This window comes from Kitasatospora sp. NPDC101183 (assembly GCF_044767945.1).
In the GTDB taxonomy this organism is placed as follows: Bacteria; Actinomycetota; Actinomycetes; order Streptomycetales; family Streptomycetaceae; genus Kitasatospora.
In genome coordinates this window covers 1-54880 of record NZ_JBIWOW010000033.1, presented here as the reverse complement: position 1 = coordinate 54880, position 54880 = coordinate 1, and the positions used below count along the sequence as shown (strand labels likewise).

Annotated in this window: 61 protein-coding genes and 1 tRNA gene (1 of these 62 cut by a window edge); 35 read left to right on the top strand and 27 right to left on the bottom strand. The window is 73.1% G+C overall.

The annotated features are described in order from the left end of the window. Positions 1-2092 carry the 3' portion of an ABC transporter permease gene (locus tag ACIRRS_RS33540; protein ID WP_402979095.1) on the top strand. The gene continues 425 nt to the left of window position 1, outside the view, so 2092 of the gene's 2517 nt are visible here — the last part of the coding sequence; its start codon lies off the left edge, out of view; it ends in the stop codon at positions 2090-2092. A 60-nt stretch (positions 2093-2152) separates the two neighbouring features. On the opposite strand, the gene ACIRRS_RS33535 is transcribed toward ACIRRS_RS33540, so the two are convergent. Continuing rightward, complete coding sequence (locus tag ACIRRS_RS33535; protein ID WP_402979092.1) at positions 2153-2752, bottom strand: TetR/AcrR family transcriptional regulator; 600 nt, start codon at positions 2750-2752, stop codon at positions 2153-2155. Positions 2753-2879: 127 nt separating this feature from the next. On the opposite strand from ACIRRS_RS33535, the gene ACIRRS_RS33530 reads away from it, so the two are divergent. Further along, on the top strand, positions 2880-3932 hold the full coding sequence (locus tag ACIRRS_RS33530) for an alpha/beta hydrolase (RefSeq protein ID WP_402979089.1): 1053 nt from the start codon (positions 2880-2882) through the stop codon (positions 3930-3932). Positions 3933-4074: 142 nt separating this feature from the next. Then, positions 4075-4527, top strand: a complete 453-nt coding sequence (locus ACIRRS_RS33525; RefSeq protein ID WP_402979086.1) for a hypothetical protein — start codon at positions 4075-4077, stop codon at positions 4525-4527. A gap of 82 nt (positions 4528-4609) precedes the next feature. Here the strand turns inward: ACIRRS_RS33525 and ACIRRS_RS33520 are convergent, their stop codons facing one another. The 3 genes from ACIRRS_RS33520 to ACIRRS_RS33510 all read right to left on the bottom strand — a co-directional run bounded on the left by ACIRRS_RS33520 (position 4610) and on the right by ACIRRS_RS33510 (position 7002). Beyond that, positions 4610-5023, bottom strand: a complete 414-nt coding sequence (locus ACIRRS_RS33520; RefSeq protein WP_402979083.1) for an NUDIX hydrolase — start codon at positions 5021-5023, stop codon at positions 4610-4612. A 178-nt stretch (positions 5024-5201) separates the two neighbouring features. Next, positions 5202-5750, bottom strand: a complete 549-nt coding sequence (locus tag ACIRRS_RS33515; protein WP_402979080.1) for a GNAT family N-acetyltransferase — start codon at positions 5748-5750, stop codon at positions 5202-5204. 10 nt (positions 5751-5760) lie between these two features. Then, entirely contained in the window at positions 5761-7002 is a 1242-nt protein-coding gene (locus ACIRRS_RS33510; protein WP_402979077.1) for a hypothetical protein, read from the bottom strand. 531 nt (positions 7003-7533) lie between these two features. Between ACIRRS_RS33510 and ACIRRS_RS33505 the strand changes: the two genes are divergently transcribed. The 7 genes from ACIRRS_RS33505 to ACIRRS_RS33475 all read left to right on the top strand — a co-directional run bounded on the left by ACIRRS_RS33505 (position 7534) and on the right by ACIRRS_RS33475 (position 13212). After that, the gene (locus ACIRRS_RS33505) at positions 7534-7968 is read left to right on the top strand and encodes an ATP-binding protein (protein WP_402979075.1); all 435 of its coding nucleotides are present in this window, start codon (positions 7534-7536) and stop codon (positions 7966-7968) included. A gap of 13 nt (positions 7969-7981) precedes the next feature. Next, positions 7982-8548, top strand: a complete 567-nt coding sequence (locus ACIRRS_RS33500; protein WP_402979072.1) for a hypothetical protein — start codon at positions 7982-7984, stop codon at positions 8546-8548. Between the two features lie 198 nt (positions 8549-8746). Then, positions 8747-9019, top strand: a complete 273-nt coding sequence (gene tgmA / locus ACIRRS_RS33495; protein WP_402979069.1) for a putative ATP-grasp-modified RiPP — start codon at positions 8747-8749, stop codon at positions 9017-9019. Beyond that, entirely contained in the window at positions 9019-9981 is a 963-nt protein-coding gene (tgmB, locus tag ACIRRS_RS33490; protein WP_402979066.1) for an ATP-grasp ribosomal peptide maturase, read from the top strand. The genes tgmA and tgmB overlap by 1 nt, the downstream gene beginning before the upstream one ends. Further along, positions 9978-11120 carry an ATP-grasp peptide maturase system methyltransferase gene (tgmC, locus tag ACIRRS_RS33485; protein WP_402979063.1) on the top strand — a complete coding sequence of 381 codons (1143 nt, stop codon included), beginning with the start codon at positions 9978-9980 and terminating at the stop codon, positions 11118-11120. The genes tgmB and tgmC overlap by 4 nt, the downstream gene beginning before the upstream one ends. Before the next feature lie 293 nt (positions 11121-11413). After that, the gene (locus ACIRRS_RS33480; RefSeq protein WP_402979060.1) at positions 11414-12268 is read left to right on the top strand and encodes a class I SAM-dependent methyltransferase; all 855 of its coding nucleotides are present in this window, start codon (positions 11414-11416) and stop codon (positions 12266-12268) included. A gap of 8 nt (positions 12269-12276) precedes the next feature. Next, positions 12277-13212 carry an aromatic ring-hydroxylating dioxygenase subunit alpha gene (locus ACIRRS_RS33475; protein WP_402979057.1) on the top strand — a complete coding sequence of 312 codons (936 nt, stop codon included), beginning with the start codon at positions 12277-12279 and terminating at the stop codon, positions 13210-13212. A gap of 2 nt (positions 13213-13214) precedes the next feature. Here the strand turns inward: ACIRRS_RS33475 and ACIRRS_RS33470 are convergent, their stop codons facing one another. The 3 genes from ACIRRS_RS33470 to ACIRRS_RS33460 all read right to left on the bottom strand — a co-directional run bounded on the left by ACIRRS_RS33470 (position 13215) and on the right by ACIRRS_RS33460 (position 16255). Then, entirely contained in the window at positions 13215-13403 is a 189-nt protein-coding gene (locus ACIRRS_RS33470) for a hypothetical protein (RefSeq protein WP_402979054.1), read from the bottom strand. A 212-nt stretch (positions 13404-13615) separates the two neighbouring features. Then, positions 13616-15268, bottom strand: a complete 1653-nt coding sequence (locus tag ACIRRS_RS33465) for an FAD-dependent oxidoreductase (protein WP_402979051.1) — start codon at positions 15266-15268, stop codon at positions 13616-13618. A 45-nt stretch (positions 15269-15313) separates the two neighbouring features. Then, entirely contained in the window at positions 15314-16255 is a 942-nt protein-coding gene (locus tag ACIRRS_RS33460; protein ID WP_402979048.1) for a diiron oxygenase, read from the bottom strand. Between the two features lie 452 nt (positions 16256-16707). Between ACIRRS_RS33460 and ACIRRS_RS33455 the strand changes: the two genes are divergently transcribed. Both ACIRRS_RS33455 and ACIRRS_RS33450 read left to right on the top strand, forming a co-directional pair. Continuing rightward, a complete protein-coding gene (locus ACIRRS_RS33455) occupies positions 16708-16956 on the top strand; it encodes a hypothetical protein (protein ID WP_402979045.1) in 249 nt (82 codons plus the stop codon). A gap of 316 nt (positions 16957-17272) precedes the next feature. Next, on the top strand, positions 17273-20698 hold the full coding sequence (locus ACIRRS_RS33450) for an NACHT domain-containing protein (RefSeq protein WP_402979042.1): 3426 nt from the start codon (positions 17273-17275) through the stop codon (positions 20696-20698). 160 nt (positions 20699-20858) lie between these two features. On the opposite strand, the gene ACIRRS_RS33445 is transcribed toward ACIRRS_RS33450, so the two are convergent. From ACIRRS_RS33445 to ACIRRS_RS33430, 4 genes are all read right to left on the bottom strand, one after another. Then, a complete protein-coding gene (locus ACIRRS_RS33445; protein WP_402979039.1) occupies positions 20859-21884 on the bottom strand; it encodes an RNA ligase family protein in 1026 nt (341 codons plus the stop codon). A gap of 307 nt (positions 21885-22191) precedes the next feature. Continuing rightward, a complete protein-coding gene (locus ACIRRS_RS33440; protein ID WP_402979036.1) occupies positions 22192-22842 on the bottom strand; it encodes a response regulator in 651 nt (216 codons plus the stop codon). Continuing rightward, the gene (locus tag ACIRRS_RS33435; RefSeq protein ID WP_402979033.1) at positions 22830-24119 is read right to left on the bottom strand and encodes a sensor histidine kinase; all 1290 of its coding nucleotides are present in this window, start codon (positions 24117-24119) and stop codon (positions 22830-22832) included. The genes ACIRRS_RS33440 and ACIRRS_RS33435 overlap by 13 nt, the downstream gene beginning before the upstream one ends. A 123-nt stretch (positions 24120-24242) precedes the next feature. Continuing rightward, entirely contained in the window at positions 24243-24818 is a 576-nt protein-coding gene (locus tag ACIRRS_RS33430) for a TetR/AcrR family transcriptional regulator (RefSeq protein ID WP_402979030.1), read from the bottom strand. A gap of 99 nt (positions 24819-24917) precedes the next feature. On the opposite strand from ACIRRS_RS33430, the gene ACIRRS_RS33425 reads away from it, so the two are divergent. The 8 genes from ACIRRS_RS33425 to ACIRRS_RS33390 all read left to right on the top strand — a co-directional run bounded on the left by ACIRRS_RS33425 (position 24918) and on the right by ACIRRS_RS33390 (position 31623). Next, the gene (locus ACIRRS_RS33425) at positions 24918-26345 is read left to right on the top strand and encodes an amidase (RefSeq protein WP_402979154.1); all 1428 of its coding nucleotides are present in this window, start codon (positions 24918-24920) and stop codon (positions 26343-26345) included. A gap of 169 nt (positions 26346-26514) precedes the next feature. Then, positions 26515-27144 carry a hypothetical protein gene (locus ACIRRS_RS33420; RefSeq protein ID WP_402979027.1) on the top strand — a complete coding sequence of 210 codons (630 nt, stop codon included), beginning with the start codon at positions 26515-26517 and terminating at the stop codon, positions 27142-27144. 112 nt (positions 27145-27256) lie between these two features. Continuing rightward, a complete protein-coding gene (locus tag ACIRRS_RS33415; protein ID WP_402979024.1) occupies positions 27257-27556 on the top strand; it encodes a PadR family transcriptional regulator in 300 nt (99 codons plus the stop codon). Beyond that, positions 27553-28350, top strand: a complete 798-nt coding sequence (locus ACIRRS_RS33410; RefSeq protein ID WP_402979022.1) for a hypothetical protein — start codon at positions 27553-27555, stop codon at positions 28348-28350. The genes ACIRRS_RS33415 and ACIRRS_RS33410 overlap by 4 nt, the downstream gene beginning before the upstream one ends. An 80-nt stretch (positions 28351-28430) precedes the next feature. Continuing rightward, complete coding sequence (gene uppS, locus ACIRRS_RS33405) at positions 28431-29201, top strand: polyprenyl diphosphate synthase (protein WP_402979020.1); 771 nt, start codon at positions 28431-28433, stop codon at positions 29199-29201. Between the two features lie 104 nt (positions 29202-29305). Then, positions 29306-29641 carry a cupin domain-containing protein gene (locus ACIRRS_RS33400; RefSeq protein ID WP_402979017.1) on the top strand — a complete coding sequence of 112 codons (336 nt, stop codon included), beginning with the start codon at positions 29306-29308 and terminating at the stop codon, positions 29639-29641. 153 nt (positions 29642-29794) lie between these two features. Beyond that, positions 29795-30700: a DUF4232 domain-containing protein gene (locus ACIRRS_RS33395; protein WP_402979014.1), complete on the top strand. Its 906-nt coding sequence runs from the start codon at positions 29795-29797 to the stop codon at positions 30698-30700. Then, a complete protein-coding gene (locus ACIRRS_RS33390; RefSeq protein ID WP_402979011.1) occupies positions 30697-31623 on the top strand; it encodes a hypothetical protein in 927 nt (308 codons plus the stop codon). Before ACIRRS_RS33395 ends, ACIRRS_RS33390 begins: the two co-directional genes overlap by 4 nt. Positions 31624-31630: 7 nt before the next feature. Here the strand turns inward: ACIRRS_RS33390 and ACIRRS_RS33385 are convergent, their stop codons facing one another. Then, on the bottom strand, positions 31631-32284 hold the full coding sequence (locus ACIRRS_RS33385; protein ID WP_402979008.1) for an MOSC domain-containing protein: 654 nt from the start codon (positions 32282-32284) through the stop codon (positions 31631-31633). 92 nt (positions 32285-32376) lie between these two features. Here ACIRRS_RS33385 and ACIRRS_RS33380 point away from each other — a divergent pair, with 92 nt between their 5' ends. Next, positions 32377-33444, top strand: a complete 1068-nt coding sequence (locus tag ACIRRS_RS33380) for an SUKH-4 family immunity protein (RefSeq protein WP_402979003.1) — start codon at positions 32377-32379, stop codon at positions 33442-33444. A 14-nt stretch (positions 33445-33458) separates the two neighbouring features. On the opposite strand, the gene sigJ is transcribed toward ACIRRS_RS33380, so the two are convergent. Next, positions 33459-34349, bottom strand: a complete 891-nt coding sequence (gene sigJ, locus ACIRRS_RS33375; protein WP_402979000.1) for an RNA polymerase sigma factor SigJ — start codon at positions 34347-34349, stop codon at positions 33459-33461. A gap of 76 nt (positions 34350-34425) precedes the next feature. On the opposite strand from sigJ, the gene ACIRRS_RS33370 reads away from it, so the two are divergent. Together ACIRRS_RS33370 and ACIRRS_RS33365 are read left to right on the top strand one after the other, a co-directional pair. After that, positions 34426-34812 carry a hypothetical protein gene (locus ACIRRS_RS33370; RefSeq protein WP_402978997.1) on the top strand — a complete coding sequence of 129 codons (387 nt, stop codon included), beginning with the start codon at positions 34426-34428 and terminating at the stop codon, positions 34810-34812. Between the two features lie 119 nt (positions 34813-34931). Beyond that, positions 34932-36095, top strand: a complete 1164-nt coding sequence (locus ACIRRS_RS33365; protein WP_402978994.1) for an MFS transporter — start codon at positions 34932-34934, stop codon at positions 36093-36095. On the opposite strand, the gene ACIRRS_RS33360 is transcribed toward ACIRRS_RS33365, so the two are convergent. The 3 genes from ACIRRS_RS33360 to ACIRRS_RS33350 are packed head-to-tail and all read right to left on the bottom strand — an operon-like array spanning position 36078 to position 38841. Beyond that, on the bottom strand, positions 36078-36881 hold the full coding sequence (locus ACIRRS_RS33360) for an aldo/keto reductase (RefSeq protein ID WP_402978991.1): 804 nt from the start codon (positions 36879-36881) through the stop codon (positions 36078-36080). The two genes, ACIRRS_RS33365 and ACIRRS_RS33360, sit on opposite strands and share 18 nt — an antisense overlap. A 23-nt stretch (positions 36882-36904) precedes the next feature. After that, positions 36905-37549 carry a response regulator gene (locus ACIRRS_RS33355; RefSeq protein WP_402978988.1) on the bottom strand — a complete coding sequence of 215 codons (645 nt, stop codon included), beginning with the start codon at positions 37547-37549 and terminating at the stop codon, positions 36905-36907. Between the two features lie 23 nt (positions 37550-37572). Next, entirely contained in the window at positions 37573-38841 is a 1269-nt protein-coding gene (locus ACIRRS_RS33350; protein ID WP_402978985.1) for a sensor histidine kinase, read from the bottom strand. A gap of 164 nt (positions 38842-39005) precedes the next feature. Between ACIRRS_RS33350 and ACIRRS_RS33345 the strand changes: the two genes are divergently transcribed. Together ACIRRS_RS33345 and ACIRRS_RS33340 are read left to right on the top strand one after the other, a co-directional pair. Next, on the top strand, positions 39006-40118 hold the full coding sequence (locus tag ACIRRS_RS33345; RefSeq protein ID WP_402978982.1) for a serine hydrolase domain-containing protein: 1113 nt from the start codon (positions 39006-39008) through the stop codon (positions 40116-40118). Between the two features lie 56 nt (positions 40119-40174). Further along, positions 40175-41350 carry a PQQ-binding-like beta-propeller repeat protein gene (locus ACIRRS_RS33340; protein ID WP_402978979.1) on the top strand — a complete coding sequence of 392 codons (1176 nt, stop codon included), beginning with the start codon at positions 40175-40177 and terminating at the stop codon, positions 41348-41350. 76 nt (positions 41351-41426) lie between these two features. Here ACIRRS_RS33340 and ACIRRS_RS33335 read toward each other — a convergent pair. Next, positions 41427-41510 (bottom strand) — tRNA-Leu (locus ACIRRS_RS33335). A gap of 236 nt (positions 41511-41746) precedes the next feature. On the opposite strand from ACIRRS_RS33335, the gene ACIRRS_RS33330 reads away from it, so the two are divergent. The 3 genes from ACIRRS_RS33330 to ACIRRS_RS33320 all read left to right on the top strand — a co-directional run bounded on the left by ACIRRS_RS33330 (position 41747) and on the right by ACIRRS_RS33320 (position 44921). After that, on the top strand, positions 41747-42172 hold the full coding sequence (locus ACIRRS_RS33330) for a hypothetical protein (RefSeq protein ID WP_402978976.1): 426 nt from the start codon (positions 41747-41749) through the stop codon (positions 42170-42172). Between the two features lie 43 nt (positions 42173-42215). Then, a complete protein-coding gene (locus ACIRRS_RS33325; RefSeq protein WP_402978973.1) occupies positions 42216-44432 on the top strand; it encodes a hypothetical protein in 2217 nt (738 codons plus the stop codon). Between the two features lie 162 nt (positions 44433-44594). Next, the gene (locus ACIRRS_RS33320; RefSeq protein WP_402978970.1) at positions 44595-44921 is read left to right on the top strand and encodes a hypothetical protein; all 327 of its coding nucleotides are present in this window, start codon (positions 44595-44597) and stop codon (positions 44919-44921) included. A gap of 133 nt (positions 44922-45054) precedes the next feature. On the opposite strand, the gene ACIRRS_RS33315 is transcribed toward ACIRRS_RS33320, so the two are convergent. Then, positions 45055-45729 (bottom strand): O-methyltransferase, encoded by a 675-nt coding sequence (locus tag ACIRRS_RS33315; protein ID WP_402978967.1) that lies wholly within the window; start codon positions 45727-45729, stop codon positions 45055-45057. Between the two features lie 99 nt (positions 45730-45828). On the opposite strand from ACIRRS_RS33315, the gene ACIRRS_RS33310 reads away from it, so the two are divergent. Continuing rightward, positions 45829-46302: a hypothetical protein gene (locus ACIRRS_RS33310; RefSeq protein ID WP_402978965.1), complete on the top strand. Its 474-nt coding sequence runs from the start codon at positions 45829-45831 to the stop codon at positions 46300-46302. A gap of 13 nt (positions 46303-46315) precedes the next feature. Here the strand turns inward: ACIRRS_RS33310 and ACIRRS_RS33305 are convergent, their stop codons facing one another. From ACIRRS_RS33305 to ACIRRS_RS33280, 6 genes are all read right to left on the bottom strand, one after another. Further along, a complete protein-coding gene (locus tag ACIRRS_RS33305; protein WP_402978962.1) occupies positions 46316-46828 on the bottom strand; it encodes a translationally-controlled tumor protein in 513 nt (170 codons plus the stop codon). Positions 46829-46968: 140 nt separating this feature from the next. Further along, positions 46969-47397: a hypothetical protein gene (locus ACIRRS_RS33300; protein ID WP_402978959.1), complete on the bottom strand. Its 429-nt coding sequence runs from the start codon at positions 47395-47397 to the stop codon at positions 46969-46971. A gap of 99 nt (positions 47398-47496) precedes the next feature. Then, complete coding sequence (locus tag ACIRRS_RS33295) at positions 47497-47844, bottom strand: antibiotic biosynthesis monooxygenase family protein (protein WP_402978956.1); 348 nt, start codon at positions 47842-47844, stop codon at positions 47497-47499. Next, positions 47841-48089 (bottom strand): DUF397 domain-containing protein, encoded by a 249-nt coding sequence (locus ACIRRS_RS33290; RefSeq protein ID WP_402978953.1) that lies wholly within the window; start codon positions 48087-48089, stop codon positions 47841-47843. Before ACIRRS_RS33290 ends, ACIRRS_RS33295 begins: the two co-directional genes overlap by 4 nt. An 18-nt stretch (positions 48090-48107) precedes the next feature. After that, a complete protein-coding gene (locus tag ACIRRS_RS33285; RefSeq protein ID WP_402979151.1) occupies positions 48108-48245 on the bottom strand; it encodes a DUF397 domain-containing protein in 138 nt (45 codons plus the stop codon). Then, a complete protein-coding gene (locus ACIRRS_RS33280; RefSeq protein ID WP_402978950.1) occupies positions 48202-49149 on the bottom strand; it encodes a helix-turn-helix domain-containing protein in 948 nt (315 codons plus the stop codon). Before ACIRRS_RS33280 ends, ACIRRS_RS33285 begins: the two co-directional genes overlap by 44 nt. 161 nt (positions 49150-49310) lie before the next feature. On the opposite strand from ACIRRS_RS33280, the gene ACIRRS_RS33275 reads away from it, so the two are divergent. From ACIRRS_RS33275 to ACIRRS_RS33260, 4 genes are all read left to right on the top strand, one after another. Beyond that, positions 49311-49727, top strand: coding sequence for an ATP-binding protein (locus ACIRRS_RS33275; protein ID WP_402978947.1), 417 nt, complete (start codon positions 49311-49313; stop codon positions 49725-49727). An 11-nt stretch (positions 49728-49738) separates the two neighbouring features. Continuing rightward, positions 49739-50368, top strand: coding sequence for a hypothetical protein (locus ACIRRS_RS33270; protein ID WP_402978944.1), 630 nt, complete (start codon positions 49739-49741; stop codon positions 50366-50368). Positions 50369-50491: 123 nt separating this feature from the next. After that, positions 50492-51247 (top strand): alpha/beta hydrolase, encoded by a 756-nt coding sequence (locus ACIRRS_RS33265; RefSeq protein WP_402978941.1) that lies wholly within the window; start codon positions 50492-50494, stop codon positions 51245-51247. Between the two features lie 16 nt (positions 51248-51263). Next, complete coding sequence (locus ACIRRS_RS33260; protein WP_402978938.1) at positions 51264-51686, top strand: VOC family protein; 423 nt, start codon at positions 51264-51266, stop codon at positions 51684-51686. Between the two features lie 7 nt (positions 51687-51693). On the opposite strand, the gene ACIRRS_RS33255 is transcribed toward ACIRRS_RS33260, so the two are convergent. Genes ACIRRS_RS33255 through ACIRRS_RS33245 form a run of 3 tightly spaced genes read right to left on the bottom strand, consistent with a single transcriptional unit; the run spans position 51694 to position 53162 of the window. Beyond that, positions 51694-52053: a VOC family protein gene (locus tag ACIRRS_RS33255; RefSeq protein WP_402978935.1), complete on the bottom strand. Its 360-nt coding sequence runs from the start codon at positions 52051-52053 to the stop codon at positions 51694-51696. Between the two features lie 48 nt (positions 52054-52101). After that, positions 52102-52524: a hypothetical protein gene (locus ACIRRS_RS33250; RefSeq protein ID WP_402978932.1), complete on the bottom strand. Its 423-nt coding sequence runs from the start codon at positions 52522-52524 to the stop codon at positions 52102-52104. A gap of 35 nt (positions 52525-52559) precedes the next feature. Further along, the gene (locus ACIRRS_RS33245; RefSeq protein WP_402978929.1) at positions 52560-53162 is read right to left on the bottom strand and encodes an ABATE domain-containing protein; all 603 of its coding nucleotides are present in this window, start codon (positions 53160-53162) and stop codon (positions 52560-52562) included. Positions 53163-53268: 106 nt separating this feature from the next. Between ACIRRS_RS33245 and ACIRRS_RS33240 the strand changes: the two genes are divergently transcribed. Together ACIRRS_RS33240 and ACIRRS_RS33235 are read left to right on the top strand one after the other, a co-directional pair. After that, a complete protein-coding gene (locus ACIRRS_RS33240; RefSeq protein ID WP_402978926.1) occupies positions 53269-54015 on the top strand; it encodes a metallophosphoesterase in 747 nt (248 codons plus the stop codon). Beyond that, positions 54012-54599, top strand: coding sequence for a LysE family translocator (locus tag ACIRRS_RS33235; RefSeq protein ID WP_402978923.1), 588 nt, complete (start codon positions 54012-54014; stop codon positions 54597-54599). The genes ACIRRS_RS33240 and ACIRRS_RS33235 overlap by 4 nt, the downstream gene beginning before the upstream one ends. Positions 54600-54880 lie beyond the last annotated feature (281 nt).

Here is a 54880-nt window from a genome sequence, read left to right as displayed (position 1 = left end):
GGTCCTGGGCGGCGGGAGCCCGGAGCAGGTCGGGCGGAGCGTCCGCTTCGTCACCGCCGACGGGCCGCACACCGCGATCGTCTCCGGCGTCACCGAGGCGGAGCCGTTCGAGCACGCCCTCTTCTTCACCGACGCCCGGGCGAGCAGGTTGTGCCCCGCCGTCGGCGTGCTGGCCGCGTACGGGCCCGCCGACGCGGTGCGCCGAGCCGTGGCCGCCACCGGCGGCGACCACGCGGCCCGCGTCCTGACCGGCGCCGAGCGCGCCCAGGCCGACCCGCACCACATCGAGGTCGCGAGCCGCCTGGAGAACGTGCAGACCCCGCTGGGCCTGTCCGCCGCGGTCTCCGGCGGCACCGCCGTCTTCGTGGTGGCCGGCACCTTCGCCCTCTCCATCGCCCAGCGCCGTCGCGAACTCGCGCTGCTGCGCCTGATCGGCGCCACCCGCCGCCAACTGCGCTCCCTCGTCCACCGGGAGGCGCTGGTCGTCGGCCTGCTGGCCTCCGCCGCCGGGTGCGCGGCCGGTGCGGCCGGGGCGGCGCCCGCGGCTCACTGGCTGGTCGAACGCGACCTCGTCCCGGCCGACTTCACCGTCCCCGTCACCGCGTGGGCGCTGCTGACCGCCGCCGCGCTCGGCCTGCTGACGGCGCTGGGCGGAGTGCTGCTCTCCTCCCTCAAGGCCGGGCTGGTCAGCCCCGGGGACGCCCTGGCCGAGGCCGACCTCGACCGCCACTCGCGCGGCGTGCTGGCCCTGCGCTGGGCGGGCGGCCTGCTGGTGCTGGGCGGCGCGCTCGCGGCCGTCGCCCTCACCGCGAAGTACTGGCCGGACGCGGCGGCCAACGCCGCCGACGCGCTGAGCCTGCTGCTGGGCGTCGTCGCCGGGTGCGTACTGCTGGCGGGCGTCCTGGCCGGTCCGACGGTCCGGCTGCTGACCCTGCTGCCCGCCCTCTCCTCCCGGCTGCGGACCTCGGTGACCTGGTCGACGGCCCGCCAGAACGCGCTCACCTCCTTCCGGCGCACGGCCGCGACCACCACCCCGATCGTGCTGATCGTCGCCTTCGCGGGGTGCCTGCTCGGCAGCATCGGCACCATCAACCGCGCCCAGGCCACCGAGGTCCGCAACCGCCTGGCCGCCGCCGACTTCGTCGTCACCCCCGCCGGCACCCCCGGCCTCAGCCGCGCCGTGGTGGACCGCGTCGGCGCCGTCCCCGGCGTACGGGCGGTGGCGACCACGCCGACCTCGCTGATGGCCCCCGTCGTGGACGGCCAGGCGCTCGCCCCCTTCCGCGCCGCCTCGGCCGACCCGGCCGCCCTCGCCGAGGTCGACCGCCTGCCCGTCGTCGCGGGCTCCCTCACCGACCTCCGACCCGGCTCCGTCGTCCTCAGCCGCACCTGGCCCGGCTCCCCGCAGGTCGGGCAGCAGGTGTCCGTCCTGCTCGCCGACGGCACGCCCCGCTCGCTGCGCGTCGCCGCGCTGCTCGGCACCGGCTCCGAGGCCGTCCAGGCCTGGGTCACCCCGTCCGACGCCGTCACGGGCGGCGTCGGCGGCCCGGCCCTGGCCGACCGCGTCGACCTGCGGCTGCTGCCCGGCGCCGACCGCGAGCAGGCCGCCGCCGCGCTGCGCACCGCCGTGGACGGGCTGGGCGCGCGGGTCGTCACACCGCGCGAGGTGTGGTCGGCCGCCACCGACAGCACCGAACAGGCCGCCTGGAACGCCCTGTTGATGATCCTCGGCCTGGCCATCGGCTACGCGGCGATCGCCCTCGCCAACTCCCTCGTCATGACCGTCGCCGACCGGCGGCGCGAGTTCTCCCTGATGCGGCTCTCCGGCGCCACCCGCGCCCAGGTGCTGCGCACCGTCGCCGTCGAGACCCTGCTCTGCGTGGCGGCCGGCACCGCGCTCGGGGTGCTCGGCACGGCCCTCAGCGTCGGCGGCTCCTGGGCCGCGCTGACGCACCTGATCGGCCCGACCCCGGCCGTCGTCCCGTGGGCGGTGATGGGCACCCTCGCCGCCGGCTGCGCGGTGATCGCCCTGGTGGCGGCGCTCCTGCCGGCCGCGCTCGCCCTGCGCGAGCCGCCGCTCGCGGCGGTCTGACGGTCGCGGCGGTCTGACGGTCGCGGCGGTCTGACGGTCTGACGGGCGCTCGGTCGCTCTCTAGCGCCCCCGGAGGCCGTCCAGGACGAGGTCGGCGAGCCGCTCCGGCAGGTCCGGCTCGATCCGGCCGTGGCCGAGCAGGGCCCGGGTCTGGAGCGGGGCGCAGAGCAGTTCGACGGCGAGGTCGACGTCCGTCCCCGGCGGGAGTTCGCCGCGCTCCACCGCCCGCCGGACGACGGCGCCGACCTGGTCGAGGCGGGTGCGCCAGAAGGTCTGCCAGGACTCGGCGAGTTCCGGGTCCTCCGCGCCGAAGGCGGCGGCCCGGGCGACGGCGCCGCCGAGCGGGGTGGCCAGGTAGTCGGCCAGCGCGCGGGCGAAGGCGGCCAGGTCGGTGCGGACGGCGCCGGTGTCGGGGACGGGCATGCCCTCGTCGCTGGCGGTCAGCATGGCGTCCAGCGCGAGCTTCTCCCGGCTGCCCCAACGCCGGTACACGGTGGTCTCGTTGACCCCGGCCCGGGCGGCGACGTCGGCGATGCTGAGGCGGGCCGGGCCGCCCTCGGCCAGCGCCTCCATGGCCGCCGCCAGCACGGCCTGCCGCACCCGCGCGGCCCGTCCGCCGGGGCGGCGGCGGATCGTCGGTTCGGGCTCTTCCTCGGTCATGGGTCGACCACCTCCGGACTCACCTTAACACAATCCCCCTTGCTTTTACCTCCACCCGAGGCGCATAGTCGTTAACGCAACAGTCACGGCTTTAAGAGCTTCACGAGCATCGGCAGGAGGCACCACCATGCCCTTCACCTGGCCCCTCGACCCCCAGGACCTGTTCACCGAGCGCCACCCCCAGATGACCCTCGCGCTCCCCGCCGCCGAGGTGGACGCCGTACGCGCCGCCGTCACCGACATGTGGCCCGACCGGCCCGGCGGCTGGGTGCACGAGTGGTCCGCCCTCGCCGCCCGGCACGCGGCGGCCGGGCGCCACCGCGAGGCCGCGCAGGCCTACGGCTGGGCCAAGTTCCCCACGCTCGCCGACGAACCGAAGCGCACCGCCCAGGCCCGCCAGGTCGAGCAGTACCTCCTCGCCGCCCCCGGCTTCCCCGTGGAGTTCGAGCGCCGCACGCTCACCGTCCCGTACGGCGGCGGCACGGTCGACCTCCCCGTCCACCTCATGGCCGCCCCCGGGCTGCCCGCCGACGCCCCGGTCATGCTGGCCAGCGGCGGCGTGGACTCCTGGAAGGTCGACCTGCACGACATGTGGGAGCGGCTCGCGCTCGCCCTGCCCGTACGGCTGCTGCTGTTCGACATCCCCGGCACCGGCGAGACATCCCACGTGCCGATGACCCCGGACGGCGGCGCCAAGGTCATCGACGGCCTCATCGCGTACGCCCGGACGATCGGCAACGGCCGGGTCGGCCACTTCGGCCTCTCCATGGGCGGCTACTACTCCGCCCGCAGCGGCCTCACCGGCGCCGTCGACGCGGCGGTCGACCTCGGCGGCCCCGTCGAGCACGCCTTCGCCCGCGGCCGGGGCTTCGCCTACGGCATGGGCGGCATCGTCGGCAACGCCCTCGGCTTCCCCGCGATGCCGACGGCCGCCGAACAGGACGACGCCTTCGCCGCCTTCGACCTGCGCCCCCTCCTCGACCAGGACCTCAACTCCCCGATGCTGGTCCTCAACGGCGCCGACGACGTCCACGTCCCCCAGCACGACACCCTCGTCTTCACCCCCCGCCGCCACACCCACGTCACCCTCCTCCCCGACACCGGCCACTGCGCCATCTCCCGCTTCGACGACGCCATGCGCATCACCATCCCCTGGCTCCGCACCACCCTCTGCCCCTGACCGGCCCCACGCGGGGCGCCCGGCCCACCGGGCGCCCCACACCCCGTCCCATCAGCGCGGGGATCTCTCACAGCCGATGAGCGGAAACGGCGGCGTGCTAGCGTGGCGCGATTTCCTCCCCCCTGACGAAACGTGGACCGGCATGCCCCCCGAGCACCCGTGGCCGCTGGACGAGACACCGTGGCCGAGCGGAGCCGCGCTGGCGTACGGGGAGGTCGTCACCCTCACGACACCCGACCCCCCGCAGCCCGAACTGGGCGCCATCGGGCCCGAGTTGCTCGGCATGCGCGGCGTGGTCACCTCCTGCGAGATCCGCCCGGACGGGCCGGTGTACTCCGTCGAGACGGACGACGGCAGCCCGTGGCGCCTGCGCCCCGAGTTCCTCGCCGGAACCGGGCAACTGCACCCCGGCATGACCCCCCGCCACCGCAGCGACCTCCCCGACGGCACCCGGGTACGGATCACGGCCGGCGGCCTCATCGGCGAGGTCACCGGCATCTGGCACGAGAGCGCGCTGGAGCCACCGAAGGGCTACGTCGTGGAAGTGGACGAGGAGACGCACTGCGTCCTCCCGGACGAGATCGAGATCCTCTGACCAGCCCGTCCGACGAACCCACAGATCCGCGCAATAGCTGTACGGGCGGCCACCCAGCAGGTGGCCGCCCGTACAGCATCGGTCAGGCAGTGAGTGCAATGTCCAGGTACGCCTGTACCGGCTCGAAGAGTCCGTACGGCACGTATTCGGGGATCTCCGCCAGCGCCACCCACGCGAGCTGGTCCAGTTCCTCCGTGTCGACCACCTCGGCGGTACCGCTGACGACCTCGCAGGCCGTGTACGACATCCGCCGGCCGGTCTTCGGATGCACACGCTCGCCCAGGAGCTTGACGGCGGCCACGCCCAGTCCGGTCTCCTCCGCCGTCTCGCGGACGGCCGCCTCCTCGGGCGACTCGCCGGCCTCGATCTCACCGGCCGGGAACTGCCAGGAGAGCTGGCCCTCGCTCACTCGTCGCCTCACCATCAGAACGCGGCCTTCGTGGACCACGATCGCAGCGGCAATTCCCGGGCGTTCCTCCGCAGTCGGCTGTGTCACGTCTACTCCTCTGATGGTTCCAGGACGGGTAGGAAGATCGTTTCGGTGTCTATGAAACGGCGGGGCCTGCGCGGCTGACGGGCCGCACCGGCGGCTCTCTCGTGCGTGGCGTCGAGGAGCTGCTGCATCTCGCTCCTCGGTACGACGGAGGGGTCAGCGTGCCACGCGGCCACCGTTCTCACTGCGATTCCGAGCGGAGCTGAACCATGCACCGGTACACCGGGGCGCCGTCCCAGGACGGCGTCATGGCACCGACGTCCTCGTAGCCCAAGGCTTCGTACATCCGGACGGCCGCCTTCGCCTCCGGGCGGACCGCCAGGGTGACCCGCTCAGCCTCCACGCCTGCGAGCACAGCCGCATGCAACTCCCGCCCGAGCCCGCGACGCCGGTGTTCGGGAGCCACTGCGATCTCCCGGATCACGAACGTGCGCCGCCCGTCCTCCCGCGTGAACTCAGGGTCCAGCCCGAGACTGTCCCACCACCGACTGTTCGACTGGAGGAGCACCCCGAAGGCGAACCCCACCAACCCGCCCGATCGCACGAGAACCAGCCGGAACCCCGGCATCGTCCGGAACCTGTCGTACCCCTCCAGGAAGTCCGCCAGGTCACGCGGCCCCTCGAAGTAGGGCGCCTCCGCGAACACCCGCTCGTACAGCGGGGCGATCTCGTCCAGCACCCGGGCCGCGCCACCGGCGTCGGTGACGGTCTCGAAAGCGGGATTCTCCACGGCTCTACTCCTAGGCGATCAGGTGGGCAGTGCTGGCGGCGGCGAGAGACGGATCAAGGGCTTCGAGGCGGGAGCATGCCTCCTGCATCGAAGTCCGGGCCCGACCCGATGAGACCTCAGTCAGCAGCACGGCCCCCGAGGCGATTTCGTGAGCAGCTTCCTCAGCCTCCCCTGCCTGCGCGAGGGCCCCGGCCAGGTTGAAACGCACCAGTGCCTCGTTCCGCGCGTAGTTGGTCTCCTGGTACCCGAGTGAGCGCTTCAGCCATTGAACAGCCGCCTTGTGATGCCCGGCCTCAGTGAACAGCGAAGCCTGCGCGAGAGCCAGCTCCGCAGGACCATGGAAGACAGCCCAGTCGGGCACCGATCGCGTACCGCGCTCCTGCTCGTAGCACCGGGTGGCTTGCGCGAGGGTCGAGCGCGCGTTCACATGGTCACCGAGCATCGCCAGTGCTCGTGCTTCCCTCGTCATCAGAATCGAGACCAGCGAGGGCGGAGCCCACACTCGGGCCTTCTCTTGAGCACGACGGGCAAGGTCGAGGGCCTGCGCCGGCTCGCGTTCGCGGAGGTTCATCAGCGCCATCGAAGCCAACACCACCACAGCAAGCGAGTCGTCCTGCAGCTCCTCAGCGCGCACGAGGGCATGGTGCCAATACGTCTGGGCGCGGCTGATGTCGCCGGCGTCGAAAGCCAGCCATGCAACGTGCTCCGCCGTCTCCCCAGCGATCAGCCGAAGCTGCCTGCCGATCGTGCTGGGGTAGCTGGTCGTGGCGATGAGCCGCTCGGCACGGGCCAGGTGGGCCTGCGCGAGCGGGCCGACGGTGGCACCGCCGAACCGATCATCCAGGCCGTAGAGGGAGGCAAGACCAGATCGCAGATCCATGACGGCCTCGATGCCGATCCGAGGTTGGGGGATGGCAGCGGTAGCGGCAGCGCCACCGGCCAAAGCTAGGAACGATCGGCGGTTCACGTCTTCTTCCAACTCCTCTCGAGGTGTCAGCGCGGTTCCTGATCTGCGATGGTCAGGGACGGTGAAGCCGGCTTGCTCCAACGGGATACCCAGCATCGCCTCGAGAACGCGCTGACGCCCTGGCTGTGGGCATGGAGGCAATGGCTGCCGCCAGCGATGGAACTGGCGATCACTCACCTCCTCGTTCTCGCCCAGCTTGCGCGCCGTCGCTGCGTACACCTGCCTGAATCTCGCGGGGCCGCCCCAGCCGAACTCAGTGCACAGGCGCGTGAATTGCGTCTCCACATCGCAGACCGTAACTCGCCGACTGCTGGCTGTGCAGAGCTCCATGGGCGAAAAAGTCCGTCGAAAAGTCCGCCCCTCCCTCGCCATTGATCTTTCGGTGGCGGTCAACTAGTGAGCGGCCATCCGGAGTGACGAGGAAATTACTCCTAGTCACATCTTCCTCGCATGGCGCTCATCGAGCTGCACTGCTGGCGTCTCGTGGCCAGTGCGTCAGCCCGTCAGTTATCCCTGCGAGTGCAGGGGCGGAACGAAGGGAGTTCACGACATGGACGAGAAGAACGGCACCAACAACGGGTCCGGTGACCACAACGGCGACAAGTCGAAGTCCGAGTAGCTCACACCACTGACGCCGCCTGCACACCGCTTGGTCAAGGAGCGGGTGGCAGCCGTGACGGCCCTCGCTTCCCCTGGCCAGCGAGGGCCGTCACTCCAATCCCCAGGCGTGCTGCGAAGGTGTGACGCTGGTCGAGAGCGTGCAGCGAAAAGCCTGCTTCCCTTCGCCTGCCCCCTTTCGCCCCCCTGAGGTGCCCCGTGCTCAAAGTCTGCCGCCCCCGTGCGTTCGCCGCGCGTCTCGACTCGTGTGTCGAATCCACGCCCCTCGCACGAAACTTGCTCCGTGCCTACCTCGCGGCTCTCCCCACCGGCGACCGCTACCGCGACGTCGCCGAACTCCTCCTGAGCGAGCTGTTCGCCAACGCCGTACAGCACTCTGATGCGGAGGAGGACCGGCTCATTGAAGTCCGGTTCGCCCTCAGCGGCAGCCTCCTCCGACTCGAAGTCCACGACGCCGGAGGCGGCCGCCCGACCCTCCACACTGCTCGCCCGCACGACGAGAGCGGACGCGGACTCTTCCTCGTCAGCGAACTCTCCGAGCGCTGGGGCTGCTGCCCGCGCGCGGGCGGGGTGGGCAAGTTCGTCTGGACTCTCATCGCCCCCTGCCCCACCCATTCCCTCGTCACCGCCTGAAAGCACGCTGCCGATGCCCCCGGTCCCCCTCACCGCACTCGCCAAGCACGCCCTCGCCCGAGGCTCCACCCCTGCCGAGGCCTACGCCCTCCTAGCGCGCCGAAGCCGCAAGCCCCTGCCCTCCGCCCGCGCCGTCTGCCTCGCCCTCTCCATCCCGCTCGCGGAGACCACGCGCCGTCTCAACGACTGCTACGACGCCCTGCTCGCCGACCCCCGCCCCAACACCGCGGCCGATACCGGCGAAGTCCTCGAAGCCCTCGGCATCTTCGACATCCCCAAGCGCCTCGACGCCCGCGACCGCGCCGTCGTCGACCTCTTCCTCGCCGCCATCGACGCCCACGGCGGGATCCGCGCCGGCCACCAGCACGGCCTGGCCCGCTGGTTCACCACCGGCAACCTCACCACCGCCTACCTCTCCCTCACCGCCTCCCAGCCCCTCCCCCGCACCGGCGACCCCACCCGCTACTGGACCACCCTCGTCACCGCCGGTGAACTCCTCCTCGCCACGCCGTCCCCCGACCCCCGCCTCACCTACGCCCTCACCCGATGCCGCCTCAACTCCACCCGAGCGGCCCGGTGACCTACGATCCACCGCGTCCTACGCCCCCATCGCCGCCCAGTCCTTGCACAAACCCGCCGGTGATCTCGCCGACCCCCTGAGCCCCGTCGAAGCATCCGCACGCCACTCGGCGCTGAACAGGAAGTCGGCGCGGCCGACTTCCTGTTCCATCGAATCTCCCGCCCCAACTACGGCGGGTAGCCAGAACAAGGAGGACCCATGACCCGAACCCCCGCGCCCTGGGGCATCAGCAGGATGGGGCCGTACGCGGCCACCACCACGATCCCGCACTACACGCCCGTGATCGACCCCGAAACCCAGCTCGCGGTGATCGTGGACGAGCACGGCCGGACCGTCGAATTGGGCGACCACGGCACCAGCACGAGCGGCCTGACGCCCACCACGACCACCCCGGGTGACGGGTCCCGCCCGGGTGGCGCGACCGACGCGGACAGTACCGAGTCGTACGACCAGGACCAGAGTTCCGGCTGATGCGTGACAGCAGGTCGGTGCTGGTGCTGACCAACCCCTACGACGTGACGGCGGACGTGGTGCTGCGGCTTCTCGCCGAGCGCCGGGTTCCCGTCGTCCGTCTCGACCCCGGCACCGACCTGCACGTGGGTGGCTCGCTGACCGCCACATACGGTACGGGCGATCAGCGGGGCACCCTGCGCACGGCGAGCCGGGAGATCGACACCACGCGGATTCGCTCCGTGTGGGTGCGCAGGCCCTCGCCCTACGAGGGACCGCCCAAATTGGCCGGCCAGGAGCGACGGTTCGCCGCGGAACAGGCCCTGTGGGGCGCCGGGGGCATCCTCGCGTCACTGCCTGGCGCGCACTACGTCAATCACCCGTGGAACAACCGGGCCGCCGAGTTCAAGCCCGCGCAGCTCTCGACCGCGCAGCGCTGCGGGTTCCTGGTGCCCAGCACGGTGATCACCGACGACCCGCACGAAGCCCGGACGTTCGCCGCGCAGCAGTCCGGCGGAGTGGTCTACAAACCCGTGTGGAACTCGCCCTACCGCGTGGACGATCAGCCGCACAGTGTGTGGGTACGGGAGGTGCGCGCGGCCGAGATCACCGACGCCGTGTCCGTCTGTCCCCACATGTTCCAGGCCAAGGTGGACAAGGCGTTCGACGTGCGGGTCACCGCCGTGGGTGGCCGCCTGTTCGGGGTCCGGATCGACAGCCCCGATCTCGACTGGCGTCACCGTCAAGACCTGATGACGTGCGCACCGATCGAGGTACCCGCGCCGGTCGCGCGTGCGGTTGCGGCCTATCTCGCCGAACTCCGTGTGCATTTCGGCGCGTTCGACTTCGCCGTGACCCCTGCGGGTGACTGGTACTTCCTTGAGTGCAACCCGAACGGCCAATGGGCCTGGCAGCCGGCGCAGACCACCGCCGCCATCGCGCAAGCCCTCACCGACCAACTGGAGAAAGGCCCCGACACGTGAGCACACCGGCTCAGCTGCGCAGCGCCCTGGCGGACAGACTCACCGAGGACGGCATCCTCACCGAACCCGGGTGGCGCAGCGCGGCCACCACGGTTCCCCGCGAGCTCTTCACGGGGTCCTACTTCCTCCCGATGGCGGGCAGCGTCCCCACCCGCTACCGGCCCGTCCGCGAGGGCGATCCGGGCTGGCTGAAGGGCGTCTACTCCGACGAGACGCTGATCACCCAACTCGACGGCCGGGTCAGGCCCGACGACGTGACCGAGTTCGCTGTGACCGGCTCCCCGTCGTCCTCGTCCACCCTGCCGTCCCTGGTGCTGCGGATGTGGCAGCAACTCGGCGCGGAGGCCGGTCACCGGGTGCTGGAGATCGGCACCGGAACCGGGTACTCGACCGCCCTCGGCGCGCACCGCCTCGGGGACGCCAACCTCACCAGCATCGAGTACGACCCCGCCGTCGGCGCGGCAGCGGCAGCGGCGATCAAGGCCGCGGGGTTCAGCCCCCGGCTGATCATCGGTGACGGCTTGCGCGGAGACCCGGACGGGAACCAGTACGACCGGCTCATCGCCACCTGTTCGGTCCGGTACATCCCGCTCCCGTGGCTGCACCAGGTGAAGCCCGGCGGTCAAATCCTGGTCACCCTCTCCGGGTGGAGCTATGCGAACGCCCTCGCGCTGCTCGACGTGACCGGCTTCGGCGAGGCCACCGGTCGGTTCCTCGAGGAACCGGCCGGTTTCATGATCGCCCGGCCGCACGACCGCCCGCCCCGCCCGACGCTGGACCTGCTCCCCGGAGAGGAGCGTCCGAGCCAGATCGACCCCGCGAAGCTTGACGACTGGACGGGCGGGTGGGTCGCTCAGCTCGCGGCGCCCTCGGCCGAGCGCATGGGAGTGGGGGCCGAACAGATCCTCTGGGACGTGTCCACCGGTTCGCAGGCCCGGACGACCCCCAACCCTGACGGCGGGTGGACCGTCGTCCAACGCGGCCCCGTCCGCCTGTGGGACCGGGTCGAGCAGGCGATTCAGAGCTGGCAATCGGTTGGTGAACCGCACCAGCACGCATTCGGCATCACGATCTCCCCCGCCCGGCAACGGGTCTGGCTCGGCAATGAGGCCGGCCCCGGCTGGGACCTCCCGATCTGATGCCCGCGGGCCGGTGGGCCAACGTCGTGCACCCGACCCGCCCAGGCCGTGCCGTGGCTGGTCCCGCCTGGCCAGGCGGGACCAGCCTCGGCGTACCCCGCCCCGCCCTGTCCGGCTCGGCGTGCCCGCCGAGCCCGGGGGTGGGGGGTGGACGGTGGGGAACGGCGGAAGAACTTCTCCACGAAGCGGATGGTGCGCGGGTGTTCACCCGGCACCTGGGCATACGAGCACACAACCCCCACCCCCGCGTGGCGCCGCCGAGCCACGATCCGCCCCGCCGCTAGCGTGGCCGCATGGGTGTGCAGGAACTGGATCTGGCCGGGTTGCGCCGGGTGTACGGGCGGACGGGGAGCCGGCTGTTCTACACCTGGGTGGCGCGCAACGCCCGCCACTGGGGCTGGACGGAGCCCGGGCAGTCGAAGTGGCGGATGTGGCGCGCGCAGCGGCAGTTGCAGGACGTGCTCGGCCGCCGGCTCGCCCTGCGCCCCGGCGCCCGGGTGCTGGACGCCGGGTGCGGCGCGGGGGTGGTGGCCCGGGCGATGGCGGAGCGTTTCGGGCTGGTCGTGGACGGCGTGGACGTGCTGGACTTCCACCTCGCCGAGGCCCGCCGCCTGAGCGACCGCGCCGGGTTCGGCGCCCGTACGGTCTTCAGGTGGGCCGACTTCCACGACCTCCCCTACCCTGATGGCGAGTTCGAGGGCGCCTACTCCATGGAGACCCTCGTCCACTCCTACGACCCGCCCCGCGCCCTCGCCGAGCTCCACCGGGTGCTGCGCCCCGGTGGCCGCCTCGTCCTGCTGGGCCCGATGGCCACCGGCCCGATCGAGGAACTCCCCGAGCACAAACGGGAGTTGCTGGAGCCCTTCCTGGACGCGATGGCGATGACCGGCGCCCGCCTCTACCACGCCGGCAACCTCTCCCACCTCCTCACCGAGGCCGGCTTCGAGGTCGAGGAGGCCCTGGACGCGACGGCGTACTACGCCCCGACCGCCGAGGCCGTGCACACCGCCTTCCGCCTCCCCTGGGAGGTGCTGCGCCGCTGCGGCGACCCGGCGCGGTGGCTCAATCTCCGTTCCACGGTGGAGATGTACGACGTCCGCGAGTGCGTCGCCTGGTACGTTCACACCGCCGTCAAGCCCGCGAGGTGACCCCCACCATGGCGCCCCTGCCCTACCCGACCGGCTGGTTCTGCGTCGGCCGCACCCGCGACCTCCTGCCCGGGCGGGTCCGCACCGCCCGCCTGGCGGGCGAGGACGTGGTGGTGTACCGAACGCGCCGGGGCACCGTACGGGCGGTCGGCGCGCACTGCCCGCACCTGGGCGCGCACCTCGGGGCCGGCGGCCACGTACGCGGCGAGGACCTGGTGTGCCCGTTCCACGGGTTCGCCTTCGGCCCGGACGGCTCCTGCAACGGCGCGCCGGACGGCACCCGACTGCGCGCCGATCTGACGAAACGTCATCTCGCCGAACTGGACGGTGCGTTGTTCGCCTGGCTCGGCGACGGCGCCCCGGCGTGGCAGCTCCCGCCGCCCTCCGGGTCGCGCCCGCTGGCCTGGTGGACGGGCGAGTTGCGCTCGCACCCGCAGGAGGTCATGGAGAACAGCGTCGACTTCCGCCACACGGCGGTGCTGCACGGCCTGGACACCCGGGAGACCGCCCCGCCGGAGGAGGACGGCCCGCTGTTCACCGTCCACCAGCGCACCACGACCCGCTTCCCGGGCCTGGGCGCCGTCAGCCTGGAGCAGCCGGTGGCGCTGGCGGGGCTGGGGCTGATGCGGCTGACCGCCGAACTCCCGCAGCTGGGCGCCACCTTGCGGGTGTGGGTGATGCCGACGCCGGTCGCGTCCTGGCGCACCCGGGTGCGGTTCGCGGTGTCGGTCACGCTGCCGAGCCCGGGGCCGGCGAGGTCCGTGGACCGGGCCGCGTCCTGGCTGGCTCTGCGCGCCTCGGTGCGGATCGTCAAGCAGGACCAGCCGGTCCTGGAGCACAAACGCTACCTCGACCGGCCCCGGCTGGTGCCCGGGGAGCGGTCGATCGGCGTGTTCCGCCGCTGGACCAAGCAGTTCTACCCGCAGGACGGCCCGGCGCATTGACCTCAACCACCCGCGAGGCTCTCCCACACCGGATCGGGCAGCCCGGGCACGGCCCGCCCCTCGGCCTGCCAGCGCCGGGCCAGTTCGGCGTAGATGGGCGCCTCCTGGTCGGCGCCCGCCCCTGCCCCCGCTCCCGTGTCCGGAGGCCGCTCCATCTCCAGCTCCAGCCCGTGCAGGATCGTTTCTTCCACCGGTCGTCGCCGTCGTCGCGGTACCGGCATCACCCCAAAACCACTCACACCCGCCCAACGGGCCCCACCCGCCCCTGGACACGGCCGCGTCAACCGGCAACGCCCCCGTCAGCCACACGTACGAGTGACCCGGGCCCCGCCCCAGCCCCCGCCGAGGCCCGCTCCGCCCGCACGAGAAGTCGGCCGGTCCGACTTCTCGTGCAGGTCGGCGCCTACCTCCCCCGCCCCGCCGCCAACAGCTCCGGCACGGTCGCGAGCTTCACCCGGGGCCGCCCCTCGGCCTCCCCCCGGGCGCGCTCCGCCCGCTCCATGGCCCGCAGCTCCTTCAGCCCGACCGCGTCCGGCCGCCGCCCCCGCACCAGCCGCTCGAACTCCCGTCGGCTCCCGGCCGGTACGGGAAGCGCCGAGGCGTCGTCCAGCAGCGCGTCGACCGTCTCCCGCGCACAGGCCCGGTTCGCCCCGATCCCCCCGGACGGGCCGCGCTTGGCCCACCCCACCACGTACGCGCCGGGCAGCGCCCGCCCGGTGGCCGGGTCGACGACCCGCCCGCCCCGGTGCGCGACCGTCGCCGCCTCCTCGTCGAACGGCAGTCCGGGCACAGGCACGCCCCGGTGCCCGATCGACCGCACGACCAGCCCGGCCGCCAGCGTCTCCCGCGCAGAAGCCCCGTCGTCGGCGGGAACCGTCCGCTCCACCACCACCCCCGCGACCCGCCCGTCCTCCCCCGCGACCAGCTCCACCGGCGCCGACAGGAACCGCAGCACGATCCGCCGCCCCTCCGGAAGCGCCGCCCCGCTCCCGTACGAGGCGAACGGCAGCCCCCCGAGCAGCGCCGCCCGCGACCCGGGCGCGGCCGACTCCACCGCCGCCCGCACCTGCGGATGGTCCTCGACCACCAGCTCGACGCCCGGCAGTTCGCGCAGCGCGAGGAACTCCGCCCGCGTCCACGCCGCCTCCTCCGGCCCGCGCCGCGCCAGCAGCACCACCTCCCGCACCCGCCCGCCGCGCAGCGCCGCGAGCGCGTGGTCGGCGATGTCGGTGGCGCCCAGCCGGTCCGGGTCGGTGAGCAGGATGCGGGCGATGTCGACCGCGACGTTGCCGTTGCCGATCACCGCGACCCGCCCGGCGTCGAGGCGGTCGAGCGCCACCGCCCCGGCCGGCACGGTCGGTTCGGCGTTGTACCAGCGGACGAAGGTGGTGGCGGGCAGGCTGCCCGGCAGGTCCTCGCCGGGGATGCCGAGGCGCCGATCGGCGGCGGCGCCGACCGCGTACACCACGGCGTGGTGGTGCGCGGCGAGTTCCTCGTGCGTCAGGTCGGTGCCGACCTCGACGTTGAGGTGCATCCGCAGCCGGGGGTCGTGGAAGACGCTCGCGAAGCTCTCCGCGATGCGCTTGGTGGACTGGTGGTCGGGCGCGACGCCGTGGCGCAGCAGCCCGCCGGTGACGGGCAGCCGGTCGATCATGGTGATCTCGGCGCCGGTGGTGCGCAGCAGTTCCTGCGCGGTGTACCCGGCGGACGGGCCGGTGCCGACGATGGCGACGCGCAGCGGCCCGACCCCGGCGGGCAGGCTGCGCGGGAAGCTGGGCGCGCCCCAGGCGTGGTCGCTGGGGTGGTCGCGGTACCAGTCGCGGTTGATCGGGCCGAACCCGGTGTCGGGTCCGCGCAGCCGGTCGACGGGGAAGACGGCGTCGACGGGGCAGGCGTCCGCGCAGGCGCCGCAGTCGATGCAGGCCGCCGGGTCGATGAAGAGCATGTCGGTGGTGCCGAACTCCGGTTCGTCCGGGGTCGGGTGGATGCAGTTGACCGGGCAGACGGACACGCACGAGGCGTCGTTGCAGCAGGTGCGGGTGATCGCGTAGGCCATGGCGGGAGTGGGGTCCTCGCTCTTTTGAGGGAAGGTGACGAACCGTCAGAGCATGTTGATCCGGCGGTAGATGGCCGCCGATCGCTTGGTGAGCAGCCCCGTCTCGGCGAGGAAGGCCATCAGGTGCCGGGAGCTGGTGCGCATCATCGCCTTGCGGTGCTCGTTGGCCGCCGCCTCGGCGAGCGCCCGCTGGACGTCGAGGCCGGCGGCCCGGTACACGCCGGGGTGGACCATGCTGGTGACGATGATGTACGCGCAGATCGCGATCCCGGCGGCGGCGTGGCGGCGCCGGACGGGCCCCGCGTGGCGCATCCGCTCCCGGATCTCCTGCCGGGCGAACTTCATGTGCCGGGACTCCTCCACCACGTGGATGCGGGAGGTGCCGCGCACGATGTCGAGGACGTTCTCGCCGCGCATCCAGTCGCGCTGCATGACGTCGAGCACCTCCTCGGCCACCAGGATTCCGCCGTAGGCGAGTTCGCCCCGGGCGAGGGACTTGAAGGCGCGGCCGGCCTGGGCGACGAGGCCGTTGGGCCGGTAGGCGGGGACGCCCATCTTCTCGCAGGCCCGGGCGAACATGATCGAGTGGCGGCACTCGTCGGCGATCTCGGTGAGCGCGAAGCGGAACTCGGCGTTGGCCGGGTCGTTGAGGTACTGGTCGCGCAGCACCATCTGCTGGAGGATCATCTCGAACCAGATGCCGGTGTTCATGATCGAGCAGACCTCGTGCCGGGTGAGCGTGACCCGCTGCTGCTCGCTCATCCCGTCCCAGAGCCGGGTGCCGTAGAGGGTGCTCCACTCCGGGTTGAGGCCGTGGTGCTCGGGCGGCAGGGGCGCGTCCCAGTCGATCTCGACCGAGGGGTCGTAGGAGAGGGTGGCGGCCGACTCCAGCAGCCGCTTCGAGACGTCGTCGTCCGCCGTGCTGTGCCGCTGGTCGTGCCTGGTGTGCCCGTCCTGCCGCCGCGCCACCGGGTCGGTGAGAGCCATGGCTGCCTCCTGGTGCCTGCCCTTGCGGATGGAGGATGCCCGCTCACCCGCTTATTAGACGGACAGTACAATAAGAGCGCCCGCCCGAGAACCCCCTGGACGTGGGGGCGGCGGGTGAACGCCCGCCCGGTACGCGCTGGGGGTCAGGCCCGTACGGCCGGAGAGGTGGCGCCGTAGGGAGTCGGTGGTGGCGAGGCCGCCGAGCCGGGCCACCTGCTCGGCCGTGGCGGCGCCGCAGTCGGAGCGCACCAGGTGCAGGCACAGGTCGATGCCGGCAAAGAGCCCGGCGGAGCTCAGCAGGTTGCCGTCCTCGACGTACAGAACGTCGGGGCGCAGCCGCACCTCGGGGTAACGGGCCGTGAACTCCTCGGACTTGGCCCAGTACGTGGTCGCGCTGCGCCCGTACCTACGGCTACGGGCCGCTCGACGGGCCCGCCACCGAGGGCCTGCCGATGGCGCCCACCAGCGTCAAGGGCGCCGTCCGGGCCCGGATGTGGGAGGACGCCCTCGTCGCGCAGCGGGCCGGGCGTGTCCGGGTGACGGAGGCGATCGGGCGGACCGACTCCGTCATGGCGGAGTTCCCGGAGATGCTCTACCTCTACGACCGCCCGAACCTCCTCGACGCCTCCTTCACGTCGGAGGCCCCGGGCCTCACGGCGACGCCCCTCGACCTGGTCCTGGACGAGATGGTCTCGGCCTGAGACGCGCCCACCGCCGCCTCCAGCTCGGCGCAGGCGCGCACCAGGTCGGCACGCCCCGTGCGGGGCGCGTCGGCCAGGGCCAGCGCGACCCGCCTGGTCCGCTCGGCAGCCAGCCGGGTCGCCGTGCGGTGGACGAACCAGGCCCTCAGGACGGCGACGAGAGGGGGGAGGACGAGGACGAGACAGGGGGTCATGACGGGCTCCTGACGCTGTGCCGGATCGGATCGACCCCAGGCTGTCGCGAGCGCGGAGTTTCCGACTAGGCTGCGGAAACCCCGGTAAACGGGGGCGACTTGACTCATCGAGTGGGGACGGGATGCCTGGGGGGCGGCCACCGAAGGGCGATCAGGAGCAGTACGCGGAGCTGCGCGAACTGGCCGTCTGGTTCCGGCAGGCCCTGCTGAGCGCGGGGTTCGCGACGCCCAACGCGTTCGTGCAGCGGGGGCTGTTCGACAAGGGCGTCGTCTACGGAGTGCACAACGCCGTACGACTGCTGACCCTGGACGACACCAAACTGCTGGCGATGGCGCTCAAGCGGGACCCGGCCGAGGTCGAGCCGATCTGGCGGCGGGCCAAGCAGGCCCGGGACCGGTCGGTGGCCGCCGAGAGGACCGGCGCGCAGCCACGGCTGGAATCCTGGGACAACCTGCCGCTGCCCGCCCTGGCCCTGCGGAACCTGCTGGACGCCCAGTCGGCGGCCGTGGACCGGCTCCCGTACGACATCCTCGACGTGCAGGAACCGCCGCTGTCGGCGATCTACGTACGGCAACAGGTGCGCCGGCAGGCGCGCCGGCACGGGGTGCGGGACACCGGTCCGGTGGACCGGGCGGGGGCGGCCAAGGGCGGCAGTCCGGTCGGGGACACGCCACCGGAGTGGGACGCCGTGCTCCCCGCCCCCGAGGTGCTCGGCCGCCACGCGCACCTGCTGGTCACCGGCGAACCCGGAGCCGGGAAGTCCACCCTGACCAGTCATCTGACATGGTGCCTGGCCAGGATCTGGCTCCGCGAGACGAGCAGCGCCGAAGCCCCGACGACGGAACCCGTGGTGCCGCTCCGGATCGCCGCCCGCACCCTGGCGGACAGCACCGACTCCTGGAGCGAGACCCTCTGCAAGGCCGTGCGGCAGTGCATGGGGCCCACCCTGGTGGCCGACCCGGAGCCGGGCATCTTCGCCGGACGGGTGCAGGGTGCGCGCTGGCTCGTGCTCGTGGACGGGCTGGACGAGGTGACCGACCGCCAGGCCCGCACCGCGATCATCCGGACCATCGCCCAGCACGCCAAGCCGGACAGCGCCTACCGGTTCCTCGTCACGACCCGCCCGCTGCCCGAGAGCGAGTTGGCCCCGCTGCGGCGTGCCGCCTTCACCGGTTACCGGATGGAGCCGTTCAGCCCCGGCGAACTGGCCGACTTCGCCACGAAGTGGTTCCGGGCCCAGGAGGTCGAGGACGTCGAGGAGGCGGCCGGCAGGTTCCTCCGGGAGACCGAGGACGGCCGGCTGAGCGAACTCGTCGCCAACCCGCTGCTGGCCACCATCGCCGCCGTCAGTGCCACGCTTGACCCCCAACAAGCCCTGCCCACCAACCGGTTGAGCCTCTACCGGCGATTCTTCGACTACCTGCTGCGCCGGTCGGCCGACTCGGGTTCGTGGTCCAGGGCGGCGAAGGAGGAGCTCCTGGAGGCGCTGGGCCGGCACCGGATCGAGAGCGACGGCCCGCTGGAAGAAGCCGCCCTGCGGTGGGCCCGCGAGCACGGCCGTCCGGACGACCCCCAGGAGCTGTGCGAACTACTGCTGGCAAGCGGCCTGTTGGTCCGGCAAGGAGATTCGGTCCGGTTCCTGCACCACTCGTTCGCGGAGTACCTGGCGGCCCGCTCCTACGCCCGGGAGATCCCGCCGGACTTCCCGGAACTGGCGGACTGGGTAAGGCGCGGGACCAGCGGGGCCGAACAGACCCTGGCCCTGTTCACCTTCCGGCTGTGGGCGGACCGGGCGGAGTGCGACGGCGCGCTGGTCATCGACCACCTGTTGGCGGGCCTCTGGGTCGAAGACTTCTCTCTGGCCGCACTCCTGGTGGCGGAGGGGGCGTCTGTCGACGCGGGCCGACGCACGTTGCTGTACGACCGCCTGGAGCAGGACGCGCGCAACGACCCGGACGAGGCCGAAGCGTGTGTTCAGGCGCTGGCCAGCCTCTCGGACGACTCGGCGGTAGTCGTGCGGCTGCACAGGCTGGCCAAGTCGCCGGTGGTCTACGTCGATCTCCGCCTGCACGCGATCGCCGCGCTGGCCCGGCATCCAGGCACCACCAACGCGGAGGGGCTGCTGAAGAGCATCCTCCCGGACGTCCAACGCAGCCTGCCACATGCGGCGCGCATCTCCCTGACCATCAGTAGTGGTGCCCAGGAGGCCGTTCTCGACCGAGCCCGGGCCCTTCCCACGGATTCCCTGGACCGTCCCTGGATGCGCTCCATCACCGCCCGGGTCCTGGAGATCCTCGGAAGGATCGACGAGGTCGGCGCCGCGAGCCGCGCCGCCCTGCTGGATCTGCGGACCGGCCCGGCCTCTCAGGAGATGGCCGCCGAGTCCTGGCTACGCGCCGAACCCGAGAAGGCCGCCGATCAGATAGCCGAGCTGGTGATTGCGCGACCCTCCGAAGCCGCCTCGGGAACGGAGCAACTGGCGCTTCTCCTGGAACGGTCCGGCGAGACGGACGCGGCGCTGCGGATCGCCGGTGCGGTCCTGCGCGCCGGGGAGGCCCCCGGCTATCTCCTGAAGAGCGCTGCCAGGATCTGGGCCCGCTGCAGCGGCGACCCCACCGTCCTGTTGGAGGCTCTCGACCGGTGCACCGCGAAGGCCGGCTACGACGCGGACGACCGCTCGGCGCTTCTGCAGGCTGCCGCCGAACTCGGGGCGGGCGATCCCGCCTTGGACTGGGCACGTACGGCACTGGGCCGGGAGCGCGGGCCCGAGGTGTCCGCCTCCGCCGCCATCACGGTCTGGCTGGCCGCGGCCGGTCCCGGCGCAGCACCGGAGATCATGGAACTGCTCGACCAGGGCGACCGGATCGACCCGTTCGATCTGGACACGAGTGCGGAGGCGATGCTCAACGGCGGCGCACCCGAGGCGGCACGGCAAGTGGCCGAACGCGCCCTGTGTACGCCCAATGGCTCGACGGGCTTCTACCGGAGAGCTTCGGCTGTGCTGTTCAAGGTGTCCGCCACCGACGCGATCGCTTTCCTCTCGCGGGAGTCCGGCGTCGGGTCCCCATCCGATCCCGACTGGACCGGCGGAGTTCTGACGACCCTGCGAAGCCAGGAGAGCGACCGGTGCAAGGAGCTTCTGCAGCGGCTGGCGGAACGTCTACTGGACCTTCCCGTCCTGACGTCCACGCAGTTGGAAGAGGCGATCGACGCTCTGGGATCAGTCACCGGGCGCACCGTACTCGGGGCACTCGTCGACAGGTTGTCCGACGAGCCGCGGCTCAGTATCCACCAGAGGTTGACTGTGGCCCGGGCGCTGGCCTCGGTCGGCGAGCACCTGTACGCGTTCAGGATCTGGCGGGACTTCCTGGCGAAGTCCGTCCCACCCCACGCAGGGGAATGGACCCTCCTCCAGGACGTCCAGGCCGCCGGTGCCGCCGACGAGGCCCGCACCTGGATCCGTGAGCTGATCGACGCCCCCGACACCGGACCGGGAAAGAGGCTCCGCCTGCGGCAGATGCTCGCATGGCTCAGCGTCACCCCGTGAGCCTCCCGCGCGCGGCATGCCCTACGCCCCACCCGCCGCCCGCTGTGCCCGTTCGACCAGGTGCCGCCGCTCCGGCGCACTGGCCGTACGGGCGGCGGCGGCCCGGTACGCCGCCGCGACGGCGGCGGGCGAGGCGCCCGCCCTCTCCAGCGGCCCGCCCTCACCCCGTGCCCCGGTCCCGCGCGTCGAACGCCGCCAGGGAGCGCGCGCCCGGCCCGAGGGCGCGCCGCAGCTCCTCCTCCACCCCGGTGTCCAGCCCGCCCAGCGCCTCCGCGAGTTCGGCCGTCACGTCCTCGGCGATCTCGGCCGCCACCGCCTCCACCGGCGTGCGCGGCCCCAGCTTGCTGACCGCCCCCGCCGCCCGCGCCGGGGTGAGCAGCGCCGAGGCCTGGGCGAGCAGCCACCCCGGCACCCCGGCCGCGCCCCCGGGCGGGACGAGGTACGGGCGGGCGCCGTCGTAGCGCTCGTCCTCGGCGAAGGCCCGCTGCTTCACCTTGAGCACCGGACGGGCCGCCGCCCCCTCGGCTCCCGTCTCCCACCACTCCCCGGCGGGCTTGAGCACGTACCCCTCGGCCAGGTTGTCGGCCAGCTCGGGCAGTCCGAACAGCGCCGGCACCCGGCTCGGGTACGCGACGGGCAACTGCTGCAGCGCGGTCAGCGGCCCGTGGCCGAGCAGCGGTGCGCAGACCAGCCCGGCCGTGGCGGCGGCGGAGCGCAGCGCCCGGTCGGCCGCCCAGCGCCGGCCGGCGGCCGTCTCCACCGTGGCGTCGAACGGCAGCCAGCGCAGCCCGGGCGCGTACCAGACGCCGGTCTGCACCGGGTCGACCCCGGGTTCGGCCGCCACCTGCGGGTGCGGGTAGCGCCCGCCCGCCAGCTCGCCGTAGACCGTCACGACGCCGCCCTCCTCGGGCCGCAGCTCGGCGGCCAACCGGGCTGCCACGACGGCGAGTTCGGGCCAGATCCGGCTGACGCCGAAGAACCCGTCCAGCCCCTCGTCCCCCAGCAGCTCCCGCCGCTTCGCCGCCCGCACGGAGCCGTCCGCCTCGCACACCACCGCGAAATGCGCGCCGTGCACCTTCTCCGCGGCCGTCCACTCCCCGCTCCCGGGCGCGCCGGGCCGCCCCTTCGCGGGGATCTTCGGGTACGGCCTCAACTCGCGGCTCTCGGCGCTCTCGTCCACGGACACCCTCCGATCCTCGCCCGCCCGCGCACCCCCGGGCAACGGGGATTCCCCGGGCCGCAGCAGGGGCGGGCGGGGCTACCACAGGCTGAGCGTCACGTTGACGCACACCCCCACGACGACGATCACCACCAACACCCGCAGCCAGCGCGGGTGTTCCTTCTCGGGCTGCCCTCCGGACACGGCTTCTCCCCTTCGACGCCCACGACGTCGTCTCGACGACCACCTGAGGCCGAACCTAGCCGCGCCGCACCGCCCACCGCAGGAGCGCCGACTGCCCTTCCGAGGTGCAGTTCTCTGCACCTGCAACTCTTCAGTCGATCGACCGCAGGTACGCCAGCACCGCCCGCACCCGCCGGTGCCCGCCGTCCGAGGCGGGCAGCCCGAGCTTGCCGAAGATGTTCCCGATGTGCTTGTTCACCGAGGTCTCCGCGATGAACAGCAGCCCCCCGATCGCCCCGTTCCCGTGCCCCTCCGCCATCAGCGCCAGCACCTCCCGCTCGCGCGAACTGAGCGCCGCCAGAGGGTCGTTGCGCACTCGGCGCACCATCAACTGGGAGATCACCTCCGGGTCCATCGCGACCCCGCCGGCCGCCACCCGCTCCAGCGCGTCCAGGAACTCCTCGACCCGCCCGACGCGGTCCTTGAGCAGGTACCCGACGCCGGAGGCGCCGTCCGCGAGCAGTCGGGCCGCGTACGCGTGCTCGACGTACTGCGAGAGCATCAGCACCGGCAGCCCCGGCGCCTCCTCCCGCGCGGCGACGGCGGCCCGCAGCCCCTCGTCCCGGAACGCCGGGGGCAGCCGGACGTCCAGGACGGCGACGTCCGGGCGGTGCCGGAGCAGCGCGGGCAGCACGGCCTCCCCGTCCTCCACGGCCTCGCACACCTCGTGCCCCGCGCCGGTGAGCAGCAGCGAAATGCCCTCCCGCAGCAGGGCGTTGTCCTCGGCGATCACGATCCGCACGGCAGCTCCACTCTCAGTTCGGTCGGCCCTCCGGGCGGGCTGTCCAGCTCGGTGACGCCGTCGAACGCGGCGACGCGGCGCTCGATGCCGCGAATCCCGGTGCCGTCCCCCGCACCGGCCCGCGCCCCGCCGCGCCCGTCGTCCCACACGGAGAGGTGGACGGCCCGCGCGGTGGTGCGCAGCCGCACCCGGCCGCGCGCGGCGCCGCTGTGCTTGGCGGCGTTCGTCAGCGCCTCGGAGAGGACGAAGTACGCGGCGGCCTCCACCGCGACGGGGGCCCGCGCGCCGCCGGTCTCGTCCTCGACGTCCAGTTCGGTGGGGATCTGGCTGGCCGCCACCAGCGAGCGGGCCGCCTCCGCGAGGCCGTGGTCGAGCAGCACCGGCGGGTGGATCGAGCGGACCGCCTCGCGCAGCGAGCGCACGGCCTGCTCGGCCGCCTCGCGCGTCCCGTCGAGCAGGGCCAGGGCCTCGGGCAGCCGCTCGGGGCCCGCCGTGAGGGCCCGCTTCACCAGGGCCAGGCGCAGCGAGACGGACACCATCCCGGCCTGCGCGCCGTCGTGCAAGTCCCGTTCGATGCGCCGGAGTTCGGCGGCGTGCGCCTCCAGCGCCTCGGCCCGGGTGACGGTCAGTTCCTGCACGCGCGCGGCCAGCGACAACCGGCGCCGACGCGGCCCGAGCAGCGCCCGGGTGGTCAGCGCGTGCAGGTGCGCGCACCAGGGCAGCAGCCATCCGGCCAGCGCGGCGTAGGCGAGGCCCACGGCGAAGGCCGCCGACGCCGCCCACCAGGAGCCGACCTCCCAGGCCAGCAGCTGCGGGGGCCTGGGAGGCGCCCACCACCACAGCGGGACGGTCAACCAGCTGACCGCTCCCGCGCACAGCGTGAGCGACAGCGCGGCCCCGAGAACGCCGAGCAGCGCGTGGGCGAGCAGCCAGAGCAGGTCGGTGTACGTGGCGCGGTCGGCCAGCACGGCCTGGGCGCGGGCCAGCGCCCGGCCCTCGGCGGGCCGGTAGTCGGAGCGGATCTCGGCTCCCAACCACCGCCCGGAGCACCGCCGTTGGCCGTCGGCGGCCCGCCGGAGCCGGGTCAGTACGGGCGGCAGCAGCAGGAGCCCCGGCCCGATCAGGCTCAGCGCGAACACGGCGAGCACGGCGTACGCGCCGGCGAAGGCCAGCAGGCCGGTGCCACCGGCGGCGAGCACGTACCGCAGCGCCGCCGCGAAGCGCCGCGCGAATCCGCGCACCCCGTCCGCCTGCGGCAGTCCCCGCCGAACCGCCACCCCGCCTCCCCGCCGGCCCCGGTCTCCGGCCGCCGACGCTACCACCGGGGCGCTCGGCCCTCGGGGGGCGGCCCTTCGCGCGCCTGGGCCCCAGCCCGGTCAGCGCCCCTGGCCCCCGCACGGTCAGCGCCCCTCGACCGCCCTCGCCACCTGCCCCAGCAGCAACTCCTCCGCCTCCCCCGCCCCCAGCCGCCCGACCAGCACCTGGGCCGTCAGCCCGTCCGCCAGCGCGAGCAGGGTCCGGGCCTCGCGGCGCGGCGCTCCCGCCCCGGCCTCGGCGAGCAGCCGCAGGAGCACCTGCTCGAACTCCTCGTACCCGGCCCGCAGCACCTCCGCCAGCGCCGGGTTGACGGCCGCCCGGGCGACGAAGGCGAGCCAGATCCGCGCCTCGGCCCGGTGCTCCTCGCGCAGCAGCGCCACCTCGGTGACGGCGTGTGCCAGGGCGCCCCCTGCGTCCTGGACGTCCCCGACGGGCCGGGCGCGGACCCGCCCGGTGATCCGCGCGCCGATGTGGGCGAGCGCGAAGCGCAGCATCTCCTCCTTGGTGCGGAAGCACCGCTGGACGGCGCCCATCGACACCTCCGCCCGGGCGGCGACGTCCCGCAGGGTGGCGGCTTCGAGTCCGCGCTCGTCGATGAGGAGGCAGACGGCGTCGGCGATCCGGCGCCGACGCTCCTCGTGGTCGACCTGCCTGGGCATCCCCGGCCCCTTCCCTCGGTGTCCCTCCGTTTAATCCGATGCAAGTGTATCGGTTGCTCGACTACCGTTCCGATGCAACCGCATCACCACTGCACCACCATGGAAGGGAGCCCGACCGTGCCCCTCTGGAAGCTGTCCGCCGCCGAGATCGCCGCCGCCGTCCACAAGGGGGAGGTGTCCGCCCGGGAGGTCGTCGACGCCCACCTCGACCGGATCGCCGAGGTGAACCCGCAGGTCAACGCCGTCACCCAGCTCCTCGCCGACCAGGCCCGCACCGCCGCCGACGACACCGACCGGCGCCGCGCGGCGGGGCAGGCCCTCGGCCCGCTCGCCGGGGTGCCGTTCACCGTCAAGGAGTCCACGCCGATCGAGGGCGTGCCCACCACCTACGGCCTGCGCCGCTTCTCCACCCTCGTCGCCCGCGCCGACGCCGTCCCGGTCTCCCGGCTGCGCGCCGCCGGCGCCGTCCCGATCGGCCACAGCAACCTGCCGACGCTGATCCTCTCCGGCATGCACCCGCGCAGCGAGCTGTACGGCGACACCCGCAACCCCTGGGACGCCACCCGCACCCCCGGCGGCACCAGCGGCGGGGACGGCGCGGCCGTCGCCTCCGGCCTGGCCCCGCTCGGGCTCGGCAACGACTCCGGCGGCTCCGTCCGCATCCCGGCCTCCTTCTGCGGGGTCGCCGCCCTTAAGCCGACCACCGGCCGCTTCCCCGCCGACCAGCGCGTCATCGGCCCGGACGACCCGGGGCTCGCGTCCCAACTCCTCGTCGTCGACGGCCCGTTGGCCCGGCGGATCGGGGACCTCCGGCTCGCGTACGAGACCCTGGCGGGCCCCGACGTCCGCGACCCGCGCGCCGTCCCGGTGCCGCTGTACGGCCCGGAGCCGGCCGCGCCCGTACGCGTCGCCCTGGTCGCCGACCCCGGGGGCCACGGCGTCCACCCGACCGTCCGCGCCGCGCTCGACCGGGCCGCCGACGCCCTGCGCGACGCCGGGCACGAGGTGCACGAGCTCGCCGACCTGCCCCGCTTCGACGAGGCGACGGAGTACTACCACCGCTTCCCCGTCACCGAGTTCGCCCCGAACTGGCCGGTCGTCCGCGAGCTGGTCGGCGAGGCGTCCGCGCGCTACATCGACTTCACCATGCGCCGCACCCCGCCGATGGACGCGGCCGAGCTGATGCGGATGGCGGGCGCCACGGCGGGCATCCGCCGCGCGTGGGCCGAGCTGATGCAGGAGTACCCGCTGGTCCTGGGCCCGATCTTCACCGAGCCGTCAGTGGAGCCCGGCCTGGAGTCCAGCTCCCAGGAGGGCCGCGACCGGGTCGCCGACGCCATGCGGCTGTGCAGCGTGACCACCCTCCTCGGCCTCCCGGCGGTCGCCGTCCCGACGGGCTGCGCGGAGGACGGCCTGCCCGTCGGCGTGCAGCTCGTCGGCGGCGCCTTCCGCGAGGACCTCTGCCTCGCGGCGGCGCAGGCGGTGGAGGACCGCCTCGGCACCTTCACCCCGATCGACCCTCGCTGACCCGCTTTCTCACCGCTACCCCTGCCGATCGGCAGGGGTAGCGGCGCTTCCCGGGCGAGTCGCCCACGATCTATGTGCCGATCGGCACATGTGTAACCGGGCCTTCTGACCCCAGAGTTGGGGCCATCGAGACGACGGCCATCGGGGCCGCCGCAGAAGGGAGCCCACCGTGTTCCGCATCAGCATCCGCACCGCCCGCGCCACCCACATCACGGCCGCCGCCGCGCTCGCCCTCGCGGCGCTCACCGGCATCGCCCCGGCCTCGGCCTCCCCCTCGCGCGCCCACCACCTCGCCCTCGCGAGCGTCAAGGGATCCGCCCGGATCATGTACGCCTACTCCCCGAAGGACGACATCCGCTTCACCATCGACGCCCAGGCCGCCCCGTACACCCACCGCTTCCCCGGGACGCGGCTGGAGAACGGCCTGCCCACCGACGCCGAGGGCACGGTCCTCGTCTCCCACCACAGCGCCGAGAAGAACGCCACGTTCACGGCCGAGGCCAGGGTCGACTGCCTGGCCACCGGCGGGCCGGTCGCCACCCTGACGGCCGTCGTCACCAAGTCCGCCGTCCTGACCGTCGGCCAGCGAATAGGCCTGAGCGTCTACCAGGGCAGCGGGGACGACGAGGACGGCGGCGGCGCCCGCCTCGGCTTCTCCTGGGGCATCGGCAACGCGGACGTCGACGCCTCCGGCAAGCCCTACCAGCCGGTTGTCGGCACCTGCATGGCCCCGGCCCCCTTCGCCCCGGTCGTCCACGGCGGGTACCAGGTCCACCACGCCGACATCGAGGTCCGCTGACCTCACCCACCACCCATCCCCGCCTACTACGTGGCGCGTACTTCACGGCGCGTAGTATGGTGCACCGTCAGATCGAGAGGAACGCCGACAACTCGAAGGAACCGCACGACACATGCAAGCCAACGACGCCCAGACACTGGTGCTCTGCGCCCTCGCGGACGGGCCCCTGCACGGGTACGCGATCAACACGGCGATCGAGGAGCTCACCGGTGAGCGCCTCGGGCCCGGGAGCCTGTACGGCGCGCTGACGAGGCTGGAGTCCAAGCAGCTCGTCGAGGCGGTCGACGGCCAGGGCCGGCAGCGGCCGGTCCGGCTCACACCCAAGGGACGGGAGGTGCTGGAGCGGGAGCTGCGCACGATGGCGCGCGTCGCGGACGTGGGGCTGCGGCGGCTGGGGGTGGAGCCGGCGTGAGCGTCGCCGTCCGGGCCCTCGTCGCCCGGAGCCTGGTCCGCCTCTACCCCGGCGCGTTCCGCGAGCGCTGGGGCGAGATGGTGGAGGACGAGGCCCGGGGCGCCGGCTGGAAGTCCTGGCCGAACCTGGTCGTCGGCATCGCCGACATGTGGCTGCACCCGGCGCACTGGCCGGCCGACTCCCCCGCCCAGCGGCAGCGCCGGGTGGCGACCATGGGCATCACGGTCGCGCTCGCCGCCTGGTTCCTCAGCCACGTCGCGGCCGAGCAGGGCGACGCCCTGCCCTCCGCCGACGTCCGCACGGCGGTCACGCACGGCTGCACCGCGCTCCTCCTGCTCGGCCTGGCCCTGGTCGCGCCCCGGCCCCGGCCGGCGGTGGGCGCCGCGGTCATGCTGCTGCGCTGGGCGCTGCGCCGCCTCGCCCTGCCGACCACCGTCGGCACCGCGGCCGTACTCCTCGTGCACAGCGGCATCGACACCTCCCCGCCCACCCTGCGGGCCGCCGTCCTGGCCGGCTGGTGGATCGCCCTCGGGCTGGGCGCCGTCCAGATCCCCCGGATCTTCACCGGCGTCGGCGCGGAGGCCGTCCTCCCGCCTCCGATCGGCCGGCTCCGCGCCGGCGTCTGGACGCTGGCCGCCGCCAGTGCCGCAGGCGGCGCGGCCGTCCTCGGGGCCTCCCTCTCGGACGGGTTCCACCTCCTCGGCGCCGCCGTGGGCACGGGCCTGCTCCTGCTCACCGCCGTCTGCGCGGGCACCCTGCGCGACCTGCGCGAACTCCCCGCCTCCACCGACTGACCGCCACCAGCCGACCCCCGGCCGACCGCCGGCCGGCCACCGGCCGACAAGCCGCCGACCCTCCTCCTGGACGGTGCCGCATGCCCGACCCCCTCCGCGCCCTCTACACCCGCCGCCTCCGCCGCCAGGTCTCCGCCGGCCGGCTCCCCCGCCACGTCGGCCTGATCATGGACGGCAACCGCCGCTGGGCCCGGCAGATGGGCCTGGCCAGCCCCAGCCTGGGCCACCGGGTGGGCGCCGAGCACGTCGAGGAGGTCCTCTCCTGGTGCGAGGCGCTCGGCATCCAGCACGTCACGGTGTTCGTCTGCTCCACGGAGAACCTCCAGCGCCGGGGCGACGCCGAGGTCGCCTTCCTGATGCGGGTGATCGAACAGGTCGTCACCGACCGCCTCGCCCGGCCCGACCCGAAGTGGCGCGTCCACCTCGCCGGGCTGCTCGACGCCCTGCCCGACAGCACCGCCCACGCCCTAGAGAAGGCCGCCGAGGTCACCCGTGACTGCGCCACCGGCGCCCACGTCACCCTCGCCGTCGGCTACGGCGGCCGCCAGGAGGTGATCGACGCCCTGCGCGAGCTGATGTACGCCCGTGCCGAGACCGGAGCCACGCTGACCGAGGTCGCCGACGCCCTCACCGTCGAGGACGTCGAGCCCCACCTCTACACCGCCGGCCGCCCCGACCCGGACCTCGTCATCCGCACCAGCGGGGAGCAGCGCCTGTCCAACTTCCTGCTCTGGCAGAGCGCCTACTCGGAGCTCTACTTCTGCGAGGCCCACTGGCCGGCCTTCCGCGAGATCGACTTCCTGCGCGCGATCCGCAGCTTCTCCGCCCGCCAACGCCGCTACGGGAGCTAGAGAGCCCGGGCCCAGCGCCCCCGAACCCCCTGGCGCAAAACGTGCGCCACGTTGTCTTCGCGGGCCCTGTTCCGCCCCTCCCCGCGCACGGCAATGTGATCAGCATGCATGCGGAGATCCTTGACCAGGAGGGCTACACCTCCTCCTTCCTCGACGACGCCCCGGCCCGCCAGTTGTTCCCCGGGATCCAGCTGCGCACCCTCTGGCAGGGGGCGAACGGAGCGACCGCCCACGTGGTGCAACTGGAGGCCGGCGCCACCTGGGAGGGCCGCGACGTGCACGAGCCAGGCCCGGAGGAGGTCTACGTGGTGTCCGGGGTGTTCAACGACGGGGCGCGCGACTACCCCGCCGGCACCTTCCTGCACGCGCCCGCCGGCTCGTGGCACGTGCCGTCGAGCAGCACCGGCTGCACCCTGTTCATCTTCTACCCCGAGGGCTGAGGGGCCCACGGCGCCGAGGCGGTCCGCCAACGGCCCCGCGCCCGTCCGTCCGTCCGCCCGCCCCGCCCCGCCTATCCCGCCCGTTGCAGAGCTGTTCCACATCGAGTGGCCCCCGTCACAGCCACACCCACCCCTTCGTGATCGAATCACCTGATGCGTCAGCTCCCCCGCCCCCGAGGTCCGTTCACCGCACCCGCCGCCCTCGCCGTCGCGGCCGCGGCCCTCCTCGCCGGATGCGGCACCCTCCCCGCCGGGAACAGCGCCGCCGGGAGCACCCCCTCCTCCACCCCCACCGGCCCGGACTGCAAGCCCCTCACCCCCGCGGACACGGCCAAGGTGAAGCTCACCCTCACCGGCCCGGCCTGCACCGAGTACGAGCTGACCAACGGCGGCCCCGAAGCCGCCGACCTCACCCTCACCTTCACCCGCCTCACCGCCGCCGGCACCGCCGTGGAGAGCCTGCCCCACACCGTCACCGCCCTCGCCCCGGGCGCCACCGACCGGGGCCGCCTCAGTCTGGGCGAGCGCAACAAGGCCACCCACGTCAAGGTCCTCAAGGTCCGCAGCGTCCCCACCTCCGAGGCCCCGCAGCCCGGCGGCGACTGCCCGAAGTCCGGCCTGCGGCTCTACGCCGACCAGGGCGACGCCGCGATGGGCCTGCGCGTGGTCGGCCTGATCCTGCACAACTGCGGCACCGCGCCCGTGGCCCTCGACGGCTACCCCCGCATCCAGCTCCTCGACCAGGAGCACCAGCCCGTCGACGGCATCCGCCTCCTCTCCGGCGGCGACGAGATCGCCACCGGCACCGGCGCCAACCTCCCACGGAAGCGCTTCTCCCTCCGCCCCGGCGAACGCGCCTACTCCACCCTCGTCTGGCGCAACACCACCCAGGACGGCACCCCGGTGCACGCCCCGTACGCCCGAGTCCGCGCCCTGCCGAACTCCGCCCCCGTCATGGTCACCCCCGAGTTCGACCTCGGCACAACCGGCCGCCTCGGCATCGGCGCCTGGCAACCGGAGACCCCCGGCGGCCCGGACAACCCCGAGAGAAGGCCATGACCACCACGCCCCCGCGCCCCCTCGACATCACCGCCGTCTTCCCCGCCCTCGCCCCGCACGCCCGCACGGCCGTCCGCCTCCACCCGGCCCCGGCCCACCCGGCCGTCCCCGGCCCGCACGAGAGCTCGATCGGCGGCCCCCTCGCCTGGCCCTCGGCCGAGCCCCACCCCACCTGCCCCGGCGGCCGTCACCTGTTCGCCGAGGAGCACCCGGGGCCGTCCCCTCTCCTCCCCGTCCTCCAGGTCCACGCCCGCGACGTGCCCTGGTACGACGGCTTCCCCGAGGGCACGGATGTCCTGCAGCTCCTCTGGTGCCCGTTCCAGCACGCCTACGACACCCCGGGCGCGCCCTACAACGGCATCGCCGGCCCGTGGGTCCGCCTCCTGCACCGCTGCGCCGCCGACCTGGACGGCTCCCTCCCCCTGCCCCCGACCGACGCCGAGGGCCACGACTACCGGCCCGTCCCCTGCTCCCTGCGCCCCGAGCCCGTCACCGAGTACCCGCACCCGGGCCTGCTCGGCGAGGAGTTCGAGGAACGCGTCGACGCGTGGCAGCAGGCCACCTTCCCCGAACCGGACGCCCAGAACGACCCGGACGATCCCGACGACGACCCCGAGTACGAGTCCCGCTACCACTGGGACCTCTCCACCGCCCCCGGCTGGAAGCTCGGCGGCCACGAACCCTGGAACTACCAGGGCTACTTCGGCCCCGTCCGCTGCCACACCTGCGACACCCCGATGCGCTTCGTCGCCGCGCTCGCCAGCGCCGAGTTCGACGGCGGCACCGCGAGCTGGGCCCCGGCCCCGGACGGAGTGCGCGCCCCGCAATGCCCCACCACCGTCAGGCTGGGCGGCTTCGAGACCATGCGCGTCTTCGCCTGCCCCCGCTCCCCGGACCACCCCGTCCACAGCGACCTGGTCTGAGCCCCGGCTACGCGCCGAGCCTGCGCCGCGCCGTCTCCCGGATCTCCTCCGGCAGCGCCTCCACCCCGGCGAGGAGCGGGAGCAGGTCGGGCTCGCGCGTCATCGCCCGGAAGGTGAGGGCGACGGTCACGGCGTGGTCCGGCCGGTAAGCGATCCCGATCGGGTCGCCCGCCCGGATCTCGCCGGGCGAGACCACCCGCAGGTAGGCGCCGGGCAGCGCGGCCTCCGTGAACCGCTTGATCCAGCCCTCCCGCTCCAGCCACCCCTGGAAGGTCGAGCAGGGCACCCGGGGGCAGGACACCTCCAGCACCACGCCGCCCGTCCCGATCCGCCAACGCTCGCCGATCAGCGCCCCGTTGACGTCCAGCCCGGCCGTGGTCAGGTTCTCCCCGAACACTCCGTTGCCCAACTCCCGCCCCAGTTCGGGCTCCCAGCCGTCGAGGTCCTCCCGCGCGTACGCGTACACGGCCTGGTCGACGCCCCCGTGGTGCTTGACGTCGTACACCCGGTCCCCCGCGAGCCCGACCTCCCCGGCGCCCTTCGGCCCGGGCACCGTGACGGCCACCGGCCCCTCGACGGGCCGCTTGTCGATACCGGTCTCGCTCGAGCTCTTCCACGGATTGGCCCGTGGCCTGCCGATGTTGACGGAGAGCAGCTGCATGCCTTCCACGGTACGACCGCCACCCCCGGCCGGTCATGTCGGTTTCGTACGGCAGGGTGGGTCCCGAGCACCCATCCGAACGGAGTACACCCATGCTCGTCAGCGGCGCCTTCCTGGAGTTCCACGAAGCCCCCCACCGCCCGGTCGGGGTCACGGTCCCGGGCGTCTTCCACGACGACACCCCGCCCGGTCCGGAGGACCGCCGGCAGTGCCTCGGCGAGTCCGGGAGCAACGGCCTGATCACCCTGGACACCGTCACCGGCGAGGTCCGCGCCGTCGAGTGGCCCGGCCAGGAGGCCGGGGGCGAGCTGCTCGCCACCTCCCTGCCCGCCCTCGCCGCCCTGGTCCGGGAGGTCGAGGCGGTCGCCTCCGGGGCCGCCGACCCCACCGCCCGGGGTGGCCGCCGGGGCACGGCCGTCGCGGACGCGGTGATCGCGGAGGCCGAGGAGCGCATGCGGGCGATCGACCCGGCCCTGTTCGCCGCGCACCCGCGCCACCCGCACTGGCGCACGGCCCTGGTGGTCGCCTCCCTCCCCTGGGGCGCCCGCCCCGGCGGCCCGGAGGACGGCCTCGCGTACGTCTTCGAGCCCGACCTCGTCGAGAGCCTCGGCCACGTCTTCGACACTGACGACGAACCCACCGTCCGCCGCTACCGCCCGGAGGACCTCCCCGCCGAACTCGTCCACGCGCCCACCCGCCGCCTCCTCACCGAGGTCGGCCTGCCGCTGGACGTCGACGTGCTCGGCCTCCCCTCCGAGGGCCCGCTCACCCCGGCGCCCGGCGCCGAGCCCCACCACCTCTTCCTCGCCTGGTGGGCCGACGACCTGCGGATCTCCCTCGACGGCACGACCGGTGCCGTCCTCGTCCACGACCCCACCGGCGGCTACGGCGACCTCGCGCCCTACCTCAACCGCGACCTGTCCGCGCTCCTCTACGCCCTCTGGACGTACGAACGCCTGGCCACCGAGTGGTACCACGAGAACGAGGACGACCCCCGCGACGACTCCGACGACGAGACCGTCATCGACCCCCACGCCCTCCTCCTCAACGAAGTGGACGCCCGCATCGAAGCCGTCGACCCCGAGGCCTTCGCCACCCCCGACCACTCCTGGCGCCGCCTCGCCGAGGACCCGTACACCGGCGGCTTCCTCTGCGACTGACGCGGCCGGGGGGCCTAGCCCTCCGCCACCCACGCCCCCAGCTTCTCCGGGTTCCGCACCACCCAGATCCGCCGCACCCGCCCGTCCGCCACCTCGAACGCCGCCACCGTCACCACCGCCCCGCCCCGTAGCGCGACCAGCCCCGGCAGCCCGTTGACCGTCCGCTCCACCAGTTCCAGCCCGGGCGCCATCCCCGCGATCGCCACCATGTACTGCGCGATCCGCGCCCCGCCCTCGATCGGTCGCAGCGCGGCCCCGACCATGCCCCCGCCGTCCGCCGTCATCACGGCGGACGGGTCGAGGACGGCCACCAGCCCCGCGATGTCCCCGCCCTCCCACGCCGTCCGCACCCGCCGCACGGCCTCCGCCCGGTCCCCCGCGTCACCCGCATCGCCCGCGTCCCCCGTCTCCGGCCCCCGCGCGGCCGCCACCCGCCGCCGCCCCGAGGAGGCCAGTTGCTTGCAGGCCGCCGGGGTCCGCCCGAGCACCCCGGCGATCTCCGCGAACGGGTACCGGAACACGTCGTGCAGCACGAACGCCACCCGCTCCGCCGGCGTCATCGTCTCCAGCACGACGAGGAACGCCATGCTCACCGACTCGTCCAGCACCACCTGCTCCGCCACGTCCGAGCAGGACTCCCCGTGCCCGGGCAGCGGCTCCGGCAGCCACGCCCCCACGTACCGCTCCCGCCGCACCCGCGCCGAGCCGAGCACATCCAGGCAGATCCGCCCGGTCACCGTCGTCAGCCAGGCCCCCGGCGCGACGATCTCCGCCCGCCGCGCCCCCGGCAGCGCGTACCACCGCGCGTACGCCTCCTGCACCGCGTCCTCGGACTCGACCAGCGACCCGAGCAGCCGGTACGCGATGTTGACCAGCCGCCCCCGCTCCTCCTCCACGTCCGCCATCGCCCCCGCCTTACCTTTCGCAGCCCTGCGTCGTCGAACCGGCAAGACCCTACTCACACTCACCGGAACGAGGATCATGACCACCGTCGCCTCCCCCACCACGGCCTCCCGCGCCTCCTCCTTCCTCCGCCTCGCGATCGCCCTCCAGACCTTCACGATCTTCCTCCAGGCCACCTCCGCCGGCCTGCTCCTCAGCACCTCCTACGGCGAGACCCTGCACAGCGCCGGCGCCCGGGTGATGTACGCCGCCTCGATGCTGTACCTCCTCGCGGCCGTGCTCGCCTGGAAGCCGGGCGGCGGCCCGCTGCGCCCGGTCGGGCACGCGACCGGCTTCCTCCTGCTGGCCTCCGCCCAGGTGGTGCTGGGCATCGCGCACGTCCCGGCGGTCCATCTCCCCCTCGGCGTCCTGATGTTCGGCCTGAGCCTGGTCGCCGCCCTGCGCTCCATGACCCCTCAACGGTGAGGACGAAGACGGTGAGGACGCAACGGTGAGGGCGCGAACCCGCCAGCCCTCCCCCGACCGCGCTGCTGCACTGGACCGGTCCCGAACCACCGTGCACAGAACGGCACTTCATGCTCGCCATGCCCTCCCCGACCGCACAACGCCCCCCGACCGCCTGGCTCGGCGTGACGGCGGTGATGCTGGGGATCTTCACCATCGTCACGACCGAGATCCTCCCGATCGGCCTGCTGACCTCCATCGGCGCCGACTTCACCGTCTCGGACGGCCTCGCCGGCCTGATGATGACCATGCCCGGCCTCCTCGCCGCCCTCGCGGCCCCGCTGGTGACGGCGGCGACGGCCCGCGTGGACCGCCGCCGCATGCTGGCCGCGTTCATGCTGCTGCTCGCGGCCGCGAACGCCCTGGCCGCCGTGGCTCCGGGCTACGGCCTGGTGCTGCTCTCGCGCGTCCTGGTGGGCGTCACCATCGGCGGCTTCTGGTCGATCGGCGCGGGCCTGGCCGAACGGCTCGTCCCGCCCGCCCGGGCCGCCCGCGCGACCTCGGTGATCTTCTCGGCCGTCCCGCTCGGCTCCGTCCTGGGCGTCCCCGCCGGGACGTTCATCGGCGAACTCGCGGGCTGGCGAACGGCGTTCGCGCTCCTCGCCGCCCTGTCCGTCGCCGTGACGGCCCTGCTGATCCTGTCCGTCCCGCCGCTGCCGCCCACCGGGGCGGCGACGCGTCTGCGCCTGCTCGCCGCCGTCGCCCGCCGCCCCCGGGCCCGCTTCGCGCTCCTGCTCACCTTCCTGATCGTGCTGGCCCACTTCGGCGCCTACACCTACGTGACGCCGTTCCTGGAGCAGGTCACCCACGCGGGCCCGGGCCTGATCACCGTCCTGCTCCTCCTGTACGGGGCCGCCGGGATCGCCGGAACGTTCCTGCTCGGCGGGCTCGTCGCCCGCCGCCCCCGCCTCGGCTTCGCCCTCGCGGCGGCCCTGCTGGCGGGCGCCACCGCGCTGCTGCCGCTGCTGGGCGGCTCGACGGCGGGCGCGCTCGCGCCGCTGCTCCTGTGGGGCGCGGCGTACGGGGCGGTGCCGGTCGCCTCGCGGACCTGGTTCGCCGGGGCGGCCCCGGACGCGCCGGAGGCGGCCTCCGTGCTGTTCACCGCCTCGTTCCAGGCGACGATCTCCCTCGGCGCCCTGGCCGGCGGGGCCGTCCTGGACCGCGCCTCCCCCTCGACGGTGATGGCCCTCGGCGCCCTCGCCGCCGCCCTCACCCTCGTGCCCCTGCTACGACACCGCGCCTGACGCACCCCCCAGGGCACGGCCGAGGGCGAGTCCGAGCGCCGCCACGTTCCCCTCCAGGTGCGCGACCCGCACCGTCCCGCTCAGCACCACCGCCCGCCGGAACGCCCCGGCGTGAAAGTCGAACGCCGAGGCCCCCGCCAACGCCCCCGACCCCATCGGCCGGTTCAGCAGCGGCAGGGCCGACCGCTCCCGCTCCCCGAACACGGCGGCGAGACGGACGGACGAGGCGTTCGCCGGGAACTGCACGGTGTCGAAGACCTCGACCTCCAGCGCCGCCCGCAGCGCCTCCTCCGAGGACACGCTGACCCCGACCGCCCCCACCTCCCCGCCCGCGCGCAGCCCCTCGAACCAGCCGAGCAGCCGCTCGTCCCGCAGGTCCTCGACGGTGCACTTGTGCAGCTGCAGCAGGTCGATCCGCCCCAGCAGCCGCCGCGACCGCCCGTAACTCCCCTCCAGCGCCCGGACGGAGTGGTCGGGCGGCCCGGCGCCCTCCGGCACCGGCCACTCCTCCCCGCACTTGGTGGCGACCAGCAGCGCGTCCCGCCGCCCGGCGGGCAGCCCGGCCAGGTACTCCCCGAGCACGGCCTCGCTGCGCCCGTACGCGGCGGCGGTGTCGAGGAACCGGACGCCCGACTCCCGCGCCCGGTCCAGCAGCAGGAATGCCTGCTCCGGATCGCACACCTCCGAGTCCGGCCGGGGCCACGGCCGCCCGATCCCGATCAGCCCGAGCCCGAGCTCGACGCCCTCGACCGCCGCCCCGTACCGCCCCAGCCCCAGTCCCGCCACGCATCCCCCATCCCTCGGAACGGTCACCCTACCGACCCCGGCACCACCAGCCCCGACTCGTACGCGATCACCACCGCGTGCGTCCGGTTCTGCGCGCCGAGCTTGGTCAGCACGTTGCCGACGTGCGTCTTCACCGTCTCCTGGCTCACCGTGAGCGCCAGCGCGATCTCCGGATTGGACCGCCCGGTGGCCATCAGCCGCAGCACCTCCTCCTCCCGCCCGGTGAGCGCCGCCGTCGGCAGGGCCTCGGCGGAGTCCAGCGGGCGGGCGGCGACCATCCGGCGCAGCGCCGCCGGGAAGAGGATCGCCTCGCCCGCCGCCACCACCCGCGCCGCCTCCGCGATCTGCGGGACGGGGAGCCGCTTGAGGACGAATCCGCTGGCGCCGGCGCTGAGCGCGGCGGTCACGTAGCCGTCGTTCTCGAAGGTGGTGATGACCACGATCTTCGGCGGGTCGTCGACCGCCGCCAGCAGCTGCCGGGTGGCCTCGATCCCGTTGAGGCGCGGCATCCGTACGTCCATCAGCACGACGTCCGGCCGCAGCAGCCGCGCCTGTTCGACCGCCTCGACGCCGTCGGCGGCCTCCCCCGTCACCGCGATGCCCGACTGGAGGCCGAGCAGGGTGCGCAGCCCGCTGCGGGTCACCGCGTCGTCGTCCGCGATCAGCAACGTGACAGGAGACACGCCGGTGGTCACACCGCCACCGACCGCACGGGCAGCCGCACGCACAGCCGCCAGTGCTGCGGCCCGTCCGGCCCGGCCTCGACCTCGCCGTTCAGCAGCCGCACCCGCTCGGACAGGCCCGGCAGCCCGTGCCCGGAGGTCGGAAAGCCCCCCGCCCGACCCCGCCCGCCGGAACCGCCGACCTCACCTCCCCCGCCGAGAACGTTCACCACCTCCAGCTCCAGCGCCTCCGCCCCCGCCACGACCCGCAGCCGAATCGCCCCGCCGCCCCCGTGCCGCAGGGCGTTCGTCAGCCCCTCCTGGAGGATCCGGTACGCCGCCCGCGAGAGCGTCCCCGGCACCTGCTCCCACCCCCCGGACAGCTGCGGCTCCACGGAGGCGCCCGCGTGCCGCAGCCGGTCCAGCAGTTCCGGCAGGTCGGCCAGCGTACGGGCGGGTGCGGCCGGGGCCGCCCCCGCGGCCTCCTCCCGCAGCACCCCGAGCACGTGGTCGAGGTCCTCCAGCGCGGCCCGGGTCGACTCCTCGATGCTGCGCATGGCGGCCCGCGCGGCGGCCGGGTCGGCGGCGAGGACCTCCCCGGCGACGGCCGCCTGGATGGTGGCGGCGGTCAGCGTGTGCCCGATCGAGTCGTGCAACTCGTGGGCGAGCCGGTTGCGTTCGGCCAGCCGTCGCTCCCGCTCGTCGGCCAGCGCGAGCCGCTCGGCCGGGGAGGGGCCCAGCAGCGCCGGCGCCGCCCACCGCAGCACCTTCGTGGCCGTCGCGCACACGCCGACCCCCAGCAGCAGGCAGCAGGCCCCGGCCACCCAGTTCTGCCACCCTCCCTGTTCCCACACGTCCCGCCCGAACAGGCTGATCCGCCCCCGGCCGCCGAACCGGTCCCCGAGGGGCAGGGCCAGGCCGAGGATCAGCAGCACCCCGCCGCCCAGGGCGACCGCCCACCCGACGGCCGTGTGCAGGACCAGAAACCCCGAGGTCCGCCACCGCCCGTCACGGCCGGCGCCGGCCCGGAGCGGGTCCGGCAGCGGCACCCCCAGCAGGCGCCGCGCGGAGGCGACGGCGATCCGCCGCGTCACCCGCGCCTGCCCGACGGCGGCGAGCAGCACCGCCCACAGCACCAGCACGAGCCCGATCTGCGCCCATTCCGGGGCGCTGGGCCACATCACCGCCGGGAGGAGCGCGATCGGCTGCACCACCAGGCTCCCCACCGCCCCGCACAGAGCGAACAGCACACCCGCGTACGTCGAGCCACGCAGCAGCGGCCGGATTCCCTTGATCATGCCGCCAGTATGTCCGCGCAGGTCAGCGCGGTCCTCCCCCGATCGGGGGAGCGTTTTCCCCCTCCTTTCCGCGATGTGCCGCCGCCCGCCCCGGCGCCAGGATCGTGCCCGGCGAAACCCGCCGAACCATCCGCAACCATCCGCACCACCACCGGAGTTGAAACGTGCGCGAGCACCACCGCCGCCGCCTCGCGGCCACCGTCTGCCTCACGGTCGCCGCCCTCGCCCCCACCCCGGCGCTCGCCGCGCCCCGCCCCGCCTCCGTCCAGCAGCACCTGGACGCCCTGGTGCGCGAGGACCACCGGCCCGCCGCCCTGGCGGCCGTCACCGGGCGCGACGGCCGCACCCGCACCTACACGGCGGGCGTCGGGGACCTGGCCACCGGCGCGAAGGTGCCGGGGGACGGCCAGGTCCGGATCGGCAGCAACACCAAGACCTTCACGGCGGTGGTCGTCCTCCAGCTCGTCGGCGAGGGGAGGATCGGCCTGGACGCCTCCGTCGAGACCTACCTGCCGGGCCTCGTCCGGGGCGAGGGGATCGACGGGCGCCGGATCACCGTCCGCCAACTCCTCCAGCACACCAGCGGCCTGCCGGACTACGTGAACGACATCGACGACTCCGCCCTCCGGAACACGTACTTCGAGCCCCGCGACCTCCTCGACCTCGCCTTCCGGCACAAGGCGGACTTCGCCCCCGGGCAGGGCTTCGGGTACAGCAGCACCAACTACGTGCTCGCCGGCCTGCTGGTCCAGAAGGTCACCGGCCGCCCCGTCTCCGAGGAGATCGACCGCCGCATCGTCCAGCGCCTCGGCCTGCGCCACACCTACTTCCCCGTCGGCGGGGACAGGGCCGTCCACGAGTCCCACCCCCACGGCTACAGCAAGGACGAGGCCGGCGGCGCCCTGCGCGACGTCACGGAGATGGACTCCGCCGCCGCCTGGGCGGCCGGCGCGATGGTCTCCACCAACGCCGACGTCAACCGCTTCTTCACCGCTCTCCTCTCCGGCCGCCTCCTGCCGCCCGCCCAGCTCGCGCAGATGCGCACCACCGTCCCCATCGGCACCTCGGGCGCCGGGTACGGCCTCGGGCTCATCAGCCGCCTCCTGTCCTGCGGCGGCGTGTACTGGGGCCACGGCGGCGACATCCCGGGCTACGAGACCCGGGGCGGCGCCACCGAGGACGGCCGCGCCGTGAACGTCGCGGTGACGACGGTCCCGCCCGACGCGGCGGGCACCGCACGCGTGGAGGCGGCCGTGGACGCCGCCTTCTGCGGCTGACCCCGCCCCACCTGGCGCTCGGGAACCAAGCGTCCCCACCCGTAGTCATGTCTCGTGTGAACACGGACAGCACCCGCCACCAGGCCCCGCCCCACCTGAACCGCCGCCGTCTCCTCCTGAGCGGCCTCGGCGGCCTGGGCGCCCTCGCCCTCACGGGCGGGGCCACCTGGTGGGCGCGCCGCGAGGACGCGCACGGCCCCCGGCTGTGGAACTCCCCGGAGCTGGGCGGGCGCGTCGCCCTGCCCACGGACGGCGCGCGGCGGGGGCTGTTCGCCTCCGGCTACGACGGCGCCGTGAGCTCCCTCGACCCGGGCACCGGCGCGGTGCGCTGGAGCCGTACGGTCGCGGTGGCACCGCCGAAGGACCAGCTGGACGGCTGGCAGCTGGCCAACTCCGGCGGCTGGCACCTCGCGGCGGGCGACGGCGTGGTGTGCGTGGTCACCACGGCCGGCGTGCAGGTCCTCGACGCGGCCTCGGGGAACCTCCGCTGGGACGTCCCCCTCTCCGAGTGGTCCGAGGCCCCGGAGACTCAGGGCCCCGTCGTCGGCGACGGCAGCGTCCTCGCCACCCACGGCAACGCGCTGCACTGCTACGAGGCGTCGACCGGCGCCCTGCGCTGGACGGGCGAACCGGGCATCCTCACCCTCGACGAGGGCACGGTCTACACCGCCGGCCGCGACGGCGGACTCCTCGCCCTCGACGCGCGAAGCGGCGCGCGCCGCTGGGCCCAGGGCGCCGTGGGCCCGGTCGACAGCCCCGCCGTGGTCCACCAGGGCCTCGTCCACCTCCTCCACAACGGCCCGGTGCCCGGCTCCGCGGCGGTCACCGCCCTGGACGCGGCCACCGGCCGCACGGTCTGGCAGCGCGGCCGGCTCCCCGTCGCGGGCCCGCTGTCCGCCTCGGGCGGGGTGCTCTGCCTCCTCAGCGGCACCCACCTGATGGCCATGGACGCACCCACCGGGGACACCCGCTGGACGATCACCGTCCCCAACGGCCTGGGCCGCGGCCAGAGTTCGATGACCACCGCGGACGGCGCGGTCTACGTCGGCACCAACGACGACCGCCTCTTCGCCTACGACCTCGCCACCGGCCGCCCCCTCTGGCACGACGAACCGGAACGCCTCCGGGTGGACTCCCAGTACACCCGCGTCTTCCTCGCCGCCACCGACTCCGCCGTCTACCGCGGCACCCGCACCGGCCTCCGCGCCCTGGGCGCCCCGCCCTCCGCCTGAGGGCGGGGCCGGTCCCCCCGCAGACGGCCCAACGCCAAGGGCCCCTCACAGTGATGTGAGGGGCCCTTGATCTTTGTGCGCGAGGGGGGAGTTGAACCCCCACGCCCTTTCGGGCACTGGAACCTGAATCCAGCGCGTCTGCCTATTCCGCCACCCGCGCATCTGGGTGATGGGTTAAGCATAGACCATGCTCAGGGGTGGTTCCGACCACCGGAAAGTGGCCGGGGCAGCCCGCCCGCTCGCCCCCGGCCGCAAATTCGTGTCCGCATCACCAGGAACCGCCGACCACCCCCGCAGCGCCCCACAAGTACGCACCGGGCGCACCACCCATCCGGCAGGACGCTGCCGCCCCACCGCCCGGCGCCCGAGGCAGCGATTTCGAGGGGACGACGGCACATGAGCGACCGCGCGACCGCGTTCGACCGGATGATGAACCCCTGGGCCTACGACGCGGACGGCAACCTCACCGCGGGGGCCCGCGCCCAGGAGACGGCCCGCACCGAGCTCAACTCCGCCCGCAGCAGCGCGGGCACCGGCTTCTCCGCCGACACCGCCGCCCTCACCACGGCCGCCGGCAACGCCGACCAGATCCACGACCGCCTCACCGCCGACGGCCACTCCGCCGACGAGGCCACCCGCAAGGTCGCCACCGCCCTCGCCGACTGGGCCACCGGCAAGGCGGCGACCACGGCCGCCGCCAACTGGGACCAGTGCGTCGACGAGCTGGCGAGGAGCATCGGCGGGACGGCCCAGTCCCTGCGCGCCACGGCGGTCAACTACCAGCGCCACGACGACGCCATGCGCAAGCACATGACCTTCTGAACCATCCGAACCATCGGACGATCGCCCGGGGGGAACAACGCACATGGTCGACTTCCACGCGCTCAGCACCGCCGATCTCACCACCCTCGACACCGCCTCCACCGCCTGGACCACCGTCGCCCGCAAGCTCCGGTCGATGGACGAGGACTGGAAGCAGCAGGTCCTCTCCAAGTCCGGCGCCGACGCCTGGTCCGGCGCCACCGCCGACCTCGCCCGCCCGAAGATCGCCGTCACCAACCAGCAGTTGACGGCCGCCGCCACCGAGGCCGACGCCTTCGCCCAGGTGTTCAAGGACGCCTCCACCGAATTCCACACCGCCAGAGGAAAGTTGGAGACGGCCGTCGCCGCCGCCCGCACCGCCGGCCTCACCGTCACCGACACCGGCGCCGTCACCTGGCCCCGCGCCGACGCGAACACCCGCCACGACGTGGACGGCTACAGCGCCTACCTCCAGGAGTGGCAGCCGAAGGCCGACACGGCCCGGAAGGCCATCGACGCCGCCGTGGCCGAGGCCACCGCCGCCGACGAACGGCTGGCCGCCCTGCTCGCCACCGACGCGAAGACCGATGCGACCCACACCTTCAACGACGTCCCCGCCTTCGCGGACGCCGACCGCGCCGCCGCGCTCCTGCGCAAGGGCGGGGACATCAGCGACACCGAACTCGCCGAACTGACACGCCTGTTGGCCACCGACCGCGACAACCCGGCCTTCGCCACCCGCTTCTACCAGGACCTCGGCCCGGACGGCCTGACCTCCTCCCTGTTCGGCATGTTCGCCGACCCGAAGAAGCGCCCCGGCCCGAAGGACCCGCGCTGGGCGGCGTACAACGAGCTCCGCAACGAGCTGGGCCTCACCCTCGCCACGGCCACCCGCCAGAGCAACCAGCCCCACCTGTCCGACGACTGGGCGGCGGCCTTCCGCGCGGAGGGCACCCGGCGGGTGAGCCCGTACCAGCCGCCGAACCCCCAGCTCATGGGCTACCAACTGCTCGCGCCCCTCCTCGCCAGCGGCGACTACGACCCACACTTCCTCCTCCCCGTCGCCGAGCACCTCACCCAGATCGACGCCGGCCTCCACGGCCAGTGGCCGCTGCTGGACGGCGAGATGGCCCCGGGCTCCATCCCGCTCACCGACCAGCCGACCACGGACGTGCTCACCGCCCTCGCCCACAGCCCGGCCGCGGCCAACGCGTTCTTCACCGATCCGCCGACCGCCTACAACACCGACGGCACGGTCAACGCCGACCCGAACGCCAAGCACAAGCCGGCCGACCACCTCCACTACTACGCCCGCGAGAAGGACTGGCAGGACATCGCCACCGACCCGGACAACGCGAAGAACCGCGGCGTCCTCGCCTTCGGCAGCGCCCTGGAAGCCGCCACCGGGCACGATCCGCAGCACCTCGCCCTCCCCGGCCACGACCGGAGCGAGGCCGAGCTGATGAAGCGGGTGATCGACGTCTTCGGCACCCACGGCGGCGACGGCGCCCCGGACGGCGCCCTCGACGACGTCCTGGCGAAGAACGGCAACCTCGCCGCGCTCCGGCCGAGCCTGGCACGGATGAACGCCGACTACATCGCCGACGTGCAGCGTGTGATGGTGGCCGACAGCGCACTCCCGAACAGCGGCTACCCCGTCGCCTTCAACGACTCGGCCACCAAGAGCCTGCTGGAGGCGCTGGGCCGCGACCCGGATGCGTACGCCGTCGTCGCCAACGCCAACCAGGGCCAGACCGCCGCCGTCATCCGCAGTTACGTCGCCGGGGCCGACCACGTCGGCTTCCCCCTCGCCGCCGGCGTCAACGACGCTGCCCACAGCGGCGGGGAGGTGAACGGCATCCTCAGCGCATCCAGGGTCGTCAGCGTGCACGACCAGCACCTCGCCTCCGACCAGGCGTACAACGACGCGCTCGACCGGAACAGCGGGTACGCCAAGCAGGGCTTCGACAAGGCGCTCCAACTGGTCCCGCACGGCGACAAGCTGACCGCTCCGGCGGACAAGCTCTTCGACATGCTGGTGGAGTCCCACAAGGTCGACACCACCCAGGTGGGCGTCCAGGACGGCAAGGTGCTGTTCAACGACGCGCAGGACCACCTGGCCAGGGGCGTCCAACAGGCGATCACCGACGCCGCCGACGGGTCCCGCCTCGGCCAGGACGACATCCAGGCCCTCATCCGGCAGGCGAAGATCGACGCGAACACCGGCTTCTCGAACGGCGCCACGTACTACCTGACCGTCAACTCGAAGGGCAGCAACTAGTGCGGTGGCCGCGAACGTTCGCCGGTTTGCGTCGACACAAGCGGCACGGGCTCAAGAAACCGCAGAGAAGCTTCGGCACCACCACCGGAAGGACTGACTCCGAACGTGGCCGAGGACCGATAGGGTCGATTCGACACAGTGCAACGGACTCGGGGGGTTCTCATGTCGGCTGGCTGGTTCTGGCTGATACCTGTCGCCGCTCTCGTGGTCATCGTGCTTACTCTGGTGGCTTTTCGGAAGCTGATGAACGCCTCGCTCGGGCGAATCGAGTCCATGCAGGCGGCGACGTCACCACACGGCTCGGCTCCGACCGGATTCCAGCAGTCGGAGCAGGAGAGCCGAGAGGAATTTGTGCGCAGGCACTGGCAGCGCCCCGGCGTGGTTGCCGACGGCGTGACTCTGGTCGATCTCTACGACCGCATCCGGGCCCTTGAGGAACGAGTCGCCAGGGCCGAGCAGGGTTCTGCGTCACCACCACGGTCCGACTGAGCCGGCGCTGTGACCGCGCAGATCTGCCGGCCTTCTTGGTCCGTGAGCCTGCGGACCCTGACCGGCTCTGCCACCGTCACCGCCAACCCGGCGAACCCATGCGGTCACAGCACGCCGCCCGGCCCGGGCCCCGTCACCGGGCCCGGCGGACGATCGTGAACCCGTCCCAGCCCTTGGAGCCCACCGTCTGGAGCGAGGTCGCGTCCAGCCGCGCGTCCGCCGCGATGTCCGCGAGGACGGCCCGCACGCCCTGCACCCGCTCGTCCTCGCTCGCGGGGTCGGTGACGGCGCCGTTGCGGACGACGTTGTCGATGACGATGACGCTCCCGGGGCGCGTCAGCTCCAGCGAGGCCTTCAGGTAGGCGGGGTTGCTCGGCTTGTCCGCGTCGATGAACACGAAGTCGTACGGCTCCGCGCCCTCCTCGATCAGCCGCTGCGCCGACTCCCCCGCCGGCCCGACGAGCACCTCGACCCGCTCGGCCACGCCCGCCTCCCGCAGGTTCGTGCGCGCGATCCCGGCGTTGTGCTCCTCCAGTTCGAGCGTAGTGACGAACCCGCCGCCCCCCACCGCCCGCGCGAGCCACACCGTGCTGTACCCGGCCAGCGTCCCGAACTCCAGCACCCGCCGCGCACCCGCCATCTGGCACAGCAGCGCCAGCAGCTTGCCCTGGTTCGGCGCGACCTCCGCCTGCGGCATCGTGGTGCGCTGCCCGGATTCGCGGGCGGCGATCAGCGCCTTGTCCTCGTCGACGAGCGTCTCGACGAAGTAGGCGTCGACCTCGCGCCAGGCGGTCTCGGATGCGTACATGAGCGACTCCTGGGGACTCGGAAGATCAGCAGGGACCCGCACGGCACTCTACGCAACGGCCGTCGCCCGTGAGATCGATTTCCCGGCTAGTCTTCGGCTGTGGAGAGCCCCTCGACCGAAGCCCGGGTGGCGGTCATCGACGCGCTGAGCATCCTCCCCTTCCCGGAGAAGGACGGCCGGTCGGAGGTGGGCGACGGCTGGGCGGGGCCCGGGCACCACGTGGCCGTGCTCCGGCAGAGCAGGGACTTCTGGGACGACATCGAACCGGGGGTCTGGGAGGCCGCCGAGGCGGAGCTGGCGGCCGACCTCGAAGCGATCGCCGCTGTACTGACTGCCCGCTGGGGCGCTCCCCGGACGGTCGACCTGTGGCCGTACCTCGGCCTCGACGACCCGGACCAGGAGGTATGGGCCCCCGAGCCGCTCGCCTTCCTCTGCAACAACGCCGTCACCATGCAGCTGTGGCAACTCCCGTCCTCCGACCGGTGGATCGGGCTGACCGTCGGCCAGGGGGACAGGGAGCTGCCGTTCGAGTTGCTCGCCGCCATCGGGGACGCGTCCTCGCTCCCGGAGTGACCTCGGGTGGCGATCAGTAGGTCTCGACCCTGAGACCGTCGCGGATGAAGTACAGGAACGGGGTCTTGCCGTCCTCCCCGAGCTTCAGGAGAACGACCATGGCCTCGGGGTCCATCTGCTCACCGGTGAAGAACCGGTAGCTGTCGAAGTCGGCGAGTACGGCCTTGACCCATTCCTGTGCCTGCTGCTGCCACGCGGACCGCTGATCTGCGGACTGCCCGTCCGCAGCCAGCTTGTCCGTCAGCCTCTTCAAGTACGCCTTGATGTGGCCCGTGTAGCTCTTCTTGTCGTACGACGTCTCCACCAGGCGGTGCGCGTCGACGATGTTGAGGACCGTGATGGTGGGCGATTCTTCGGCGTCCTCCACGTCGTCCTCGGCGCTGGAAGCCCCACCGATGTCGACCGTCCCGACCGTCTCGCGCGTGACGTACTTGCCCTCGACGACGTAGCAGATGCCGTCCTCCTTGATCGGGAACGAGTCCGACAGCAGCTCGTCACCGTTGAAAACGTCCTTGTACACCTTCATGCGGGTCTCCGCTCCTCGGGGATACAGCGTCACCGGGCCCGCCTCGTCGGCTCCCTGATCAGGAACCTCGCGCGTCACGCGAGCGAAGGTCAGACCACTTCGACCTGAGCAACGACCGGAAGCCACGGGGGTACCGGCCGTCAGGGTCCGATCAACCGCTGGTACCACCAGTCGAACCGGCTGTACGCCCGCCGACGGTAGGCGTGTGGGTCGGGCAGCGTGCGCCGCTCGAACTCCGCGTCGAGCCTGGCGACGATCCGCCCCAACTCCCGTCGGGCACGCGGCGGGAGGGCGGAGAGCATCGCCTGAATGTCGTCCCGCGCGCCGAGCACGTCGTGGCAGGGGCAGTCGCTGAGGGGGACGTAGAGCACTCGGCCGGGCCGGCGCAGGAATTCCTCGTACTGGCCGAGCGCCTCGCTCAGGTACCCGGGCCCGAATCGCCGGGCTTCGAGGCGGTGGACGGCGGCCTGGGCGCTGAGCCCCAGGCCGTGGATCTGGCTGTACGGGCGGGGCCGTGGGCCCCGGTGCCGGGTGCGGGCGCGCATCGCGCCGGGCGACCTACGCGGCATCGCTCCTGAGGAGAAGAGAGATCATGCCCCGAGCCTCCCACGCCGCCCACGGACGCGCCCCCGAATTTCCCCGGCCGGGGAAATTCGGGGGCGGGAGGCTCAGGCGTCGGCGGGGCGGGTGAAGCCGTAGGAGCGCTCGACCTTGGCGACGTGGAGGGAGTAGGAGGAGTACCAGTGCTCGCGGCCGGCGGTGCGGGCGAGGGCGTGTTCGAGGTTCTCGCGCCAGGCGGCGATGGAGGCCTCGTCCTTCCAGTAGGAGACAGCGAGGCCGAGGCCGTCGGAGCCGCGTGCGGAGTCGATGCCGAGGTAGCCGGGCTGCTCGGCGGCGAGCTTCGACATGCGCTCGTTGGTGTCGGCGTAGCCGTTGTCACCGGGGGTGCGGACGGCGGTGAAGATGACGGCGTAGTAAGGGGGTTCGGGCAGTTCGGCGGGGACGGGTATGTTCACGAGAACCTCTGGTCGTCACGGATGGCGGCGATGAACGAGGACCAGGCAGAGGCCGGGAAGGAGAGCACCGGCCCCTGCGGGTCCTTGGAGTCACGCACCGGAACCGTGTCGGCAAGGCCAGAGGCCACCTCGACACAGGCACCGCCGTTGTCGCCGCTGTGGCTGCTCTTCCGCCAGTCGAGCGCCACCTCGACGCAGTTCCCACCATCGTCGCCGCTGTAGCTGCTCTTCCGCCACGTCAACATGCCTGACTCCCAGGATTCCTAGGCCGAAAGCTCGCCCTCCCGGACGGCCACGACGAAGGCTTCCCACGCGGCAGCGGGGAAAACGAGCACCGGCCCCTGCGGGTCCTTGGAGTCACGTACGGGGACGAGGTTGGGGAATCCGGGGGCTACCTCGATGCAGTTGCCGCCGTTGTCGCCGCTGTAGCTGCTCTTCCGCCAGACGTTCGCGGCGAGCTCGTTGCTCATCATTCTTGTAACCCTCCATTGCCTCGGCGATCAACCGAAGCGAGTCAACCTCTGACAGGCATCCGGCGCGGAGCTGATCGTAGCGACGCTGATGCTTGATCACTGCCTCAGAAGCATCGCTCAGATGCCCTCGGTCCAGGCTCTCCGAGTAGACCAAGCGCTGTCCCTCCGGCAGCTCCAGCAGCACCATATCCAAGTGAATGAGAGTCCGCCGACTCACAAACGGCACCACGTGGATGACGATGTTCGGGTGCCTGGCCGCCCGCAGAAGGAACTCCATCTGCGCCCGCATCACTCCCGGCCCACCCACAACAGTACGGATAGCACTCTCGTCTAGGAGGACGATCAACAGTGGCCCGTCCGGGGCAAGCATGCGGCGCTGTCGAGCGAACCGGGCGCTGGTCAACTCCGCGATCTCCTTGGGCTTACCTGCCGCATCGCCCATCTCGAACAGTGCCTGCATGTACTGCGGGCACTGCAGCGGGCCATACATCAGGCCAGCCTGGTACACCCGCAGCCCAATGGCGATGGACTCGTGATCCACGTACTCCTGAAACCAATCGGGGTGCTCGAACTGCACGCTCCAGTCCACCTGCGCCCAGATCCGGACGAGCGATCCATCCGCATCAAGCAGTTCGTCGGCCTTCCGCACGAGGTCCTCGGGCATGCGCCGCTGACCGCTCTCGTACCGGGTGATGTTGACCCGGCTGCAGTGCAGCTTCCTGCCCAGCTCCTCCTGGCTGAGACCCGCCCTCTTTCGGTAGAACCGCAGCTCATCACCGAACAGTTGCGCCGAGCTGGCCGCCAGTTCACCCCTGAAGCGCCGATGTCCCACGGTCTACCCCCTGTCGTACCACTGCGTGCCAGGTACCGGTTTTCGGTCATCAACGTAACTCCGCCACCCGATGATTGATACCGGAACGCGATCTTTCGCGTGCACAGCGTGATCACGCTCCCCTTCGTACGCCCCCTTTCCGCCCCCAGAGGTGCTTCGCCATGCTCGCAACCTGCTGCCGCCCCCGCACGTTCGCCGCCCGCCTCTCCTCCGACGTCGAATCCACGCCCCACGCACGGCACTTGCTCCGCGCGTACCTCTCCGGCCTCCCCACCGGAGCCCTCTACTTCGACACCGCCGAACTCCTCCTCGGCGAACTCTTCGCCAACGCCGTCCAGCACTCCGACGCCCCCGACGACCGCCACATCGAGATCCGCATCTCCGTCACCCACGACCTCCTGCGCATCGAAGTCCACGACGCCGGCACCGGCCACCCCACCCTCCAACCACCCACCCCCACCAGCGAACACGGACGAGGCCTCCACCTCGTCAACGAACTCGCCCACCGCTGGGGCCACTCCCCCCGCACCGGCGGCATCGGCAAGTACGTCTGGGCCCTCATCGCCCCCACCCAGTGAAAGAACCCCCCATGCGACTCGCCCTCACCGCCCGCCACCTCCTCCACACCGGCGCCACCCCCGCCGAGACCTACGCCAACCTCGCCCGCCGCACCCACGACCCCCTCCGCGCCGCCCGAGCCGTCTGCGCCGCCCTCACCATCCCCGCCACCGAGGCCAACCACCGCCTCGACGACTGCTACTACGCCCTCCTCGCCAACCCGAGGCCCAACACCGAGAACGACACCGGCGAACTCCTCGAAGCCCTCGGTGTGTTCGACATCCCCAAACAGCTCGACGACCGCGAACAGGCCATCGCCGACCTCCTCACCACCGCCATCACCACCCACAACGCCATCCGCGCCGGCCACCACCACGCCCTCACCCGCTGGATCACCACCGGCAACCTCACCACCGCCTACCTCTCCCTCACCACCACCCACCCCACCACCCCCGACCCCAAGCGCTACTGGACCACCCTCGTCACCGCCGGCGAACTCCTCCTCGCCCAGCCCTCCCCCGACCCCCGCCTCACCTACGCCCTCACCCAATGCCGCCTCAACGCCACCCGCTCGACGGCCCCTCCCCCGCCCCCGGAAAATGAATGGCGGAACTCCGGGTCGGCTGCTAGCTTTCCGGGTGTCCGTGAGACGCAGACCTAGGAGGTGAGACCCGTGAACGCGATAGACGCATGGGTGCTCCCCCTTTCCCTCACGGCCGGGCGATAGACGCGTAGGCATCGCCGGGAGCGCCTCCACCGCAGGCATTCCCGAAAGGCCACTCCTATGTCTTCTTCTGCCCCTCTCCTCATCAGCACCGACTCCACCGCGCAGGGCGTCCGCGAGCGCGAGTTCACTGTCGACGGCGTCCCGGGCGTCCTCTGGTCCCCGGCGGGCGTCAGCGAGCCCGCGCCCCTGGTGCTCCTCGCTCACGGCGGCGGCCGCGACAAGAAGCACCGGTCCATGGTCGGCCGCGCCCAACTCCTCCTGGAGCACGGGTTCCACGTGGCGGCGCTCGACGCGCCGGGCCACGGCGACCGGCCCCGCTCGGCCCACGACGAGGCGGAGATTGCCGAGCTGCACCGTGCCCGCCAGGCCGGCGAGCCGATCGACACGATCGTCATCCGCTACAACGCGTACCTGGCCGAGATCGCCGCGCCCGAGTACCGGGCGCTGCTCGACGCCCTCCAGCAACTGCCGGAGATCGGTACGGGCGGGCCGGTCGGCTTCTCCGGCATCACCCTCGGCACGGCGATCGGCATACCCTTCGTCGCCTCCGAACCCCGCATCACCGCCGCCGTGTTCGGCCTCCACTGGCCGGACGCACTGGCGGAGCACGCGCACCGGATCACCGTCCCGGTGCAGTATGCGATGCAGTGGGACGACGAGCTGATCCCCCGTGAGGCCTCGCTGAGCCTGTTCGCCGCCTTCGCGTCCCAGGAGAAGAGCCTCCACGCCAACTCCGGCCGCCACATGGAGTTCCCCCGCTACGAGGAGGCCGCCGCCTCCTCCCGCTTCCTCATCCGCCACCTCACCAGCTGAGCAGTACGGTTCTGGCATGGCAGCCAGAATCGACCTGACCCTCGACTGCGCGAACGTGCGACTCCTCGCCGAGTTCTGGAAGACGGCGCTGGGCTACATCGACGAGCCCCCGCCGGCCCCTTTCACGACCCGGGAGGAGTGGCTCGCCCAGTTCGACCTGCCGGAAGGCGAATCCGTGGACGACGGGGCCTGGCTCTGCGACCCCGACGGAGTCGGTCCCCGCCTCTCCATCCTCAAGGTCCCCGAGCCGAAGCGGGCGAAGAACCGGCTCCACCTCGACATCCGGGTGCCGCGCCACGGCACCCCGGACGAACGGTGGGCGAGGATCGAGACGGAGGCCGCCCGCCTGGTGTCGGCGGGCGCCACCGTCCTCCAGGAGTTCGAGGGCCACCACGTCGTGATGGCCGACCCCGAAGGCAACGAGTTCTGCGTCGCCTGACCCCTACCTACCTACTCCGCAACACACAGAACTCGTTCCCCTCCGGATCGGCGAGCACGGCCCACCCCGTACCGTCCGGATTCCGCCGATCCGCGACCATCGTCGCCCCGATGCCGAGCAGCCGCTCCACCTCCACCTCCCGCGACCCCTCGGGCCGCAGGCACAGGTGCAACCGGTTCTTGCTCGTCTTCGGCTCCGGCACCTCACTGAAGTACAACCGCAGCCCCTCCCCCAGGATCACCTCCACCTCGTGATCCCCGGGCCGGTCCTCCACCCCCAACGACCCCCCGGTCACCTCACTCCAGAACCTCGCCAACCCGTAGGCATCCGCACAATCCACCGCCACGTTCTGCACCACCGAAACCATGCCCCCCACCCTCCCCCACCCGCCGCCCCCACACCAGCGCAATCGCGCTCAGGCCATGCCCAGCAGGTGGTCCGTGGGGGCGTAGTCGATCTTCCAGTCGGTGTACACCCCGACCTCTCCGTCCTCCCGGCACCGCAGGCCGACGGTCACCCACCGGACCGTCCCGTCGCCGCCGATCGTGAATCCCACCGCCACCTCGAACTCCTCGCCCCCGCACGGGCAGCAGGCGGTTCCCGGCTCCGCTTCCTCCCAGAACTCCTCGCTGTCCGCGATGAACGCCCGGTTGCCGCAGCCGCAGCACTCCCGCCCGGCCGCCCCCTGCTCGTCGTCGACGAGCACCCAGAACCGCCGCCCGCCGCACCCGGCACACACCGAGCCCGCGACCACCACCGGGCGATCGCCTGCCGCCTCCCGGAGCAGCTCCGCGAGCTCTACGGAGACCCCGTCTCCCACCTGACCGTCAGCATGCACGAGCCCATCGTTCCAGAGCCCGATCAGCAGCCCGATCAGCCCTCGGCGGGCGCCGCGTGGTGGCGCTGGTAGTGCCGCGCCGCGCGGGCGCGGTTGCTGCACGAGGCCTTGCAGAACTCCTGCCGCCCGTGCTCCTTGAGGAAGTACCGCACGCACCGGGGCGCCGTACACGCCCGCAGCCGCGCCACGTCCGGTCCGCTCAGGAACGCGATCGCCGCCCGGGCCAGCGCCGCCGCCAGGCCGTCCGCCCCCACCGGGCGCAGCCGTGCGACCGGCTCGCCGCCCTCCGCCCACTCCAACTGCGGCACCACCGGGCACCCGGCCGCCGCCGCGTTCAGCCGCGCCACCGCCTCGTCCACCGGCGGCAGCCGGTCCGCATCGGCCCGGCTCGGCGGCGCCGGGCTGACGGCCCGCGCCAGCAGCGCCCGTAGCGCCGCCCGTACGGCGAGCACCTCGCCCCGCACCACCTCGCCACGCACCGCATCACCCCGCACCGCCTCGCCCACCGGCGGCTCGTCCAGGCTCGCCACCCAGGAGGCCAGGCCCTCGGCCGTCGCGAGGTCGTCCGCAACGCCGCCGTTGCCGTCGTGCCGGATGGTGCTCGCCAGCTCCAGGGCCAGGTGCCGGTTCGTCTCCACGGTCCTTCCGCCTCCCAGGGCTCTTGATCATCGTGCCGGGGGCAGTCTATCGTCCTAACGGTTTCTACGGCATTTGCCGTTAGGCATGAAGACGGAAAGGCCCCCCATGCCCCTCCTCCTCGCCCAGATCAGCGACCTCCACCTCGACGGCACCGACCGCGCCAGCGAACGCACCGCCCGCGTCATGGACCACCTCCGCGCCCTGCCGACCCCCGTCGACGCGCTCCTCGTCACCGGCGACATCGCCGACCACGGCGCGCTCACCGAGTACGAGGAGGCCGCCCGCCTCCTCGACGCGCCCTTCCCCGTCCTCACCTGCCCGGGCAACCACGACGCCCGCGCGCCCCTGCGCGCCGGCCTCCTCGGCGAACCGGCCTCGGGCGAGCCCATCAACCGGCTGCACCTCGTCAACGACACCGCGATCCTGATGTGCGACTCCAGCATCCCGGGCGAGGACATCGGCCTCCTGGACGACACCACCCTCGGCTGGATCGACACCACCCTCACCCAACTCCCGCCCAGCACCCCAGCGTTGATCGCCTTCCACCACCCGCCCGTCACCCTCCACCACCCCCTGCCCGACGGCTACACGCTCCAGAACGGCGCCACCCTCGCCGCCCTCCTGGCCCGCCATCCCGGAGTCGCCGCCGTCCTCACCGGCCACGCCCACACCCCGGCCGCCACCACCTTCGCCGGCCTGCCCCTCCTCATCGGCCCCGCGATCACCTGGACCCTGCGCCTCCCCTGGGAGGGCGACCAGCCCGCCGACCGCGACCAGCCCCCGGGGCTCGCGTTCCACGTCCTCGACTCCGAGCAGCGACTGACCACGCACTTCCGCGTCGTCCTGCCGTGAGGCCGCTCTCCGTCCTCGCCTACCTGCTGGCCGTCGCCCCGCTCATCGCCACCCCGGGCACCAGCCTCGCCCTCCTCACCCACCGGGTGAGCACCGACGGGCGCCGCGCGGCCGCTCCTGTCATCCTCGGCACCGCGACCGGGCTGTACGTCCACGCGGCACTGGCGGGGCTCGGGCTCTCCGCACTCGTCATGCGCTCCAGCGAGGCCTTCACGGCGATCCGGCTCGCCGGCGCCCTGTACCTCCTCGCCCTCGGCATCCGCACCTGGCGGACCCGCGCCCTCCCCCGGCCCGCCACCCCCCGCACGGACCGCTCCACCTACCGACAGGCACTGCTCGGCAACGTCCTCAACCCCAAGGCCGCCTCGATCTTCCTCACCCTCGCCCCGCAGTTCCTCAGCCCCACGGCCCCTGTGCTCCCCCAGTTCCTCACCCTCGCCACCGCCCAGGCCCTCCTCCTCACCGTCTGGCTCCTCCTGTGGACCCCCCTCCTCACCCGCACCACCCCCACCCTCCGCCCCTACCTGACCCGCCTCACCGCAGCCACCCTCATCACCACAGCCGTTCACACCGCCGCCGGATAGGACGCGTGCGCAGGAAGTCGGCGGGCCCGACTTCCTACGCAGGCCACCCTGGGAGCAGCACGCGCGAGCTCGAAGTGGTCGATCTCCCGCCTACATCGCCGGCACAGGCCGCCCAAGGCAGCGAGGCAACCGGAGCAGCAGATGCACAGGAAGTCGGTCTCGCCAACTCCCTGCGCACAACAGCCTCACCCCGGGCCTCACGCCCACCTCGGCCGGGGGGGGGGGGCGCCGCCCCCCCGCCCCCCCCCCCCCCCCCCCCCCACCCCCCCCCCCCCCCCCCG

Excerpts from the sequence above, each read along its gene's own strand:
- ACIRRS_RS33535 (WP_402979092.1), bottom strand. The coding sequence starts at position 2,752 with ATGACCGAGGAAGAGCCCGAACCGACGATCCGCCGCCGCCCCGGCGGA.
- ACIRRS_RS33530 (WP_402979089.1), top strand. The coding sequence starts at position 2,880 with ATGCCCTTCACCTGGCCCCTCGACCCCCAGGACCTGTTCACCGAGCGC.
- ACIRRS_RS33525 (WP_402979086.1), top strand. The coding sequence starts at position 4,075 with ATGCCCCCCGAGCACCCGTGGCCGCTGGACGAGACACCGTGGCCGAGC.
- ACIRRS_RS33500 (WP_402979072.1), top strand. The coding sequence starts at position 7,982 with ATGCCCCCGGTCCCCCTCACCGCACTCGCCAAGCACGCCCTCGCCCGA.
- tgmA (WP_402979069.1), top strand. The coding sequence starts at position 8,747 with ATGACCCGAACCCCCGCGCCCTGGGGCATCAGCAGGATGGGGCCGTAC.
- tgmB (WP_402979066.1), top strand. The coding sequence starts at position 9,019 with ATGCGTGACAGCAGGTCGGTGCTGGTGCTGACCAACCCCTACGACGTG.
- ACIRRS_RS33480 (WP_402979060.1), top strand. The coding sequence starts at position 11,414 with ATGGGTGTGCAGGAACTGGATCTGGCCGGGTTGCGCCGGGTGTACGGG.
- ACIRRS_RS33475 (WP_402979057.1), top strand. The coding sequence starts at position 12,277 with ATGGCGCCCCTGCCCTACCCGACCGGCTGGTTCTGCGTCGGCCGCACC.
- ACIRRS_RS33465 (WP_402979051.1), bottom strand. The coding sequence starts at position 15,268 with ATGGCCTACGCGATCACCCGCACCTGCTGCAACGACGCCTCGTGCGTG.
- ACIRRS_RS33460 (WP_402979048.1), bottom strand. The coding sequence starts at position 16,255 with ATGGCTCTCACCGACCCGGTGGCGCGGCGGCAGGACGGGCACACCAGG.
- ACIRRS_RS33455 (WP_402979045.1), top strand. The coding sequence starts at position 16,708 with ATGGCGCCCACCAGCGTCAAGGGCGCCGTCCGGGCCCGGATGTGGGAG.
- ACIRRS_RS33450 (WP_402979042.1), top strand. The coding sequence starts at position 17,273 with ATGCCTGGGGGGCGGCCACCGAAGGGCGATCAGGAGCAGTACGCGGAG.
- ACIRRS_RS33430 (WP_402979030.1), bottom strand. The coding sequence starts at position 24,818 with ATGCCCAGGCAGGTCGACCACGAGGAGCGTCGGCGCCGGATCGCCGAC.
- ACIRRS_RS33425 (WP_402979154.1), top strand. The coding sequence starts at position 24,918 with ATGGAAGGGAGCCCGACCGTGCCCCTCTGGAAGCTGTCCGCCGCCGAG.
- ACIRRS_RS33415 (WP_402979024.1), top strand. The coding sequence starts at position 27,257 with ATGCAAGCCAACGACGCCCAGACACTGGTGCTCTGCGCCCTCGCGGAC.
- uppS (WP_402979020.1), top strand. The coding sequence starts at position 28,431 with ATGCCCGACCCCCTCCGCGCCCTCTACACCCGCCGCCTCCGCCGCCAG.
- ACIRRS_RS33400 (WP_402979017.1), top strand. The coding sequence starts at position 29,306 with ATGCATGCGGAGATCCTTGACCAGGAGGGCTACACCTCCTCCTTCCTC.
- ACIRRS_RS33395 (WP_402979014.1), top strand. The coding sequence starts at position 29,795 with ATGCGTCAGCTCCCCCGCCCCCGAGGTCCGTTCACCGCACCCGCCGCC.
- ACIRRS_RS33390 (WP_402979011.1), top strand. The coding sequence starts at position 30,697 with ATGACCACCACGCCCCCGCGCCCCCTCGACATCACCGCCGTCTTCCCC.
- ACIRRS_RS33385 (WP_402979008.1), bottom strand. The coding sequence starts at position 32,284 with ATGCAGCTGCTCTCCGTCAACATCGGCAGGCCACGGGCCAATCCGTGG.
- ACIRRS_RS33380 (WP_402979003.1), top strand. The coding sequence starts at position 32,377 with ATGCTCGTCAGCGGCGCCTTCCTGGAGTTCCACGAAGCCCCCCACCGC.
- sigJ (WP_402979000.1), bottom strand. The coding sequence starts at position 34,349 with ATGGCGGACGTGGAGGAGGAGCGGGGGCGGCTGGTCAACATCGCGTAC.
- ACIRRS_RS33370 (WP_402978997.1), top strand. The coding sequence starts at position 34,426 with ATGACCACCGTCGCCTCCCCCACCACGGCCTCCCGCGCCTCCTCCTTC.
- ACIRRS_RS33365 (WP_402978994.1), top strand. The coding sequence starts at position 34,932 with ATGCCCTCCCCGACCGCACAACGCCCCCCGACCGCCTGGCTCGGCGTG.
- ACIRRS_RS33350 (WP_402978985.1), bottom strand. The coding sequence starts at position 38,841 with ATGATCAAGGGAATCCGGCCGCTGCTGCGTGGCTCGACGTACGCGGGT.
- ACIRRS_RS33330 (WP_402978976.1), top strand. The coding sequence starts at position 41,747 with ATGAGCGACCGCGCGACCGCGTTCGACCGGATGATGAACCCCTGGGCC.
- ACIRRS_RS33325 (WP_402978973.1), top strand. The coding sequence starts at position 42,216 with ATGGTCGACTTCCACGCGCTCAGCACCGCCGATCTCACCACCCTCGAC.
- ACIRRS_RS33320 (WP_402978970.1), top strand. The coding sequence starts at position 44,595 with ATGTCGGCTGGCTGGTTCTGGCTGATACCTGTCGCCGCTCTCGTGGTC.
- ACIRRS_RS33315 (WP_402978967.1), bottom strand. The coding sequence starts at position 45,729 with ATGTACGCATCCGAGACCGCCTGGCGCGAGGTCGACGCCTACTTCGTC.
- ACIRRS_RS33305 (WP_402978962.1), bottom strand. The coding sequence starts at position 46,828 with ATGAAGGTGTACAAGGACGTTTTCAACGGTGACGAGCTGCTGTCGGAC.
- ACIRRS_RS33300 (WP_402978959.1), bottom strand. The coding sequence starts at position 47,397 with ATGCCGCGTAGGTCGCCCGGCGCGATGCGCGCCCGCACCCGGCACCGG.
- ACIRRS_RS33290 (WP_402978953.1), bottom strand. The coding sequence starts at position 48,089 with ATGTTGACGTGGCGGAAGAGCAGCTACAGCGGCGACGATGGTGGGAAC.
- ACIRRS_RS33275 (WP_402978947.1), top strand. The coding sequence starts at position 49,311 with ATGCTCGCAACCTGCTGCCGCCCCCGCACGTTCGCCGCCCGCCTCTCC.
- ACIRRS_RS33270 (WP_402978944.1), top strand. The coding sequence starts at position 49,739 with ATGCGACTCGCCCTCACCGCCCGCCACCTCCTCCACACCGGCGCCACC.
- ACIRRS_RS33265 (WP_402978941.1), top strand. The coding sequence starts at position 50,492 with ATGTCTTCTTCTGCCCCTCTCCTCATCAGCACCGACTCCACCGCGCAG.
- ACIRRS_RS33260 (WP_402978938.1), top strand. The coding sequence starts at position 51,264 with ATGGCAGCCAGAATCGACCTGACCCTCGACTGCGCGAACGTGCGACTC.
- ACIRRS_RS33255 (WP_402978935.1), bottom strand. The coding sequence starts at position 52,053 with ATGGTTTCGGTGGTGCAGAACGTGGCGGTGGATTGTGCGGATGCCTAC.
- ACIRRS_RS33240 (WP_402978926.1), top strand. The coding sequence starts at position 53,269 with ATGCCCCTCCTCCTCGCCCAGATCAGCGACCTCCACCTCGACGGCACC.